Origin of the sequence: Cryobacterium sp. M25, assembly GCF_002929635.1 — a bacterium.
Classification (GTDB): domain Bacteria; phylum Actinomycetota; class Actinomycetes; order Actinomycetales; family Microbacteriaceae; genus Cryobacterium; species Cryobacterium sandaracinum.
Genome location: NZ_PJJU01000054.1, coordinates 57491 through 114967 on the forward strand (window position 1 = coordinate 57491; position 57477 = coordinate 114967).

Sequence of the window (57477 nt, forward strand, 5' to 3'; positions counted from 1 at the left end):
CTGGGTCTGTCACCTCCGACTTCTCACCGGTGATGTGCAGCACCTGCCAGCCGGCCTTGATCAGACCGGGAGCCGAGGAAGCGATGGTGTTGTTCAGGCGCCGAGCGCCCAGGGATCCGCCGGTGACCAGCAGGGTGGGGCGGTCGGCGTCGAGGACGAAGAGCGCCAAGGCCTCCGGGCGCGCCTGAGCCCGGTCAAGCTCGGCGATCTCGGGTCGCAGCGGCATCCCGACGACGTGCGGGTGGCGGATCCGGGTGCCGGGAAAGGCCACCGCGACGTGGCGGGTGAAGCAGGCGCCGAGCCGGTTGGCCAGCCCGGCCCGAAAATTGGCCTCGTGGATGACGATCGGCACCCCCGCCCGGCGTGCCGCGAAGTAGGCCGGGGTCGATACGTAGCCGCCGAACCCGACGACGACGTCGACCGTGCGGAACCGGATCAGATCGGCCACGTCGCCAATGGCCCGGTTCAGCCGTGGCAAAAAAGAGAGGGCCTGTCGGTTCGGCCGGCGTGGGAAAGGCAGTCGGGGAACGAAGACGAGCTCGTAGCCGCGGGCCGGCACCAGGCGGGCCTCGAGGCCCTCCCTGGTGCCGAGAACGATGACTGTCGCATCCGGTTCCCGGCTCATGATGGTGTCGGCGACGGCCAGCAACGGGTTCACGTGGCCGGCGGTTCCGCCCCCGGCCAGCAGATAGGTGGTCACTGTCGGGCTCCTGACGTGTCGGTTGACATGGCGGCGCGTCGTGGCGGCTCCGCGTGGTCGCCCCGGGTGAATGAGAGCACGATGCCGATCGCACCGAGGGTCGTGAGCAGGGCGGTGCCGCCGGCGGACACCAGCGGGAGCGGAACACCCAGCACCGGGAACACGCCCAGGACCACGCCGATGTTGACGAAGGCCTGGCCGATCAGCCAGACGAGCACGGCGGCCGTCGACACGCGGGCCTGCAGGCTCGTGCTGGTGCGCATGATGCGCAGGAACGCGAAGGCCAGCAGGATGAACATGAATAGGACGACGATGGCCCCGATCAGTCCGAGTTCCTCGCCGACGATGGCGAAGATGTAGTCGTTGTCGGCCGCGGGCAGCCAGGACCACTTGGCCTTGGAGTTGCCGAGCCCGACGCCGAAGATCCCGCCGTTAGCGAGTGCCCAGGTGCCGTGCAGCGGCTGCCAGCAGGGTGCCGAGATGGGGCCGTCGAGATCTTCGCAGCCGGCTCCCATGAAGCTCAAGATGCGCGTCATCCGGTTCGTGCTCGTCAACGCCATCAGAACCGCGAGCACGACCCCGGCGCCGAGAGGCACTGCCAGGAGGCGCAGTCGCACGCCGGCGAAGAACAGGGCTCCGAAGAGGATACCGGCCATGATCAGGACGGTTCCGAGGTCACCGCCGATGAGCACGAGCAGCACGGCGCCGCCGCCCACGCCGAAAACCGGAATGTACACGTGGCGCCAGTCATCGAGCCGTTTCTCCTTCTGCGACAGGATCATGCCCAGCCAGACGACGAGGGCGAGTTTGATCGCCTCGGAGGGTTGGAACTGGACTCCGCCGACCGACAGCCAGTTGGTGTTGCCGGCCACCTCGACGCCCAGCGGCGTGAACACGACCAGGCATTGCAGGAGACAGGCGACGATGAGCATCGGCCAGGCCACACGCCGCCAGAACTTCAGCGGCAGGTGGCTGATCATCAGCATCACCGGAACGCCGATCAGCGCGAATCCCCCCTGGCGCAGGACGGTGCCGAAGAAGCCGGTGTTCTCCAGGTAGGAGTCGACCGAGGAAGACGACAGCACCATGACCAGGCCGAACACGACGAGGAACAGGGCCGTGCCGAGCAGCAGGAAATAGCTCGCGGACTCGGCCTTGAACACCCGGCCGAAATGAATTCGGGTGGAGGCGACGGGCGCGGCCTGCCTAGGCGCCGGGGTTCGAGGCGGAGTCTTCATCCGCCTCACCTCCCAGGTGCTCCCGTACGGCTTCTGCGAACAACCGGCCCCGCTGGGCGTAGTCGGTGAACTGGTCCATAGACGCCGCGGCCGGGGCCAGCAGCACGACGTCGCCGGTTTCTGCGAGACCGGCCGCGAGGCGGACCGCCCCGGGCATCACCTGACCAGTGTCGTCGGCGTCGATCTCGAACACCGGCAGCTCCGGCGCGTGTCGCGCGAATGCGTCCCGTAACACGGAGCGGTCGGCTCCGATGATCACGGCCCCGCGCAGGTGGCCGACGTGCCGGGCTACCAGGTCATCGACGTCGACGTCCTTGAGCAGGCCGCCGACCAGCCAGACGACGGTCTCGAAAGCGGTGAGCGAAGCATCCGCCGCATGCGGGTTGGTGGCCTTCGAGTCGTCGATCCAGCGGATGCCGGCAAACTCGGCAACGATCTCGATCCGGTGCGCGTCGAGGCGGAAACCCTCCAGGACGTCGTGGATGACGCCGGGCGCGACGCCGAAGGACCGGGCCAGAGCGCTGGCAGCGAGGATGTCAGCGAGCAGGTGCGGCGCGCTGAGCCCGCGGGCCCGGAGTTCCGGCGCGGTGGTGATCTCGATGGCGGTCTCGAACCGGTCCTCGTGGAACGCGCGGTCGCAGAGGATGCCCTCGACGATGCCGAAGTCGCTGGGCCCGGGGGCGCCGAGGCCGAAGCCGATGGCCCGGGCACCCTCCTGCACGTTGGCGTCCTCGACCATGCGGATGGTCGCGGCATCCGCCTTGTTGTAGACGCAGGCCACCTGGGTATTGGCGTAGACAGTGGCTTTCGCATCGCGGTACGCTTCGGCCGAACCGTGCCAGTCGAGGTGGTCGTCGGCGATGTTGAGGCAGACGCTGGAGAACGGCACGAGGGCGCCGGGACCGGTGCGGGGCAGGTGGTGAAGCTGGTAGCTGGAGAGTTCGACCACGAGCACGTCCCAGCCCTGCGGGTCGCGCACGGCGTCGAGGACGGGCACACCGATGTTGCCGCAGGGTGCGACGCGCAGGCCGGCGGCGGCGAGCATGGTGGCCGTCAGCTGCACGGTGGTGGTCTTGCCGTTGGTGCCGGTGACGAGGATCCACTCGGCCGCGGGCCCGACCTTGTCCCGCAGGCGCCAGGCCAGCTCGATGTCTCCCCAGACCGGTACCCCGGCCCGAGCGGCCCAGAGCAGCAGAGCGTGGTCGGGGTGGTAGCCGGGCGAGGCGATCAGAACCTCCGGCCGGTGCCGGGTCAGTTCATGCGGAACGACGCCCGGCGCGGCCCGCACCAGTCCCGCCCCGATCACGTCGAGCAGGCGGATGGTGTCGGCAGGGGCGTCCCCCGCCACGACGAGCACATCCGCGCCCAGTTCAACGAGGGTGTCGGCGGCTGCGAAGCCGGTGACGCCCAGACCGAGCACGGCGACACGGAGGCCGGACCAGTCGGAGTGCCAGCTGGTCAACCCGTCGAGGCGCGCGGCGTCAGCCCCAGCGGACCCGGCCTCATCGGCGTGGCGACCAGCCACTAGCTGGCCAGCCATTCGAGGTAGAAGGTGCCGACGCCGGCGGCCACGAACAGCCCGCCGATGATCCAGAAACGCACCACCACGGTGACCTCGGCCCAGCCCTTGAGCTCGAAGTGGTGATGGATGGGGCTCATCAGGAAGATGCGCTGGCCGCGGGTCACCTTGAAGTAGGCGCGCTGCACGATCACCGATCCGGCCTCGATCACGAACAGGCCGCCGATCAGCACGAGCAGCAGTTCGGTGCGGCTCAGGATGGCCAGGGCGGCGAGGGCGCCGCCGATGCCGAGCGAACCGGTGTCGCCCAGGAAGATCTTGGCCGGCGAGGTGTTCCACCAGAGGAAGCCGATCAGGCCGCCGACGATGGCCGCGGAGACGATGGCCAGGTCGAGCGGGTCCCGAACGTCGTAGGCGCGGTAGAGGTCGGCGATGTCCGCTCCCCCGAAGCGGGCCTGGTTGGACTGCCAGAAGCCGATCACGATGAACGCGCCGATCGACAGGATCGACGACCCGGTGGCGAGCCCGTCGAGGCCGTCGGTGACGTTGACGCCGTTGGACGTGGCCGTCACGATCAGACAGATCCACAGCACGAACAGGGAGATGCCGATGATGCTGCCCAATTGCATGAAGTCCAGCGGCAGATCTCGCAGGAACGAGATCTTAGTCGACGCCGGCGTGACACCGTTGGCGTTCGGAAACTGGATGGCCAGGATGGCGAACGTGCCGGCCACGAGAACCTGGCCGGTGATCTTGGCCCAGCCGCCGAGCCCGAGGCTGCGCTGGTTGCGCGTTTTCAGGAAGTCGTCGACGAAGCCGACCATGCCGAGGCCCACCATCATGAACAGCACCAGCAGCGGCGACGCCGTGACCGGGGACCCGGTCAGCCACATCGCCGAGAAATAGCTGACCACGGCGCCGAGGATGATGATGATGCCACCCATGGTGGCCGTGCCGCGCTTGGCGTGGTGGCTCTGCGGGCCGTCGTCGCGGATGAATTGTCCCCAGCCCAGCTTCTTGAACAGCCGGATGAACAGCGGCGTCAGCGACAGGGTGAAGACGAGGGAGAAGGCTCCGGCCATCAAAAGTGCTCTCACGAGAACCACTCTCCCAGACGGTCGCCCAAAAATCTCAGGCCGGCGGAATTGGAGGATTTCACCAGCACGGTGTCCCCCGGTTGCACCGTGGCGCAGAGCAGGTCGAAGGCCTCGTCGGCATTCTCGACGAAGGCCGACTCCCCGTCCCAGGATCCCTCGTTGATGGTGCTGATGTGCATGCGCCGGGCGCCGCGCCCGACGACGATGAGCTGGGAGATGTTGAGGCGCACGGCGAGCAGCCCGACGCGGTCGTGCTCCTCACCAGCCAGTTCGCCCAGCTCGCTCATCTCGCCGAGAACCGCGATGGTGCGCCGGCCGGGAACACCGATCTGGGCGAGGGTCTTGAGCGCCGCCGTCATGGAGTCCGGGCTGGCGTTGTAGGCGTCGTTGATGACGGTCACCCCGTCCCGGCCGCCCATGACCTGCATGCGCCAACGTTCGGCGGTCTGCACGGATTCGAGGGCGGAGACGATGTCGTCGATCGCGACCCCCAGGATCTCGGCGGCGGCGGCGGCGGCCAGAGCGTTCATGACATGGTGTTCGCCGAGCACCTGGAACGCCACCGGGCGGGACTGGCCCGAGGCCAGGTGCAGCGTGAACGTCGTTCCGGACGCGGAGGCGTGCACCGCGGTCGCGCGCACTCCCTCGTCGCCGTACTGGCCGAACCAGACGATCCGGGCCCGGGTGGAGGCGGCCATACCGGCGACGCGCGGGTCGTCGGTATTCAGCACGGCGACATCCGTCGCCAGCAGCTCGGTGACCATTTCGGTCTTCGCGCGGACCGTGGCTTCGATGCCTCCGAATTCGCCGGCGTGGGCGAGGCCGACCTTGAGCACGATCCCGATGTCGGGACGGGCCATCCGGATGAGCCGGGCGATCTCTCCGACGCCGCTCGCGCCCATCTCCGCCACCAGGAAACGGGTGTCGCGGGTCAGTTCGAGCATGGTCAGCGGCGCGCCGACCTCGTTGTTGAAAGATGCGCGGGCCGCGACGGTCGGGCCGACGCGCTCGAGCACGGCGCGGAGCAGGTTCTTCGTCGTGGTCTTGCCGTTGGATCCGGTGACGGCGACGATCTTGAGGTTGCCGGCTTCCCGCACGCGGGCCACGACGTCGGTGGCGAGGGCGCCGAGGGCGAGCACGGCGTCCGGCACGACGATCTGCGCCACGGGGAGATCAAGGTGTCGTTCGACGATCAGCAGGGTGGCGCCGCGTTCGACGGCGGCCGGGGCGAAGAGGTGGCCGTCAGTCACCGCACCGGGCTTGGCCACGAAGATGGAGCCGGGAACGGTGTCGCGCGAGTCGGTGTGCACCATTCCGTCGGTCACGGAGTCGATGCTCCGAGAGGTTCCGTCCAGGTGGAGCGTGCCGTCGACGGCCAAGGCGATCTGGCTCAGGGTCAGGGCGATCATCTACAGCCACCCCGCATCGCGCAGCGCCTGGCGGGAATCGTCCCGGGCGGAGTACGGAATCTTCACGCCGGCAACCTCGTGGTAATTTTCATGGCCGGGTCCCGCATACAAGATCGCGTCGCCTTCTTTCGCTAGGGACAGCGCCGTCCGGAACGCCGTCCGGGGGTCGGGCACCTCATGGAACTCTCCGCCGGGCACGGCCTCCCGTGCGGCAGTGAGCAGAGTGGCACGAATGGCCGCGGGGTCCTCGAACCGAGGGTGGAAGTCGGTGATCACGACGACATCCGCCCCGCGGGCAGCGATCGCCCCCATGTCCGCCCGTTTCGTGGTGTCGCGGTCGCCGTCGGCGCCGAAGACCATGATCAGTCGGCCGGGAGTGAACTTACGGATGGCGGCGAGGGTGTTCAGGAACGCGTCCGGGCTGTGCCCGTAGTCGATGTAGACGAGCGGTCCCGTGTCCCCGGAGATGCGCTCGGCGCGCCCGGGGATGTAGACGTCGATTCCGCCGTCACGATCGAGGGAATGGGCGATCGCCTCGAGGTCGTAGCCGGATTCGACCAGCATCAGGATGGCCAGGGCGGCGTTGGCGGCCATGAACCAGCCGACCAGGGGAACCCGGGTCTGCAGGCGGCGCCCTTCGGGGCCCTCGAGCAGGAACTCGGTGTACAGCGCGCTCTCGGAGACGATGGACATGTGCCAGTCGGCGGCGACGTCCGGGTTGCTGCTCAGGGTGGTGGCGGGGATGCGGCACTCGTCGACGATGCGGCGGCCCCAGTCGGAGTCGACCGTGATGACGCCCCGCCGGGAGCGGTCGGGCTGGAACAGCTCGAGTTTGGCCTGGAAGTACTCGTCGAGGCCCGCGTAGTCGTCGAGGTGGTCGTGACTCAGATTCGTGAACCCGGCGACGTCGAAGACGAGCCCGTCCACGCGGTGGCGGGTCAGCGCCTGGGCGGACACCTCGATCGCAACGGCGCGCACCTCGGCCTCTCGCATGCGGGAGAGGAGGGCGTGCAGCTCGGTTGCCTCCGGGGTCGTCAGCGAGCTCACCACGGCGAGGTCGCCGATGCGGCGCTCGGCCGTCGAAGTGAGGCCGGCCACGACGCCCAGCTGGTTGAGCAGGGCGAAGAGGAGGTAGACCACGCTGGTCTTGCCGTTGGTGCCGGTGACGGAGAAGAGCGTGGCCGGATTGGCGTCGGTGCGGTAGATCCAGGCGGCGACGGCACCGAGCGCGGCGCGCGCGTCCGGGGTCACCAGGATCGGCAGGCCGCTGTCTGCGGCCAGCACCGCCCCGGCCTCATCGGTCAAAATCGCGACCGCACCGGACTCGCGGGCGCCGCCGGCGTAGGTCGCGCCATGACTCGCGCGCCCGGGAACGCCGACATAGAGGTCTCCGGGCTGAACGGTTCGGGAGCTCAGGCTCACGCCGGTGACCTCGAGGCCATCGACATCGCCGTGCACATACAGTTCGAATTCATCGACCAGTCCCGACAACGATCTGGGGACCGGATGCTGAGGACGGAGAGCCGAGGGTGCCAATTCGGTCACGGGGCTCGCTTTCTTACCAGGTACCGGGAAGGGCAGGTGCGGTGGCGCCCGAGGGGACTGCCCGGTACTTCTTCAGCACCTGACTCATGACCTCTTGAAAGATCGGAGCAGATGCCGCGGAAGAGTTCAGTTTAACAGGGTCGGCGAGGCTGACCGAAACGACATACTGCGGATCGTCGCCCGGAGCGAAGCCGGAGACCGACACCAGGTACCCCTTGGTGTACCCACCCCGACCATCGGGCATCTGCGCCGTCCCGGTCTTCGCGCCCACCCGGTAGCCCGGAATCTCCCACGTCTTGGCCAGCCAGGCCTTCTGGTAGACCATCTCGAGGATGTCTGCGGTCTCCCGGGCGGCGGCGGCCGACACGACCGGGGTGCCGACCGCTTCGGGCACGTCGGTCATGCTGCCGTCAGCGTGGCGGCAGCCTGCGACCAGCTGCACGGGCATCCGCACGCCGTTGTTGGCCAGGGTCTGGTAGATGCTGGAGACCTGGATGGCCGTGGTGGTGAGCCCCTGACCGAACATGGTCGCGTACTTGGTCTGGTTGTCCCAATCTTCGAAGGGGCGCAGGGTGCCGGATTCCTCGGCGAGGAAACCGGACTCCGAGGCCGAGCCCACACCGAACTTACTCATATATTCGTAGCGCTGCTGGTCACTGATCAACTCGCCGAACTTCGACATGCCCGTGTTCGAAGACTCGATCATCACGCCCGTGAGGGTGAGGTTCAGGTCGGCGTGGTTGGAGCTATCGTTCACGTTGGCACCGTTGGGAGGCAGGTACCGGTAGGGCGCGACGACCCGGCTCAGCGGGGTGGCGGCCCCCGCGTCGAGAACGGATGCCGTGGTCAGCGCCTTGTACGTAGAACCGGGCTCGAAGGGGGCGGTGAAGGCCCGGGAGCCGCGGTCCTCGGCGTCGGGGGTGCCGTTGACGTTGTTGGGGTCGACCGACGGGTAGTCGGCGACCGCGACGAGCTTCCCGGTCTTCACCTCCTGCACCACCACGTTGCCCCAGGCCGCGCCTGTGGCGACGGCCTGTTCGGCCAGCACCTGCTGCACGAACCACTGCAGGTCGGAGTCGATGGTCGTGACGACGTCGCCGCCGTCCTTGGCCCGGACCGTGGTGACGGTGCTCTGGGGCAGGCGCACGCCATCCGCTCCCTTCTCATAGGTCTCCGTGCCGTTGGTGCTCGCGAGGCAGGCGTCCTGCCCGAGCTCGATGCCGGCCTGAGCCTCTCCCCCGGAGGAGACGAATCCGACCAGGTTGCCGGCCACGGCGCCGTCCGGGTAGACCCGGCCCGGGTTCTTCTCGGCGTACATCCACGGGATGTCGAGCTGGTCGATGGCCCGGAACACCGAGACGTCCACGGCCCGCACGACGACGGCGTAGTCGGAGTCCTTGTCGGCGGCCAGGGAGCCGGAGATGACCTGGAGGATCTCGTCGCCGGTCTGCCCGGTGAGGGCGCCCACCTCCGCGGCCGCCTGCGCGACCGTCACGGTCACGTCCCCATCGTCGGTGGTGCGGTCGAATTCCGCGGCGTTCCGCGGAGACAGGGTGATGTCGTACCGCATGACCGTGCCGGCCAGGACGACCCCGTTCGTGTCGACGATGTCTCCGCGGGCTCCGTAGACGGGCTGCTCGACCGACCGGTTGCCCAGCGAGTCGGCGCTGAGCGTCTCGGCGCGCACGACCTGGATGTCGACGAGCCTGACCACGAATACGGCCACGAACACGAGCAGGATCAGGATCGTCGCGGCACTGCGCCGCCTGCTGGACCGGGAGCTGCTCGCCACCTGCGATTCCTTACTGCGGCCGGGGCCGCGGGTTGGGCGCGTTCTGGGAACGAAACTAACGGGAGGCGGGCGGGACGTCCCTCGCGAGACGGGCGAACCGGGGCGGGCTAGCGGGTCGTGGGCGTCGGCAGAGCGTTGGGTTCGGCTGCCGGGGCAACCGCCGCGGGGACCTCGGCCGGTGAACCGCCGAGGCTGGCTCCCTGACCGGTGTTCTGCGGAAGTTCCGTGACCAAAGGTACGCCGGCGAGGAGCGAGTTGGGCACCAGACTCGCCGTACCGGCCGAGCTTCCGCTGGCGGAGGCGGGCGCGCCGAGAACGGCGGCGTCGGACAGGCGGAGGTACACCGGGTTGGAGTTGCTGACCATGCCGAGTGCTTCCGCGTTCGCGGCCAGGCTCTGCGGGGACGAGACCCGCACGAGGTCCTCGGTGACGCTCTCCGCCGTGCGCCCGAGTTCGACCTGGCTGGCCTGCAGCCGGGACACCTCGTAGGCGGACTGGGAGATCCCGACGCTCAGCAGCAGCTGGGCGAGCACGATGGCAGCCACGCCGGTGACGGCCGAGAGGGCGTAGACGATCTTCGGACGCGCGTGACGCTGGCTGCGCGGCGAGACGATCTCGATGTGGCGAGGCTCCGGCACCGAAGCGGTGTCGGGGGTGCTCTCCCAGTTGGGTCGTTGTGCGCGTGCGAGGTTGTCACTCATGCGGCTCTCCTCAGTCGCTCGGCGGCGCGAAGGCGAACCGGCGTTGCGCGCGGGTTTCTCGCCTTTTCTTCGTCCGAGGCCAATTCGGCCCCTCGGATCACAAGCTTGAACAGTGGTTTGTGTTCGGGAAGTTCGATCGGCAATCCGGCAGGGGCGGTGGAGCCGGATGCCTTCGCCAGGGTCTTCTTCACAATCCGGTCCTCGAGGGACTGGTAGGCCATGACGACGATGCGCCCACCGACCGCGACCGAATCGAGCGCTGCGGGAATGGCGCGCTCGAGCACGGCGAGTTCCTGGTTGACCTCGATGCGCAGCGCCTGGAAGACCCGCTTCGCGGGGTGTCCGGCGCGCTGAACGACGACCGGTGTGACGGCGGTGATCACGGAGACCAGCTGGGCCGACCGCACGAACGGGGTGGTCTCCCTGGCCTCGACGATGGCCTTGGCGTAGCGTGCCGCCAGCTTCTCCTCGCCGTACTCGTGGAAGATCCGGCGCAGCTCCTGCTCGCTGTACGTGGCCACGATGCGCTCGGCCGTCAGGTCGCTGGTGTTGTCCATGCGCATGTCCAGCGGCGCGTCCTTGGAATAGGAGAAACCACGCTCGACCCGGTCGAGCTGGAGCGAGGACACGCCGAGGTCGAAGAGCACGCCGGACACCTCGCGGATGCCGAGGCCGGCCAGCGCGTCCTGGATACCGTCGTAGACGGTGTGCACGAGGTGAACCCGGTCGCGGAACGGCTTCAGCCGCTCCTCGGCGATCGCGAGGGCGTCGAGATCCCGGTCGAGTCCGACCAGGACGAGCCCGGGGAATCGCTGCAGGAACGCCTCGGCGTGCCCGCCCATGCCGAGAGTGGCGTCGACGAGCACGGCGCCGGGTCGTTCCAGTGCCGGTGCGAGCAGCTCGACGCAGCGGTCGAGCAGAACTGGGGTGTGGATGTCGTTGATGGCCATAGTCCCGGGTGGTTCCTGATTCCTGATCCCCATCCATTCGTCTCTGCCACCGGGGAAGTGTGTCAGGCAGAACGGCTGGGAGTCAGGCGTCAGGAGCTAGATGAGTCCCGGAATCACCTCCTCCGTGATGTTGGCGAATGGTTCTTCCTGTTCGGAGAGGTACGCGTCCCAGGCGGCGGTGTCCCAGATCTCGACCCGGTTGCCGGCGCCGATCACGGTGAGGTCCCGGTCGAGCCCGGCCCAGGCGCGCAGGTTCGCGGGGATGGTCACCCGGTTCTGTTTGTCGGGCTGCTCTGCGCTCGCGCCGGAGAACATCATGCGACTGAAGGAGCGCCCGCTCTGGTCCGTGAGCGGCGCCTGGGAGATCTTCGCGTAGTACGCCTCGAACTCCCGGGTCGTGAACACGTAGAGGCAGTTCTCCTGGCCTCGGGTCATGACGATCCCGGGAGACAGCTCGTCCCGGAATTTTGCGGGAAGGATGATGCGGCCTTTTTCGTCGAGCTTGGGGGCGTACGTGCCAAAGAACATTCATCTCCCCCTCTCATCCGGTCACGGTCCAGATCTTGCTCCACTTTACTCCACTTTGATCCACTAAACAGAATAAACGCGCAAATATTGGAGACATTCTCCCTACTGATCTGCATGAACACGGGGAAAAGCAGAGTGGAGGGAAATCCAACGCCGGGATTCATTTCGCGCCGTTTTCGGGCACAAAAAAAGGGCCGATCGGATGATCGGCCCTGTCTGCGAGGTGCGGTGGAGCGGAAGTGCAGTCGAGCGGTGGTGAGGAGGTTACTGCTGGCCGTCCTGGCGACGATCCCAGCGTTCGTTCATGCGATCCATGAAACCGCGCTGAGACGACCGCTGCTGCTGGTTCGGACGGGAGCGCGGAGCGGCTGCGGACATCCGCCGGGCGGACTTGCTGGGCGTGGTCGCGAACAACACCCCGGCAAACATGATGATGAAGCCGAGGACGCCGAGCCAGAGCTGCTGGATGGCCACGCCGGCGATGAGAGCACCGATGCCGGCAACCGCGGCCAGAACCCCGATGGAAATCGAGCGGTAGTCGGGCCGGAGGCTGCTGCCACCGACGGTCGCCACGAAGTCGGCGTCATTGTGGTAAAGGCCGCGCTCCATCTCTTCGAGGAGTCGCTGCTCTTGTTCCGAAAGCGGCATCTCATTCCTCCTATTTAGGATCGCGCTGTGCCTCACCGAGTCTAACCCCGCCGTGATGGCTAGGCTAGGCAAGTGGCGCAAAGCAATCATCTGATCGATCTGGTTCATTCTCGCATCGACGAATTCCTCGAAACTCGTTTACCAATTGTGACAACCATCAGCCCCGATCTCACGCCGCTGGTGGAGTTCTCACGGCAGTTTCTCAGCGGTGGCAAACGCTTCCGGGCGCTGTTCTGCTACTGGGGCTGGCAGAGCGTCGGCACAGGCGGATCCACTGGTGCGAACAGGGATTCCGACCACGCCCTGACCGCGCTGGTGCCGGTCATCTCCGCGGCGGCGGCCCTGGAAATCTTCCATGCGGCAGCACTCGTCCACGACGACATCATCGATAATTCGGATACCCGGCGCGGCGCGGCCTCCGCCCACAAACTCTTCGAGGGCATGCACGGCCAAAGCGGATGGGCAGGCAGCCAGGTCGCGTTCGGCCGGGCCGCCGGAATCCTTCTCGGCGACCTCCTGCTGGGCTGGAGCGATGAGCTGCTCGACGAGGGGCTCGCGGCAGCCACCGACGCGTCGGTCGCGGTCCGGGCACGGATAGAATTCAACCGGATGCGCACCGAGGTCACCGTGGGCCAGTACCTCGACATCTTCGAAGAACGCGCCTGGTTCACCCAGCCCGAATCGGAACTCTTCGACCGGGCGCTGCGGGTCATCGTCTTCAAGTCGGCCAAGTACAGCGTGCAAGCGCCGCTCGTGATCGGCGCAGCCCTGGCCGGCGCCGGCCCGGACCACCTCGACGCCCTGCGTGCCTTCGGACTGCCGCTCGGCATCGCATTCCAACTTCGGGACGACCTGCTCGGGGTGTTCGGCGACGCCTCCGTCACCGGCAAACCGAGCGGCGACGACCTCCGCGAGGGCAAACGCACTGTACTGGTCGCTCTGGCGCGCGAGAACCTGACGGGCACGGCCCGCGAGAACCTGGACGCGCTCCTCGGCGACCCGCTGCTGACGGAAGCACAGATCGGGATGTTGCAGCGCGCCATCGTCGACAGCGGCGCCGTCGAGCGGATCGAGGCGCTCATCGACTCGAACGTCGCCGAGGCCCTCGCAGCTCTCAAGGGATCACCGATCAGCGGCGCGGTCACGACGCGGCTGATGGAGCTGGCCGAGACGGTGACCCGCCGAGCGTTCTAGGAGCGCGGAAAAGTCAGGCGAGCGCCTGGGCGACCCGGCGCACTTCGGCCTTACGGCCGGCAAGCAGTGCCTGGACCGGGGGAACGCCGAGGCTGCCGTCGACCTCAAGGAGCCAGCGCATCGCCTGCTCGTCACTGAAGCCGTCGTCGGAGAGCACGATCAGCGTGCCGCGCAGCTCGGGCAGCGGGGCGCCGTCCCTGATGAACGCGGCGGGAACCTGCAAGGGGCCGTTGTCACGGCGCATGGCGAGCAGCTGCTTGTCGTCGATCAGCTGACGCACGCGGCTCTGGCTGACGCCGAGCACCCGGACGAGGTCGGCGATGGACAGCCACTCTTGATCTGAGAACGATTCAGTCACTCATCAAGCCTCCCATGATTCGACGGGGCGGACAAACTCTCATGGCGCAAACGCGCGTGTTGATGCCCAGAATGGGGGCCAACCTGATTGACTGGGCAATACTGTGCCAGCACCGCTGTCGCACGCAATCGACGGGAGCGGAATGTCGGCACCAGCCAGCAGGAACAGTCCAGCCAGCAGCAGCAGCGACGTGAATTCTTCGACGCCCGGCGAGGGCCGCCACCGGCACGCCACCGAACGACGGGGTCTGGGCGTCCTGGTCACCGTCCCGCTCGTGCTGATCAGCACGATCGCGATCAGCCTGAACCTGGTGTCGCCGGCGGATGCCGCCACCATCGCGAAGAAGCCGCTCAAGAGCAAGAGCATCCTGCCGACCGCGGTGCCCGCCGACGCAGGTCGGCAGAGTATCGCCGCCGTCGCGGCGCCGACCCAGTACCAGGTCGTCGAAGGCGACACCGTGAGCAACGTGGCCGGACGATTCGGTCTCTCCACCGCATCCGTGCTCGCCCTCAACGGCCTTGGCTGGTCCGCGGTGATCTTCCCGGGCCAGATGCTGACCCTGGCCGGCCTGGCGCAGCCGTCCGCTCCGGCTCCGGCGCCCGTCGCCGCCGAGATCTCGCGGTACCTGATCCAGAGCGGGGACACGCTTTCCGGCGTTGCCGCCGCGCACGGGCTCTCCCTCGAGGCCCTGCTCCGCGTGAACGGGCTCGACGCGGGCAGCATCATCTTCCCCGGGCAGGCCGTCGTGCTGCCGCCGGGCGACGGTGCCGCACCGGTCTCGGCCGCGCCGGTCTCGGCCGCGCCGGCCGCAGCCGTCGCCCCGCTGAATGCTTCCGGCACGCACACGATCGCCGCCGGCGAGACCATCGGAGCCCTCGCGGCCGCGGCGGGCGTCTCGGTGCAATCCGTGCTCGACGCCAACGGCCTCGGCTGGTCCAGCATCATCTACCCCGGCCAGGTCCTGTCGATCCCGTCCGGCTCCGTTCCCGCGGCGCCGGCGATGGAATCGGCGATCCTCATCGAGGAGGCCGCCCCTGCGCCGTCTGCAGCGCCCGGCGAGGTCACGCCGCTCAGCGAGGACATGCGCCGGCACGCCGAAATCATTATCGCGAGCGGTCGCCGCGCGGGTGCCGGCGACTCCGCAATCGTGATCGCCCTGGCCGCCGCGGCCCAGGAATCCGGGCTGCGCAACGTGCAGTACGGCGACCGCGACTCCCTCGGCCTCTTCCAGCAACGCCCCAGTTTCGGCTGGGGAACCCCCGAGCAGGTGCTCGACCCGGAGCGGGCCAGCCTCGCCTTCTTCGGCGGCCCCGTGAACCCCAACCCCGGCATCACGCGCGGACTGCTCGACATCCCCGGCTGGGAGTCGATGACCGTGACCGAGGCCGCGCAGACCGTGCAGATCTCGGCTCACCCGAACCACTACGCGAAGTGGGAAACATCGGCCCGGGCCTGGCTGGCCGATCTCGGCTGACCTGCAGCTCGCATCCGCTCAGGCTTGAAAACCCTGACTTGCGAGTGTTCCGGCACAAGGAACGGCTTCGCAATCCCTAGACTCGACTAGTGAGCGATACCCCTGCCGATCCCATGGTCGGCCGTCTGATAGACGGCCGCTATCAGGTGCGCTCCCGGATCGCCCGCGGTGGCATGGCCACCGTGTACCTCGCGACCGACCTGCGCCTCGAACGCCGGGTCGCCATCAAGATCATGCACGGGCACCTCGCCGACGACAACACGTTCAAGGCCCGGTTCGTGCAGGAGGCCCGCTCGGCCGCCCGGCTCGCGCACCCGAACGTGGTCAACGTCTACGACCAGGGCCAGGATGCCGATATGGCCTATCTGGTCATGGAATACCTGCCCGGCATCACTCTGCGCGACCTGCTCAAGGACTACGGCCGGCTCACCAGTGAGCAGACGATGGACATCCTCGAGGCGGTGCTCTCGGGCCTCGCCGCCGCGCACAAAGCGGGAATCGTGCATCGCGATCTCAAGCCGGAGAACGTTCTCCTGGCCGACGACGGCCGCATCAAGATCGGCGACTTCGGACTCGCCCGGGCCGTCAACAACAACACGGCCACCGGGCAGGCCCTGCTCGGCACGATCGCCTACCTCTCCCCCGAACTCGTCACGCGGGGCATCGCGGATGCCCGCAGCGACATCTACGCGCTCGGCATCATGACCTACGAGATGCTTACCGGCGAGCAGCCCTATGTCGGCGAAGCGCCCATGCAGATCGCCTACCAGCACGCGAACGACACCGTGCCCATGCCAAGCGCGCGGATACCCGCGATTCCGCACGAGCTCGACGAACTGGTGCTCTGGGCCACCGCCCGCGACCCGGAGCAGCGCCCCCGGGACGCACGTGTCATGCTCGATCAGCTGCTCGACCTCGACAAGCTCGTGCGCCCGGCTCCCCCGGCGACCGGACAATCCGCGACCATGGTGCTGCCCGGCGGCGTGACCGCAGCGGTGGCCGACGCGGACACCCAGATCCTCGGCGGTGCCCCGCTCGCCCCGGCGGTGGCCGGCGTGGCCACGGCGGCTTCTGCCTCGGCACCCGCCACCACCATTCTCCTGGCCGACAAGGCCCGCACACGCAAGTTCCGCGGCTTCTGGCTCTTCGCGCTGGTGCTCATGCTGGCAGCCCTTGCCGGCGGAACCGGCTGGTTCTTCGGCAACGGCCCCGGCTCGGAGGTCCCGATTCCCGCCCTCGTCTCGGTGTCCCCCGACGACGCGACCGCCCAGCTCACCGGGCTCGGGCTGGAGGCGGCGCTCGGCACCGAGTTCAGCGGCACCATCCCCGCCGGCCTCGTCTCCAGCACCAACCCGGATTCAGGCACCCGCGTGGCGAAGGGCAGCACGGTGACGCTGCGTGTATCCCAGGGCCCGCAGCCGATCGTTCTGCCCGTGCTGGCGGGATTGACGGCCGATGCTGCGACCTCCGCCGTCACGGAGCTGAAGGCAGGCATCGGGGCGACCGATTCCCTCTTCGACGACACGGTGGAATCGGGCCTGGTCATCTCCGCGAGCCGCGAAACCGACGCCGGGGACGTCTCCCAGGGTGGGGACTACTTCGTGGGCATGAACGTCAATCTGGTTCTCTCGCTCGGCCCCGTACCGGACGTGTCCGGCGAATCCGTCAAGGACGCCACCGCGATCCTGGCGGAGAAGGGGCTGCTCGTCACCCCCGGCGACGAGGTCTACAGTGAGTCGATCGCCGAGGGAGACGTCGTGAGCGCGGCCCCCGTGAACGAGGGTTCCGTGCGCACCGGCGACACCTATGCTCTCACCACCTCCCTCGGCCCGGCACCCGTCACGGTGCCCAACATCGTCGGCCTCCCGTGGAACGAGGGCAAGCAGGTGCTCACCGACCTGGGATTCAAGCTGAGCTACAATCTCGGCGCGGATGCCATCGCACCGCTCCTGAGCGTCGCATCGACGAATCCCGAAGCCGGCGCCGACGCGCCCAAGAACAGCACCATCACCCTCAAGCCGACGAACCCATTCGGCTAGACAGCCGTCACGGCCGGGCCGGCCGTACCCGGCGGTTCCCATGCCGGAGCGGGCACCCGGGGCCGCGGGGACGGGTTAGCGAGCGGCAAGCTCCTCGGCAACCAGGAAGGCGAGCTCGAGCGACTGCATGTGATTCAGGCGCGGGTCGCAGAGCGACTCGTAGCGGGTCGCCAGCGCGGCCTCGTCGATGTGCTCGGAACCACCCAGGCACTCCGTGACGTCGTCGCCGGTAAGTTCGACGTGAACGCCGCCCGGGTGTGTGCCGACGCTGCGGTGCGCCTCGAAGAAGCCGCGCACCTCGTCGACGACGTCGTCGAAACGACGGGTCTTGTACCCGGTGGGCGTGGTCACACCGTTGCCGTGCATCGGGTCGGTGACCCAGAGCGGCTTGGCCTCACTGGCCTTGATCGCCTCCAGCAGCGGCGGCAGGGCGCTGCGCACCTTGCCCGCACCCATCCGGGTGATGAACGTGAGACGACCGGGTTCGCGGTTCGGGTCGAGCTTGTCGACCAGGCGCAGCATGTCGTCGGTTGACGTGCTCGGGCCAAGCTTGACCCCGATCGGGTTGCGCACCCGGGAGAGGAAGTCGACGTGCGCACCATCAAGGTCACGGGTGCGCTCCCCGATCCAGATGAAGTGCGCGGACGTGTTGTACGGCGTGCCCGTGCGGGAATCGATCCGGGTCATCGGACGCTCGTAGTCCATCAGCAGACCCTCGTGGCTGGTGTAGAACTCCGTCCGACGCATGGCTTCAAAGTCGGCGCCGCACGCGATCATGAACTTGATCGCGCGGTCGATCTCCTTGGCCACCTTCTCGTAGCGCTGGTTGGCCGGGTTGGCGGCGAAGCCCTGGTTCCAGCTGTGCACCTGGCGCAGGTCGGCGAAACCGCCCTGCGTGAAGGCACGGATCAGGTTGAGGGTGGAGGCGGCGGTGTGGTAGCCCTTGACCAGGCGGGCCGGGTCGGCCTCGCGCGATTCGGGTGTGAAATCGTAGCCATTGACGATATCGCCGCGGTAAGCCGGCAGGGTGACGCCACCCCGGGTCTCGAAATCGCTGGAGCGTGGCTTGGCGAACTGGCCGGCCATCCGGCCCATCTTGATCACGGGCATCGACGCGCCGTACGTCAACACGACGGCCATCTGCAGCACGGTCTTGACCCGGTTGCGGATCTGCTCCGCGGTGGCGCCGCTGAAGGTCTCGGCGCAGTCCCCGCCCTGCAGCAGGAAGGCATGGCCGCTGGCGGCCTCGGCGAGCCGGTTCCGTAGAATGTCGACCTCGCCGGCGAAGACGAGCGGCGGCTGCGTGGACAGTTCGGCAGATGCCGCGGCAACCGCATCCGCGTCGGGCCAGGTCGGCTGCTGCTTGATCGGGAGGGTGCGCCAATAGTCCAGGCCGGCAACCACAGATCGATCTGCGAGCACGACTGGTTCGGTGGGGTCTACCACGGGACTATTCCTTTTTTGTCTGGTCCGGCAAGAATAATATTGCGGGCCGGGCTATCGGGTCGGGGTCTGTCGGCCCCTGGGCAACCGTCTGATTCTATCGGGTCAGGCTGGCCCGCTTTTCTTTCACGCTGGTCGCGTAGACGTCCACATACTCCTGCCGGCTGAGGGCCTGCAGCTCGTACATCAGCTCGTCGGTCACGGACCGGAGCACAAACCGGTCGCCCTCCATGCCGTCGAAGCGGCTGAAGTCGAGGGGTTCGCCGATCACGATGCCGATCCGGCGCACCTTCGGGATGCGGGTGCCCGTCGGCATGGCCTTCTCAGTGTCGATCATGGCCACGGGGATGACCGGGACCTCGGCCTCGAGCACCATCCGCGCCACGCCGGTGCGGCCCCGGTACATCTTCGCGTCGGGACTGCGGGTGCCCTCAGGGTAGATGCCGAGCACGCCGCCGGCACCCAGGACGCGCAGGCCGGTGTTGAGGGAATCCTCGGATGCCTTGCCACCCGACCGGTCGATCGGCAGCTGGCCGGTGGCCTTGAAGAACTGGCGTGTCGCCCAGCCCTTGAGCCCCTTGCCCGTGAAGTACTCGCTCTTGGCGAGGAAGACGACGCGACGCGGCACGACCAGCGGCAGGAACACCGAGTCGATGAAGGACAGGTGATTGCTCGCCAGGATCACACCGCCCTCCTTGGGGATGTTTTCGAGCCCGACCACCCAGGGCCGGAAGATAGCCAGCAGCAGAGGGCCGATGACAATGTTTTTCATGAGCCAGTAGAACATCGTTGCTCCCTCGGTAACGCGGAAATCCTACTGCGCGAAAACGTGTTTCCGCGCCAGGTCGGCCGCACCGACGACACCGGCGTCGTTGACGAGCTGCGCGATGGCGAATTCGGCCTCCGGGTGGAAGCCCCTGGCCGGCAGATTTTCGAGGTACGCGGCGCGGATGGGCTCGAGCAGCAGTTCACCGGCAGCGGCGACGCCCCCGCCGAAGACGAAGATCTGCGGGTCAAGTACGGCCGCCAGACTTGCGCAGGCCTGCCCGAGCGAGCCGCCCAACTGCCTCAGGGCGGCCAGGGCGCCGTTGTCACCGTCCTGGATCAGCCGGCCGACCTCTTTGCCGGTCAGCTTGCCCTTGCGCTCACGGGCGGTCGCGAGGCCGAGGCCGATTCCGCCGGCATCCGCCAGCTCGGTGGCAATTCGAAGCAGGGCGCGACCCGAACCGTACTGTTCGATGCAGCCGTGGGCGCCGCAGCCGCAGAGGCGACCGCCGGGCACCACGCGCAGATGCCCGAGCTCGGCGGCACAGCCGAAGCCACCGCGGAAGAGACGGTTGTCGGCGACGATAGCTCCGCCCACGCCGGTGCCGATGGTGAGGGTGACCATGTCGGTGTAGCCCCGGCCGGCGCCGAAGGTGAATTCCGCCCAGCCCGCGGCGTTCGCGTCGTTCTCGATCAGGATGGGCAGGTCGAGCCGCGCCTCGAGAGTGGCCCGAAGCGGCTCGTGGCGCCAGTTGACGTTGGGCCCGTAGTAAACGGTGGACTGGGCGGCGTCGATGAAGCCGGCCGCGGCGATCCCGGCGGCGACGACCTCCTCGCCCTCCGAGAGCTCCGTGATCATGTCGACGACGGCGTCTTCGATCCCGCGAGGATCGCTCGCGGTGGTCGGGCGTCGATCCGAGCGGATGATCGTTCCGGATTCGTCGACCAGGGCCGCGGCGATTTTGGTGCCGCCGATGTCGATACCAATGGCGTGCACAGCGGACTTCTTTCGTCGATGGATAAAGTGGGGCGCTCTGCGAGGCGAGACAACGAAGCCGGTGCGTCCCCCTAGAGTGTAGTGAACCAAGACACGGCCAGGCGAAACGGCTGCTTCCACGAAGTGACGTGGATAGAGTGGGGCAAATCGCCCGCCCGGTACCAGAGGAGTTACCGTGAAACAGTACGATCTGCCCGCCATCGTTCCCGCAGACCCACAAGCCAATGTCACCGATCTCCTGGTCGAACGCCTCAAGGGGACGCCCGACTCCGTGTTGTTCTCACTGCCGAGAAACGGAGCCTGGTCCCCCGTCACCACCACGGAGTTTCATGCCCAGGTCGTCGCGCTGGCCAAGGGGCTCGTCACGGCAGGAATCCAGCCCGGAGACAAAATCGGCTTGATGTGCAAGACCCGGTATGAGTGGACGCTGATCGACTTCGCCACCTGGTTCGCCGGTGCCGTGCTGGTCCCCGTTTACGAGACCAGCTCCCCCATCCAGATCCAGTGGATCCTGGGCGACTCCGACGCCGCGGCGGTGATCGTCGAGACCGCCGAGCACTTTTCCCGCTTCGACGAGGTGCACCCCGAGCTCGGCAGCGTGCAGAAGGTCTGGCAGATCGACCTCGGTGACCTCGACAAGCTCGCGGCCTCCGGGGTCGACGTGCCGGATGCCGAAATCGAGCGGCGTCGCTCGCTGGCCGTGGGTTCGGACATCGCCACCCTGATCTACACCTCGGGTTCCACCGGCCGTCCCAAGGGCTGCGTGCTCACCCACTCCAACTTCGTCGAGACGTCGCGCAACTCGGCGGTGGCGCTGAAAGAGGTGCTCACCGACGCGAACGGCGCTTCCACGCTGCTGTTCATCACCACCGCGCACGTTTTCGCCCGGTTCATCTCGGTTCTCTGCGTGCACGCCGGTGTGCGCGTCGGTCACCAGCCCGATACCCGGAAGCTGCTCGAATCGCTCGGCACCTTCAAGCCCACTTTCCTGCTCGCAGTGCCGCGGGTGTTCGAGAAGGTCTACAACTCCGCCGAGCAGAAGGCGCTGACCGCCGGCCGAGGCAAGATCTTCGAGACGGCCGCCCAGGTTGCCGTCGACCACTCGATGCTGGTCGATCAGGGCAAGAGCGTTCCGCTGATGCTCAAGCTCAAGTTCACGCTCTTCGACCGTCTGGTCTACAGCAAGCTGCGCGCGGCCATGGGTGGCAACGTGAAGTACGCCGTCTCCGGTTCGGCTCCACTCGGCATGCACCTGGGTCACTTCTACCACAGCCTCGGCATCAAGATCCTGGAGGGCTACGGCCTCACCGAGACAACCGCGCCGACCACTGTGGGTCTGGCCACCAAGTTCAAGATCGGCACCGTAGGCCCACCGCTTCCCGGCGTCTCGGTGCGCGTCCTGGACGACGGCGAAATCGAGGTCAAAGGCGTCAACGTCTTCACGGAGTACTGGAAGAATCCCGTGGCCACCGCGGCCACCTTCCACGACGGATGGCTCCGCACCGGTGACATCGGCGCCATGGACAGCGACGGCTTCCTCACCATCACCGGGCGCAAGAAGGAGATCATCGTCACGGCCGGCGGCAAGAACGTCGCCCCGGCGGCGCTGGAAGACCCGATCCGGTCCAACCCGCTGATCGGCCAGGTGGTCGTCGTCGGCGATCGCAAGCCGTTCATCGCCGCCCTGGTCACGCTCGACCCCGACATGCTCGCGGTCTGGTTGAACAACAACGGCGAGGACGCGGGAATGACGCTGGCCGAGGCATCCGTCAACGCGAAGGTTCTCGCCGAGGTGCAGCGCGCCATCGACCACGCCAACGACCACGTGTCACGGGCGGAGTCGATCCGCAAGTTCACGGTGCTGACGACCGAACTGACCGAAGCCGCCGGGTACCTGACCCCGAAGCTGAGCATCAAACGGGACATCATCCTGCGGGACTACGCCGATCAGATCGAGGCGATGTACCTGGGCGCCCCGGTGACCGGGACGAACCCGGTCAGCAGCTAGCACTCCCCGCGACGACCGAAACAGGTCCCGTCGTCACAGTGGCGACGGGACCTGTTTCGCGTCGTCCGGCCGCCTGGGTCGGAACCAGTAGATAAGGGAGCCCCAGCGCCGTGCCCGGCGTCGAACCAATTCGACGGAGAATCTGCCATAGAACTGCCGTTTCTGCACGTTTGGGGGCGTTTCCGGCAAAATCTCCGTCGAATTCCTGTGGGGCGGAGGCCCTTTAGGGCCTCGGACCCGAACGACTGGGGTCAGAACCAGCTCGACTCGCGGACCTCTTTCATGGCGGCCCGCCGGTTCTCCTTGTCGAGGCGGTCCAGGTAGAGCAAACCGTCGAGGTGGTCGGTCTCGTGCTGCAGGGCCTGGGCCATGATCCCGGATCCGGAGAGTTCGACCGCCGTGCCGTCGAGGTCGATGCCGGTCACCCGGGCGAACGGGTACCGCTTCGTGGGATACCAGAGGCCCGGCACCGACAGGCAGCCCTCGTCGACGAGCTCGGGCTCCCCCGAGACCTCCACGAGGACCGGGTTGAGGATGTACCCGATCTCGCCATCGACGTTAAAACTGAATGCGCGCAGATTCACGCCGATCTGGGAGGCCGCGACGCCGGCCCGGCCGGGCAGTCGCACGCTGTCGACCAGGTCCTCGATCAGGCTCCGCACCCGGGTGTCGATCGTGCCGATCGGGTCGGAGACGGTTTTGAGGACGGGATCTCCGAAGAGACGGATCTGGCGCTCGGGCAAAGGTGACTCCAAGTCATGGATGCGGGGGTACGGGGGTACCGGATCGGTTTAGACGCCGCGGTCGGCCGGCAGACCCTCCACGACGACGGCCGCGAGGGTGCGGGCCGCGAGCCGGGTGATGGGCTTCAGATCGTCGAAGGAGATGATGCTGCCCGCGGCGAGCTGCGGGTCCCAGGGGATGCGCACGATCTCCCGCACCCGAGAGCGGAAATGCGATTCGATCTCTTCCAGCTTCACCAGATTCGTGCCCTGTGTCGCCGTGTTGAGCGCGACGACCGCGTTGCGAACCAGGTCGCCGTAGCCGTTGGCTTCCAACCAGGTCAACGTTTCGGACGCCAGCCGGGCCTCGTCGATGCTGCCCCCGGAGACGATGACGATCGAGTCGGCCCGCTGCAGCGTGGCACGCATGACGGAGTGCACGATTCCGGTGCCGCAGTCCGTGAGCATGATCGAGTAGTACCGCGCCGCCAGGTCGGCGACGACGTTGTAGTCGTTCTCGTCGAAGGCCTCGGAGAGGAGCGGGTCGGTGTCGGATGCGAGGATGTCGAGCCGGGTCGCGTCGCGGGAGACCAGCGACGAGAAATCGGTATAGCCGCCGATCGACGCGGCCTTCGTGACCAGGTCGCGCACGGTGGACCGGGTCTGTTTCGTGACCCGCTCGGAGAGGGTGCCCCGGTCGGGGTTCGCGTCGACGGCGATGATGCGGTCTTCGCGGGCATCGGCCAGCGCCATGCCGATCAGTGCGGTGACGGTCGTCTTGCCGACCCCGCCCTTGCGGGTGAGGATCGGAACGAAGCGGGTGCCGCCCTCGAAATCCTTGCGGATGCGCTCGTCGAGTTGTTTGGAGGCGCGCACCGTGGCCGAGTCGCCGAGGTTCACCAGATGCAGGGTCGCCGAGTAGACGAAACTGTTCCAGGCTCCGCGGGGCGGCGGTTTGGTGCGACGGTTGACGGCCAGCAGCCGATCGGGCGTGAGCATGGCGGCGGTCTCGGGCGCCGATCCGCCGGCGGGGCGCAGACTCTCCCGGCGGGTGTGCGGAACGGCGTCGCTCACGGCCGGACCGGAGAGGGCGCGGACCGCCCCCGCGACGGCTGCGGACAACCGATCGGCGCGCGCCACGGCCGGGGTGCTGACCTCGATCGTGTGCGTAGCCGGGCGTTTCAGGTTCTCCGGCAGGGCCGCCGCCAGGTTCACGATCGTGTGCGGCGGTAGTTCGCTATGGTACTCGTCTCCCGGCTCGGCGAGAGGCTCGATGGAGGCGTCCGGACCGGACGCCTCGGCGCCTGTGCGCTTATCTGACAAAAAGATCAGTCCCTTCGTCGATAGATCGCACCAAGCCTAGCGTGGACGCACCACCACCAGCAGATCGCCCGCGTCGACCTGCTGGGTTCGCGGCACGGCCACCCGTTCGATGTTTCCCGCGATGGGCGAGGTGATCGCGGCCTCCATTTTCATGGCCTCGATCGAGGCGACGGCCTGCCCGGCCTCGACGGTGTCGCCCTCCTCGACCTGGAGGGTGACCACCCCGGAGAACGGCGCGGCGATCTGGCCCGGCCGGTTGGCATCCGCTTTTTCGGCGACCTTGATGCTGACCGTGATGTTGCGGTCCCGCACGAACACGGGTCGGAGCTGTCCGTTCAGCGTGGTCATGACGGTGCGCATACCCTTGTCATCGGCCTCGCCGATGGCCTCGAGCCCGACGTAGAGGCGCACGCCCTTGTCGATCTCGACCGCGTGCTCAATGCCCTGCTGAAGACCGTTGAGGTAGTCCACCGTGTCGAGCACGGACAGGTCACCGAAGAGTTCCCGGATCTGCTCGAATTGGCGCGTGGGCGCCGGGAAGAGCAGCTGGTTCAGCATCGCCCGGCAGGTGAGGCCGTCGCTGCCCAAGGCCGCGCGTTCCTCCTGGGTGAGCTCGGTGATTCCGACGCGGACGTTGCGCCCGGCGAGAACCTTGCTGCGGAAGGGCTCGGGCCAGCCGCCGGGCAGGTCGCCCAGCTCCCCCGCCATGAAGCCGATCACGGAGTCGGGCACGTCGTAATTGCCCGGGTTCTCAGCGAAGTCGGCCGGGTCGGCACGCACGGCGGCGAGGTAGAGGGCGAGGTCGCCGACCACCTTGGAGGACGGCGTCACCTTCGGCACCCGGCCGAGGATGTCGTTGGCCGCGGCGTACATGTCCTCGATCAGTTCGAAGTCGTCGGCGAGGCCGAGCGCGACCGCTTGCGTACGCAGGTTGGACAGCTGGCCGCCGGGGATCTCGTGCTTGTAGACGCGGCCGGTGGGCGCGCGCAGACCGGATTCGAAGGGATGGTAGACCCGGCGTACATCTTCCCAGTACGGCTCGAGGTCGCAGACGGCCTGTAAGGATATGCCGGTGTCGCGTTCGGTGTGGACGAGCGCGGCAACGAGGGACGACGCCGACGGCTGGCTGGTGGTGCCGGCCATCGGGGCGCTGGCCACGTCGACCGCGTCGGCGCCGGCGCGGCTGGCCGCGAGCAGCGTGGCGAGCTGGCCGCCCGGAGTGTCGTGCGTGTGCACGTGCACCGGGAGGTCGAAGCGTGACCGCAGGGCGGTGACGAGCTTCTCGGCCGCGGCGGGGCGCAGCAGGCCGGCCATGTCCTTGATCGCGAGGATGTGCGCGCCGGACTCCACGATCTGCTCCGCGAGCCGGAGGTAGTAGTCCAGGGTGTAAAGCGTCTCGGCCGGGTCGAGCAAATCGCCCGTGTAGCAGAGCGCGACCTCGGCAATGGAGGAGCCCGTCGCCAGCACGGCGTCGATGGCCGGGCGCATCTGCGAGACGTCGTTGAGGGCGTCGAAGATGCGGAAGATGTCGACGCCTGTCTTGGCGGCCTCGCGCACGAACGCATCGGTCACCTCGGTCGGGTACGGAGTGTAGCCGACCGTGTTGCGGCCGCGAAGCAGCATCTGCACGTTGATGTTCGGCAGGGCCTCTCGCAGCGACGCCAGTCGTTCCCAGGGGTCTTCGCCGAGGAAGCGCAGCGCCACGTCATAGGTGGCGCCGCCCCAGGCCTCGATCGACAGCAACTCCGGGGTCATCCGGGCCACATACGGGGCCACGGCGACGAGGTCGCGGGTGCGCACCCGGGTTGCCAACAGTGATTGGTGGGCGTCGCGGAAAGTGGTGTCCGTCACGGCCAGGGCGGTCTGGGCTCGCAGGTCCGCGGCGAAGCCGGCCGGGCCGAGCAGCTGGAGCCGTTGGCGGGAGCCGGCCGGAGCCGGTTCGGACAGATCGAGCTTCGGCAGCTTCTCGGCCGGGTTCAGCAGGGTCAGCGGCACCCCGTTGGGCTTGTTGACGGTCACGTCGGCGAGCCAATTCAAGATCTTCGTGCCGCGGTCCTTGGAGGCGCGGCCGCGCAGCAGCTCCGGGCGCTCGTCGATGAAGGAGGTGCTCAGGTTGCCGGACGCGAAGTCCGGGTCGTCGAGCACGGCCTGTAGGAACGAGATGTTCGTGGACACGCCACGGATACGGAACTCGGCCAGGGCGCGCTTGGATCGGGTCACGGCGGACGGGAAGTCCCGGCCCCGGCAGGTGAGCTTGGCGAGCATCGAGTCGAAGTGCGGGCTGATCTGGGCACCGGGGTTGATTGTGCCGCCGTCGAGCCGGATGCCGGCGCCGCCGGGCGAGCGGTAGGTGGTGATCTTGCCCGTGTCCGGGCGGAATCCCATGGTCGGGTCCTCGGTGGTGATGCGGCACTGCAGGGCCGCCCCGCGCAACACGATCTTGTCCTGCGTGAGTTCGAGCTCACGGAGCGTCTGGCCCGCGGCGATGCGGATCTGGGACTGCACGAGGTCGACATCCGTCACCTCTTCGGTCACGGTGTGCTCGACCTGGATGCGCGGATTCATCTCGATGAACACGTGCTGGCCGGCGCGTTCGCCGACCGTGTCGAGCAGGAACTCGACCGTGCCCGCGTTCACGTAGCCGATCGAGCGGGCGAAGGCGACCGCATCGGCGTACAGACGCTGGCGGATCTCGTCGGAGAGGTTCGGCGCCGGAGCGATCTCGATGACTTTCTGATGGCGGCGCTGCACGGAGCAGTCGCGTTCGAACAGGTGCACGGTCTCGCCGGACGCATCGGCCAGGATCTGGACCTCGATGTGACGAGGCCGCAGTACGGCCTGCTCGAGGAACATGGTCGGGTCGCCGAACGCGCTGTTGGCCTCGCGCATGGCTTCCTCAAGGGAGCCGCGGAGATCGCTCAGCTGAGCCACCCGGCGCATGCCGCGGCCGCCGCCGCCGGCGACGGCCTTGGCGAAGATCGGGAACCCGATATCGTCGGCCGCGGCGAGCAGCTCGTCGACGTCGCGTGAGGGCGCGCTGGACCCCAGCACCGGAACGCCCGCCGCGATGGCGTGCTCCTTCGCGGTAACCTTGTTGCCGGCCATCTCGAGCACGTGCTCGCCCGGGCCGATGAAGGTGATGCCGGCCTGGCGGGCCGCGAGGGCCAGCTCGGGGTTCTCCGAAAGGAAGCCGTAACCGGGGTAGATGGCGTCGGCGCCGCTCTCCCTGGCCACCCGGATGATCTCGCTCACCGTGAGATAGGCGCGCACCGGGTGTCCCGGTTCGCCGATCTGGTACGCCTCGTCGGCCTTCAGGCGGTGCAGCGAATTGCGGTCCTCGAAGGGGAACACCGCCACGGTTTTGGCACCCAGCTCATAAGCCGCCCGAAAAGCCCGGATCGCGATTTCCCCGCGGTTGGCAACAAGAATTTTCGTAAACATGCAGACCTTTCAAGCGTGACGTCGCGCACAGCTGACGGTTAGGTTCTCCAAGACTAGTGAAGGTAACGTATCTACTTGTGCACGTACTAAGCGTTAGCTCCCTCAAGGGAGGAGTAGGCAAGACCACGGTTACCCTGGGTCTGGCGTCTGCTGCCTTCGCCCGCGGCGTGCGAACCCTGGTGGTGGACATTGATCCGCAGTCGGATGTGTCAACCGGAATGGACATCGAGGTCACCGGCCACCTCAACATCGCCGATGTGCTCGCCTCTCCTAAGGAGAAGATCGTTCGCGCCGCCATCGTTCCCAGCGGCTGGACGCGCGGCCGCCCCGGCACCATCGACGTGATGATCGGCAGCCCGTCGGCCATTAATTTCGACGGGCCGCACCCGAGCATCCGCGACATCTGGAAGCTCGAAGAGGCACTCTCCACGGTCGAAAAGGACTACGACCTGGTTCTGATCGACTGTGCTCCGTCGCTGAACGCCCTTACCCGCACCGCGTGGGCGGCCAGCGACCGCGTTGCCGTGGTCACCGAACCCGGCCTATTCTCCGTGGCCGCGGCCGACCGGGCGCTGCGCGCGATCGAAGAGATCCGCCGCGGACTCAGCCCTCGTCTGCAGCCGCTCGGTATCATCGTCAACCGTGCCCGCGTGGCGTCTCTCGAGCACCAGTTCCGGATCAAGGAACTCCGCGACATGTTCGGCCCGCTCGTACTCAGCCCGCAACTGCCGGAACGCACCTCGCTTCAGCAGGCGCAGGGCGCCGCGAAGCCGCTGCACACCTGGCCCGGCGACAGCGCCCAGGAAATGGCGCGCTACTTCGATCAGTTGCTCGAACGCGTGCTGCGCACGGCCCGCATCGGCGAGTACGCGGAACAGCACTAGCCAGGGAACGTTAACTGGACAACGTTGACCGGATAGTGTCAGCCGCACAGCGTCAGCCGATCGTGTCGACTGCGTGTGAACGCTCCGCTAAGAGACCTTGCGGCTGCCCCGGCGAAGGGACAGCTCGTCCGACGGGTCGATCGGAAGGGTCTCCAGTTCGACCAGGCTCGTCTCGACCTCGCGCAGCACCTTGCCCACGGCGATGCCGAACACGCCCTGACCGCGGCTGACGAGGTCGATGACCTCGTCGTCGGAGGTGCACAGGTAGACGCTGGCGCCGTCGCTCATCAAGGTGGTCTGGGCGAGGTCGCTGACCCCCGACTCGCGCAGTTGGTTCACCGCGGTGCGGATCTGCTGCAGGGAGATGCCGGTGTCGAGGAGCCGCTTGACCAGTTTCAGAACCAGGATGTCCCGGAAGCCGTAGAGACGCTGGGAACCCGAGCCGGCAGCACCGCGCACGGTGGGCTGGACCAGGTCGGTGCGGGCCCAGTAGTCGAGCTGACGGTAGCTGATTCCGGCGGCCCGGGCCGCCACGGCGCCACGGTAGCCGAGGTTGTCGTCGAGCTCGGGCATTCCGTCGGTGAAGAGAAGGCCGAGTCCGTAGCGCGAGGCATCGTCACGCTGATTCAGCTCGCTCATACGATGGCCTCTCGGAGGTGGGTCTGCGATACGGATGATCGCTGCATCCACGCTACCGAGGGGGACCGTCCTGATCAACGACATCCGGTCGAGTAAATTGGCGTGTCGGACTCGACTACTTGGTCAGGCGCCCCAGGGCAGAACGGATCAGACTGCCGCGGATCACTTCGAGCTGGCCGGCGATCTCGACCGCCATTTCGGCGGCCTTAGCCCGGCTCGATGCGTCTTTACGGCGGGAGAGCGGCACGAGGGCACTCTCGATCAGCCCGAGCTCGCGTTCGGCCGCGCCGCGGAATCCGCGCAGGTGACGGGGCTCGATTCCGCTGCGCTGCAGTTCGACCAGGGCCCGCAGCACGCTGAGCGCGTCGTCGCCGTAGAAGTCGGCCGGCAGGATGATCGATGCGGAAACGGCGTCGTGCAGCAGCATCGCGGAGGCCCCTGCTTCGCGCAGCAGTTCATCGCGGTCCAGCCGGCGGGCGGTCGACAGCATCGACGGTCCCGGCGTCACCCCGCCGGGCAGGGTAGGCGAGAGGCCCGCGTCGAGGTCGGCCAGGTAGCCCCGGATGACCTTGAGGGGGAGGTAGTGATCGCGCTGCATGGAGAGGACCAGGCGCAGCCGGTCCAGGTCACCGGCGCAGAATTTGCGGTAGCCAGACTCCGTGCGCGCCGGCGCGACCAGTCTCTGTTCTTCCAGAAACCGAAGTTTGGACGGGGTCAGTTCCGGAAATTCCGGCGTGAGCCGGGCAAGCACCTGTCCGATGCTGAGCAGTGACGTCGCGCCCGGCGCTCTGGCCTGGGCTGCGGACGCGGGCACTACTCGCTCGCCTGAAGCTTGAGGTCGTGCCGCGAGGCGTAGAACGTCAGCCGGAACTTACCGACCTGGACTTCGGCGCCGTCGTGCAACAGCGCGGTGTCGATGCGGACCCCGTCGAAATACGTGCCGTTGAGGGACACCAGGTCTTTCACCTCGAACTTGGTTTCGTGGCGCAGGAACTCCGCGTGCCGACGAGATACCGTGACGTCGTCGAGGAAGATGTCCGCATTGGGGTGACGGCCCACAGTGGTCACGTCCGCATCCAACAGGAAACGAGCGCCGGCGTTCGGGCCGCGCCGGACGACGAGCAGCGCCGAGCCGGAGGGCAGAGCCGCGATGGCTTCCTGTTCTTCGGCCGTGACGTCACCGTCGAGCGATGCCAGCTGGGCCGCGAATTCCTGCCCGAACGTCATCGTCGTGTCGGTATTGGAATAGTTGTCGGGCGCGGCCTTGCGCTGGGGTTCATTCGTCTTTTTGGAATCGTTCACCGTACACCTCCTGGTCCTCCAGCGTATCGGATGGAACGGGCTGAATTGCCCGCGGAATGCGAATCACCCGGACGGTCTCGACGGCATAGATTATGCCTGCCCACCAGTAAAGAAACGCTCCCCAGATGCCAAAGGCCCAGCCCACCGGGAGCGACCACCAGGACACCATGGGGAAGGCCTCTCCCAGCATGATCATCGGCAGGGCGTAGAAGAGGCAGAAGGTGGCGACCTTGCCGAGCTGGTGAACCGGCAGAGGCCCGAATCCGTAATTCGCGAGGATGACGCCGAGTCCGAGCAGGAACACGTCCCGTCCCACGATGACCAGGACGATCCACCAGGGCACCAGGTCGCGCCAGGCCAGTCCGAGGAGGGCGGCGAAGATGTACAGCCGGTCGGCGGCCGGGTCGAGCAGCTGGCCGAGCCGCGTGATCTGGCCGAACCTCCGGGCCAGGTAGCCGTCGAGGAAATCGGTGAGGCTGGCGACCATCAGCACCAGGAGCGCCCAGGCATCCTCTCCCCGCACCAACACGACCAAAAAGACCGGCACCAGCGCAAGGCGCAGCATGCTGAGCAGATTGGGCAGGGTGATCACCTTTGAGCTGACGCCGGTTCCCTCTGCCCCTGTCACAATCACCGAGTCTACCGACGCGGCGGCCGAACCGGAATGCGGCCTCGTCAGTTTCCCGATACCCGTTTTCGCCCCTTGTCGGCGCGTTTCTCGGATTTATCCGACGCGTCCGGCTTCGCCTGGCCGCGGCTGCGCTCCACGCTGCGGCGAAGGGCCTCCATCAGGTCGAGCACCTCTCCCCCGCCTTCCTCGCCTTCCCGGGGTTCGCGGCCGAAGGTGAGCTCGGTGTCGACGGCTTCGCCCGCGGCGAGCTTCGCCTCGAGCAGTTCGCGGAGCTGGTCCTGGTAGTCGTCCCGAAAATCCTGCGGCGAGAACTCGGCGGCGAAGGAGTCGACCAGTGCGGCCGCGAGCTCGAGCTCCTGGGCGGAGATGCGCACCGACTCCTGGAGCATCGGGAATTCAACGGCCCGCACCTCGTCGCCCCACAGCAGCGACTGCAGCAGCAGCACGTCCCCGCGCACCCGGAGGGCACCGAGACGGGTCTTCTGCCGCAGCGCGAACCGCACGATCGCGGTGCGGTCGGTGGCGTCGAGCGCACGCCGCAGTAGAACGTAGGCCTTGGGTGAGCCGGAGGGTTCGAGAAAATAGTTGCGCTCGAACATGATCGGGTCGAGCTGGTCGCTCGGCACGAACTCGACGACCTCGATCTCGCGGCTTCTCTCGGCCGGCAGCGTGCGCAGATCCTCGTCGGTGATGACAACCGTCTTGTCGCCGCTGTCCCAGGCTTTGTCGATGTGCGCATAGTCGACGACCCGTCCGCAGCGCTCGCACCGGCGCTGGTAACGGATGCGCCCGCCATCGGCGTCGTGCACCTGGTGCAGGGCGACGTCGTGGTCTTCGGTGGCGCTGTAGACCTTGACGGGCACATTGACCAGCCCGAAGGTGATCGCGCCCTTCCAGATCGATCTCATCACTTTAGTACACACCCGGTGCGCCGAGAGGGCTAGGCACGCTGTGGCCGCGAGAGCATGCTGGAGCCATGAACGAGCGGCCGCCCTCCCCCGACTCCCGCCAGGTCGTCACCGTCGGCGGACACCGGATCACACTCACGCATCTCGACAAGGTGCTCTACTCGGAGTCGGGGACCACGAAGGCCGACGTTCTCGGCTACTACGCGTTCATCGCCGACGTGATGATCCCGCACACCGCGAATCGCCCGGCGACCCGGAAGAGGTGGGTACACGGTGTGGGCACCCGGGACGCACCCGGACACGTGTTCTTCCAGAAGAACCTGGACCAGGCGACGCCGAGCTGGGTGAAACGCCGGCCGATCCAGCATTCGAACCACGTGAGCGAGTACCCGCTGGTCAACGACCTCGCGACGCTGACCTGGCTCGCCCAGATCTCGGCGCTGGAGATCCACGTTCCGCAGTGGCAGTTCGGCCGGGGTGGACGCCCGCGCAACCCGGACCGACTAGTGATCGACCTGGATCCCGGCGACGGGGTCACCCTCGACGAGTGCGCGGAGGTCGCCCGTCTGGCCCGGGCCATCCTGCGGGACATGGGCCTGGACCCGCTGCCGGTCACCAGCGGGTCGAAGGGCATCCACCTCTACGCACCGCTGGACCTCACGCACACCTCGGACCAGGTCTCCCAGGTCGCACACGAGCTGGCCCGCGCGCTCGAAGCCGACCATCCGGACCTCATCGTCAGCGATATGAAGAAGGCTCTTCGACCGGGGCGGGTGTTCGTGGACTGGAGCCAGAACAGCGTCCAAAAGACGACCATCACTCCCTATTCGTTGCGCGGAACGCTGCATCCGATGGTGGCCATGCCGCGCACCTGGCGGGAACTGGCCTCCCCCGGGCTCGCACAGATCGACTACAAGCAGGCGATGCACCGGGTGCAGCGTAGCGGGGACCCGCTGGCCGCGCTGCTCGAGGCACATTCCGGCCGGGGCACCACGGATGCCGGTGGTGCCGGTGACGAGACCGGTAAAGGCGCCGGGACGGGAGCCGGTGCGCTGGCCGTCTACCTCGGAAAACGAGACGCTTCCCGCACCTCGGAGCCGATGCCGACCGGTGCGCCGGACGCATCCGCGGGTCGGTCATTCGTCATTCAGGAGCACCACGCCCGCAACCTGCACTACGACTTTCGGCTCGAGCACGACGGGGTGCTGACGTCGTGGGCGTTGCCGCGCGGGGTGCCGACCGATCCGGCGAAGAATCGGCTCGCCGTGCGCACCGAGGACCATCCGCTCGAATACGCCACGTTCGAGGGTGATATCCCGGCCGGCGAATACGGGGCCGGCACCATGAGCATCTGGGACCACGGCAGCTACGAGCTGGAGAAGTGGCGGGATGACGAGGTGATCGCCGTGCTGCACGGCGAACCGGGCGGCAGGCTCGGTGGCACGCGGCGCTTTGCCCTGATCCGCACGAAGGGCACGGACGTGGCCGACCGGAACTGGCTGATCCACCTGATGAAGACACGGCCGGCCCGGCGGGCCGGGGACGTGGGCACCGGGGCGGGCGCGACGGCCAAAACGGGCGGCCGGTCCGCACGCCGCACACGGTACGGGCCCATGCTGGCCACGCCCGGTTCCATCGCCGACCTGTCCGAGGACGACGAGTGGACCTACGAAATGAAGTGGGACGGCATCCGTGCGCTCGCCTATCTCGGAGCCGCCGGCCTAGGCCCGGACGTGCGCTTGTTCACCCGGAACGGCAACGACATCACGCACCTGTATCCCGAGCTGGTGCGCGCGTTGCCGGGAGCGGTTTCGGCCGACTTTGCGGTGCTCGACGGGGAGATCGTCGCGATGGACGCGGGCGGGCGGCCGAACTTCGGGCTGCTGCAGACGCGGCTGGGCCTGACCGGTCGCCGACAGATCGAAGCGGCCGAGGCATCCACCCCGGTGCGGTTTCTGGCTTTCGACGTGCTCGAACGTGACGGGGAGCCGCTGCTCGACCTGACGTACACGGCCCGGCGCCGCGTGCTCGAGGAGATTGTCACCGGGTCCGGTGCGGTGCAGGTGCCGCCGGTCTTCACGGGCGACTCCGCCCAGGCCGTGGCGACCAGCAGCGAGCTCGGCTTCGAGGGGATCGTCGCCAAGACCCGGGACGGGCGCTACGAGGCCGGTCGGCGGTCCCGATCGTGGATCAAGATCAAGCACCATCGCACCCAGGAGGCGGTGATCGGCGGGTGGCGACCGGGCAACGGGCGCCGAGCCGACACCGTGGGTTCCCTCTTGCTGGGGATTCCGGACGGAGACACGCTGACCTATATCGGCCGGGTCGGCACCGGGTTCCGGGACGCAGACCTCGAGGACCTGCGGGCGCGACTGGATGCCATCGCTGCGGTGGACAACCCCTTCACCGGCATCCCGCCCGCCGGCGCCCGCGATGCGCGGTGGGTGCGCCCGGTGCTGGTGGGCGAGGTGGAATTCTCCGAATGGACCGGCACGGGGCGACTGCGCCACCCGGTCTGGCGCGGCTGGCGGCCGGACAAGTCACCGGGCGAGGTGGTGCGGGTTTAATGGCGGTGCGGGTTCAGAGGCGGGCGAGCAGGGCCGGCCAGCTGGTGGCGAAGCCCGGATGCAGCGGCAGCGCGTCGACCTGGTGGCGCGGTACCCAGCGCAGCGCGATGCTCTCCTGGTCGCTGATCACGGGTTCGAAGCGCTCCGTGGCTCGCACCACGACCGTCGTGTACGACCAGAAACCGAGGTCGAGCACGGAGCTGAACTGCACGGAGACCAGCTCCGGGGGCACGCCGGCCTCTTCGCGGGCCTCCCGCAGAGCCGCCTCGAGCGCACTCTCGTGTTCGTGGCGCGCCCCGCCGGGCAGCCCCCAGGTGTCACCCTGGTGGCTCCAAAGCGCGCGGTGCTGCAGCAGCACCCCCAGCTCCTCGTGGTGCACGAGCAGGCCGGCCGCCCCGAAAAGACCCCAAAACTTGCGGCCGTCGGGCCCGTACACCCACCCGTCACCGTTTGTGCTCATGGGTCAAGCATGCGCCACGGTCCCGTGAATACGCACCGTGTTGAGTCGCGTTCGACTCGCGGCGCAGGCTATGGATGGTGGCGCACGGTAGAACGTGCGCCCGCTTCCAGAGGGTGCGCCACGACGAGCGAGCCGCGCCGGGTGGGTACCTGAGCGGGCTAGAGGGCGACGATGGCGTGCACAGGAGCGTCGCCGAGGCGCGTTCGGCCGACCAGTTCGGTCAGCTCCAGCACGACGCCGACGCCGGTCAGGCGGTAGCCGGCGCGCTCGATGAGCCGGGCGGTCGCGGCGATCGTGCCGCCGGTGGCCAGCACGTCGTCGACGACCAGCACGCGGGCACCCGGCGCGAGCTGGCCGATCTCGAGCTCGAGGCAGGCCGAGCCGTACTCGAGGTCGTACTCCTCGCTCAGCACCGATCCGGGGAGCTTGCCGCCTTTGCGCACGACGAGCACGGCGACATCCGCCGCGTAGCCGATCGCCGCGGCCAGCAGGAAGCCGCGGGCCTCAATGCCGGCCACCGCGTCGAATTCACCCTGGAACCGGCCGGCGAGCTCGTCGATCAGCGCTCGAAAAGCGGCGGCGTCGGCGAACACCGGGTTGAGGTCGCGGAAGAGGATGCCCACTTGCGGGAAATCCTGGTACGAGGCGAGAAGGGCGTTGACATGGTCTGCAGCGGGGGTGGGCACCCCACGAGTTTAAGCGTGCGGCCGACGGATGCCGTGCGGGCCTCCCGACGCCCCGCAATGGACGGTTCGGACAGGGCCCCGTGCTAGCCTCGAATTTAGCTAATCAGATTAGGTATTTTTTCCGGTATCTTGACTGAATCACCCGAAGGGATGGCTAATGCGGCCGGTCGAAGTGCTCGAAGAACTCGTGGTCCTGCTGGACGAGTCCGGCCGCGAAATCGGCACGGCCCCGAAGCTCAGTGTGCACGACACGGACACCGCGCTCCACCTCGCTTTCTCCTGCCATGTGCTCAATCCGGCCGGCGAGGTTCTCGTTACCCGACGCGCCCTGTCGAAGAGGACCTGGCCGGGCGTCTGGACCAACTCCTTTTGCGGCCATCCGCTCCCGGGCGAGGAATTTCCCGCTGCCATCGAGCGGCGCGCGCTGTTCGAGCTCGGACTCTCGATTGCGAACCTGACGGTCACCCTGCCTGACTTCCGCTACCGCGCCGTCGACAGCAGCGGCATCGTCGAGAACGAGATCTGCCCCGTCTACCTGGCCCGCGCCACCGGCGAACCCGAACCCAACCCGGACGAGGTCATGGAATTTGCCTGGGTGGAGCCGGCCGCCCTGCAGCGCTCGGTGCGGGACGCCCCGTGGGCGTTCAGCCCCTGGTTGGGGCTGCAGCTCCAGGAATTGACCAGTTTCGATGCATGAAATCCAGACGCTCGGGGTAGGGACGGAGTTGCAGCGTTTTTTCGCTGCCGCCCGCCTGCGCGCCAGCGACTACGGCGAACACTATGTCGCGCTCTGGGACTCTCTTGAGCAGGCCAGCAGCGGCGGCAAGCGTGTGCGCCCCGCACTGGTGCTGGCCGCGTTCACCGGCCTCGGCGGCACCGACCTCACCCTGGCCACTCCGGTCGCGGTCAGCTTCGAACTGTTGCACACGGCCTTCGTGATCCACGACGACGTGATCGACCACGACCTCGCCCGCCGCGGCGTGGCCAACATCGCCGGGCAGTTCACCGAGCGCGCCCTCGCCCACGGAGCCGGCGACCAGGCCGGGGCGTGGGCCGCGACGGCCGCGATCCTGGCCGGCGACCTGGCGCTGAGCGAGGCCCACCGCGCCCTCGCGATGCTGCCGGTCGAGCTCGAACTGCGCGGCCGCCTGCTCGACCTGCTCGATCGAGCGGTGTTCGTCTCCGCTGCCGGGGAACTGGCGGACGTCACCAACGCCGCGTCGAAGCATCCGCTCACGGTGGCCCAGGTCATCTCCACCCTGGAGCAGAAGACGGCGGTCTACTCGTTCGAGGCTCCCCTGCAGGCCGGCGCCATCCTGGCCGGCGGCTCGGCCGAGGCGATCGACGTGCTCGGCGCCTACGGCCGCCTGATCGGCGTGGCCTTCCAGCTGACCGACGACGTCCTCGGGGTCTTCGGCAACCCGGAGAAGACCGGCAAAAGCGTGCTCACCGACCTGCGGGAAGGCAAGCAGACGACCCTGATCGCCCACGCGGGCACCACCCGCGGCTGGCCAGAGATCGCCCCCTTCATCGGCAAGGCCGACCTCACCGAGGCGGAAGCGGACACCGTGCGCGGCCTGCTTCGTGACTGCGGCGCCCTGCAGGCAACGGATGAGCTGGCCACCGACCACTGCACTCGCGCCGTGGCCGCGCTCGACACGGCCGCCGTACCGGCGCCCCTGCGCGAGCTGCTCACCACCCTGGCAGGCACCGCCGTGAATCGCAGCCGATGAAACGTGACAGCCCCGACGACCACACCGGCATCGCGAAGTACAACGCCGCGGCCCGGGCCAGCTCCGCCACGGTCATCGGCCACTATTCCACCTCGTTCGGCCTCGCGGCCCGTCTCCTCGAGCCGCGCGTGCGCAGCCAGGTGCGCACCATCTACGCCCTGGTCCGGGTCGCCGATGAGATCGTGGACGGCGCCGCAAGCCAGGCCGGCGTGAACGTGGACGGCCAGCGCGACCTGCTGGACGCGCTCGAACGGGAGACCAGCCAGGCGATGGGGTCGGGCTTCAGCACCAATCTGGTCGTGCACGCCTTCGCGGCGACCGCCCGGGAAGCCGGAATCGACACCAGCCTGACCACACCCTTCTTCGCCTCGATGCGCCGGGACCTCGACCCGTCGCCGTTCGACGCGGCCGGAGTGGCCGAGTACATCTACGGTTCGGCCGAGGTGATCGGGCTGATGTGTCTGCGCTGCTTCGTGCAGGACACGCGGTACACGACCGATGAGCTCCAGGTTCTCGAGGCCGGTGCCCGGAGCCTCGGCGCGGCCTTCCAGAAGGTCAACTTCCTGCGCGACCTCGCCGCCGACCGGGACGCCCTCGGCCGCAACTACTTTCCCGGTGTGAACCTGCTGACCATGACCGAAACACAGAAGAACGAACTCCTCGACGACATGGACGCCGACCTCGACGCGGCGGCCCGCGTGTTGCCCATGCTCCCGGTGGGGAGCCGCCGCGCGGTCACCGCTGCACACCACCTTTTCGCCCGCTTGTCGGCGAAGCTGCGAGTCACCCCCGCGCGAGAACTGATGAGCGCCCGGGTACGGGTGCCGGATCCGGAGAAAATCATGATTGCACTCACCGCATCGTTCGGACCGGGAGCGTGGAAGCGATGAGCGCACCGACCAGGCACACCGTTGTCATCGGCGGCGGCATCGCCGGACTGGCCAGCGCCGCGCTGCTGGCCCGGGACGGCCACCAGGTCACCCTGCTCGAGGCGCAGGCCACCCTCGGCGGCCGGGCCGGCTTCTGGGACGTCGACGGCTTCCGGTTCGAGACCGGGCCGTCCTGGTACCTGATGCCGCAGGTGTTCGACCACTTCTACCGGCTGTTCGGCACATCCTCCGCGGAACAGCTCGACCTGACCCGCCTCGACCCGGGCTACCGGGTCTTCTTCGAGGGCACGACGGAGCCGGTGGACATCGCGGCCGAGCGGGCCGACAACATCCGTCTGTTCGAAAGCCTCGAACCCGGTGCGGGCGCGGCCCTCGACCGCTACCTCGTCTCGGCCAAAGAGACATATGACATGGCAGTCAAACGGTTCCTGTATACAAGCTTCGCCTCCTTCACACCCCTGCTGGTTCCGGATGTCCTGAAGCGGCTCGGTCGGTTGGCCCGACTGCTGCTGCAGCCGCTGGACAAATTCGTGGCCGGCTATGTGAAGGACCACCGTTTGCGCCAGATCCTCGGCTACCCGGCCGTGTTTCTCGGCTCCTCGCCCGACCAGACCCCGTCGATGTACCACCTGATGAGCCACCTCGACATGGCCGACGGCGTGCTCTATCCGCAGGGTGGGTTCACTCGGCTGATCGACAGCATCGCCGACATCGCGAGAGCGCAGGGCGTGACCGTGATCACCGAGGCGACCGTGACGGCGATCCACACCACCCCGGGCGCCGCGACCGCCGTCGCCGGGGTCAGCTATCGCACGGGCGACGGCACCAGTGTCACCCTCGACGCCGACACGGTCGTCTCGGCCGCCGACCTGCACCACACGGAGACCGAGCTGCTGCCGGCATCCGCGCAGACCTACCCCGAGCGCTGGTGGCAGAAGCGCGTCTCCGGTCCGGGCGCCGTGCTCGTGATGCTCGGCATCAAGGGAGACCTGCCCGAGCTGAAACATCACAGTCTGTTCTTCACCAGGGACTGGGCCGAGAACTTCGGCCGTATCTTCGGCAAGAAGACCAGCGTGCCCTCGCCGGCCTCCTTCTACGCCTGTATGCCCAGTGCCACCGACCCGGGAGTCGCCCCTGAGGGCTACACGAACATGTTCCTGCTGGTGCCGATCCCCGCCGACCCGGGCCTCGGCCACGGCGGGATCAACGGCCAAGGCTCGGCCGCGATCGAGAAGATCGCGGATGACACCGTCAGACAGCTCAGCGACTGGGCCGGCATTCCCGACCTGGCGGAGCGGATCGTGGTGCGCCGCACGGTGGGACCCGGCGACTTCGCCGACGACCTCAACTCCTGGCGCGGCGGGGCCCTCGGCCCGGCGCACACCCTGCGGCAGAGCGCATTCCTGCGCGGCTCCAACGCCTCCGCGAAGGTCGACGGTCTGTTCTACGCCGGCGGCACCACCATCCCGGGCATCGGACTTCCGATGTGCTTGATCAGCGCTGAAATTCTCCTCAAGCGGATCAACTCGGACACGAGCACGGGACCGCTCCCGGAACCGCTGCCGAACTCCGTGCGGGCGCCGCTGCCGGAAGCCCAGTGACTTCGGCAGCACAGTGAATCCGGTAGTGCTGTGACGTTCGCGTATCTGCTGACCCTGCTTCTCAGCCTGGGGGCAATGGTGCTGCTCGACCGTCGCTTCCGGCTGTTCTTCTGGCGGAACCCGGTGCGAGCGGCCATCGTGCTCGGCGCCGGGCTGGTGTACTTCCTCGTCTGGGACCTCTTCGGAATCGGTCTGGGCATCTTCTACCGGGGCGAGACGACCCTGATGACCGGTCTGCAGCTGGCCCCGGAGCTGCCCGTGGAGGAGTTCTTCTTCCTCACCTTCCTCTGCTACCTCACCATGAACGCCGTGCAGGGGGCGCGCCTGCTGCTCGCCTCCCGGGCCGAACGGGCCGGCGTCGACGAGGGGAGCGACGGGTGACCTACCTGCTCCTGAACACCGTCTTCCTTCTGCTCGCCACGGCTGTGTTCCTCTCGGCCGTGCGCCGCGGCCGGCTCTCCCGGCACAGGATCCGTGCCGCCGGGATCGCCGTGGCCGCCGTGCTCGTGCTCACGGCCGTTTTCGACAGCATTATGATCGGGGTCGGACTGGTCGACTACGATCCCAGCCGCATCTTCGGATTGCGGATCGGCCTGGCCCCGATCGAAGACTTCGCCTATCCCGTTGCGGCAGCGCTCCTGCTGCCCGCGCTCTGGGCCCTGCTGGAAAGAAAACCGAATGACTGAGACTCGCACCCCGCCGCTCTGGAAGACACGGCAGGTGCTGCTCTCGTCGCGTCCGCTGAGCTGGATCAACACGGCGTTCCCGTTTGCCGCCGCGTATGTGGTGACGACCGGCCGGGTGGACGCCCTGCTGCTGGTCGGCACCCTCTTCTTCCTCATTCCCTACAACCTGCTGATGTACGGAATCAACGACGTCTTCGACTACGAGTCCGACCTGCGCAACCCGCGCAAGGGCGGCGTCGAGGGAGCCATGCTGGACCCGGTCCTTCACCGCACGGTGCTCGTCTCCGGGATCGTGACGGCTGTGCCCATGCTGGTGGCGATGCTCGTCTTGGCCGGCGCGGAGCATCCGTGGTCATGGTTCATTCTGGTCGTGAGCCTCTTCGCGGTGGCCGCGTACTCCGTTCCGGGACTACGGTTCAAGGAGCGCCCGATCGTGGACTCGATCACCTCGAGCACCCACTTCGTCAGCCCCGCCGTCTACGGTCTCGTGGTGGCCGGCGCCGTCGCGATGCCCGGCCTGGTTGCCCTGCTCGCCGCGTTCTTCCTCTGGGGCATGGCCAGCCACGCTTTCGGCGCCGTGCAGGACGTCGTGCCCGACCGGGAAGGCGGCATCGCCTCGATCGCGACCGCGCTCGGCGCCGCGCGGACCGTGCGCCTCGCGATCGCATTCTGGGCCCTGGCCGGGCTGCTCATGCTTGTGACCGGCTGGCCCGGGCTGCTGGCCTCGGTGCTCGCGGTGCCCTACATTCTGGCGGCCTGGCCGTTCCGGTCGGTGTCGGACGAGCGGTCCGAGACCGCGAACGCCGGCTGGACGCGTTTTCTCTGGCTCAACTTCCTGACCGGATTCCTGGTGACCATGCTGCTGATCGCCTGGGTGAAGCTCGGGCCTTTCTAGGGTGCGGGCCGTTCGGGATGCGAGCCGTAGAGTCGAGGGATGGAGCCTCTGACCACCGCCCGTGTCGACAGCTGGACCTGGGCCGTGCGGATGTTCAAGACCCGTTCCCAGGCCACGGCCGCCTGCCGAGCCGGTCACGTCAAGGTGAACGGCGAGCGGGCCAAGTCCGCGCAGACCGTGCGGATCGGCGACGAGGTGCGGGTGCGCATCAGCGGTTTCGACCGCATCCTGGTCGTGTCGAAGATCATGGTCAAACGGGTCAGCGCGCCAGTCGCGGCGGAGTGCTTCGTCGACCAGACTCCCCCGCCGCCCCCGCGCGAGGAGGTGGCGCTCCTCCCGATGCGGGACCGCGGCGCCGGCCGTCCCACCAAGCGCGAACGCCGCGAGATCGACAAGCTTCGGGCGCCCGAGGTGCTGCCGCCGGGCCCCGACGACGAGTAGCAGCGTCCCGGCTCAGTCGTGGGTCAGGCCCGGCCGAGCTCGCGTGTCGCAGGATGTGCCACATCACCGCCCGTGCAGCCGGGCGGTGCGGTTCGGACATTCACCCCTCGTTCTGGCTCTCCGCCGAAACGACGGTGGAATCGCAGCCAGACGGGCGCGGCCAGGGTGGCGGCCTACCTGCCGTTCATGCCGCGCACGGCCGGGCCCGGCGGGGTGGAGGCCAAGCAGAGGTAGAGCCAAGGAACCGGCGTCTTCCCGGATGCCGTCGACGATGCTCAGCTTCTCCGTGCGCTGGGCGCCGCCGGGCCGGCTCTCCCGCTCGGTGACGTGCACGCTCAGCCCGGTCCGGGCCAGGACGAGCGCCGCCTCCGGCCCGTTGGGCCCGGCTCCAACCACGTCGACGTCAGGCACGGGACCTCCAGGCCAGGGTGATGGGGGCCACGAGCAGGCCGACCTCCGAGCGCACCCACCACTCTCGGGTCTCTCGGCGTTCGTCCGGAGTGGAGTAGCGGTAGCGGTAGACCCGGGCGCGCACGTAGCGGGGCGGGGCCTGCGGGAACGGGTTGACCCGCACCATCCGCAGCGTGGGTCGGTCGCCCTCGAGGAGGCGGGCCAGGAACATCTCGAACCAGCGGGTGCCCGGGTCGCCGAGCGCCAGGAACCACATCAGCCAGTCCAGGCGCAGGTGGTACGGCGCGAACTGGCGGGGCCGGTGCTCGGGGTCGCCGGGCTTGCCGCGGAACTCGTAGGCGCGCCAGCCCGTCTCGTCGGTCGGGTCGGCGGCGTCGCTGCCCTCGACGACCACCTCGTGGCGCTGCCGGGTGACCGTGCCGAACGCACCGTAGGCGTTCACCAGGTGGTACCGGTTGAAGCTCGCATTCATCAGTTGCCGGCGGGCGACCAGGTTGCGAAGCGGCCAGTAGCTGAGCACCAGGAGCAGGGCGGTGGCCAGGCTGACCACGATCACGAACCAGAGGGGGCCATCCGGTGCGGCCTCCCCGGCCGGCAGCCACGGCAGCACCGCACGCAGCGTGGCGTCGTCGACGGCAGAGAAGGCCAGCACGATGGTGATCCAGTTCAGCCAGGCGAAGTTGCCGGTGAGCACCAGCCAGAACTGGCTCAGGATCACGATCAGGGCCGCGACGGATGCGACGGGCTGGGGCGCAAAGAGGAAGAACGGCACGACCAACTGCGCGAAGTGGTTGCCGATCACCTCCCCGCGGTGGAACCACGGGGGCAGGTGGTGTGCGAACCAACTGAGCGGGTTCGGCATCGGCTGCGTTTCATGGTGGTAATAGAGGGCGGTCAGGTCTCGCCACTCCCGGCCGCCGCGGATCTTAATCAGGCCGGCGCCGAATTCCAGCCGGAAGAGCAGCCAGCGGCAGAACAGGATCACGAAGAGCGGAGGGGCCACCTGCTCGGAGCCGAGGAAGGCCACCACGAAACCGGCCTCCAGCAGCAGACTCTCCCAGCCGAACGAGTAGAAGGATTGGCCGACGTTGACGATCGACAGGTAGCCCACGAAGAGCAGGAGGAAAGCGACCATCGGCAGCCAGGGCGGCCCGAGCTGCGGCAGGCCGGCCACGAGCGTGGCCGCCACGGCGGCGCCGGACCAGGCGAGGGAACGCAGCATCCGGTCGGAGTAATGCCAGTGGAAAATACTCGGCGACTCGCTGAACCTCACGCGGGCCACAAAACGGGCCACCGGGAGCAGGCCATGGTCGCCGAGCAGCGCGGGGAATTGGTTGACGGCCGAAACGAAGGCGATCAGGTAGCAGGCAGCCACCCCGCGCTGCAGCACCTGCCGCGCGATCTCGTATTCTCCGGCCCCGAACCAGTCCATTTGAGCACAATCTAGGCCTTCCCCGGCCTGGGTTCAATCGGACCGGCTGTAATCGGAGCCGCCCCCTTGACGGGGGGAACTAAACCGGTATAGCCTTTCTAAACCGGTTCAGGTTGGGTCGGCTGTCAATGAGGAGGCCCAGAAACGTGCCTGCGAATATTCGTGCCACCACCACCGTGAAGCCCACCGCTCAGTCCGCCGCGAAGTCGGTCGCGAACCCCCCAAAGGTCACCATCGAGGTGGTCGCCAAGCGGGCCGGCGTCAGCAAGGGCCTCGTCTCCTTCGCCCTCAACAACCGGCCCGGCGTCGCCCCCGAGACCCGGGTGCGCATCCTTCAGGTCGCCAAGGAGCTGGGCTGGAAGCCGTCCCTCCGCGCCCGGTCGCTCTCCACGCAGCGGTCCTACGCGCTCGGCCTCGTGATCGCCCGCAACCCGGACGTGCTTGCCTCCGACCCGTTCTTCCCCTCCTTCATCGCGGGCGTCGAGAGCATCCTTGCCCCGGAGGGTCGCGCCCTCGTGCTCAGCGTCGTTCCCGACGAGGAGACCGAGTTGAAGACCTACCGCTCACTCGTGGCCGACGGGCGCGTCGACGGGGTCTTTCTCAGCGACCTCCGCCACGGCGACCCGCGCATCCCGCTCCTCGCCGAGCTTGGTCTGCCGGCGGTCACGCTCGGACGCCCCGACGGGCCCAGCCCCTTCCCTGCGGTGACCGTGGACGACACACCTGGTGTGATGGCATCCGTCGCTCACCTCGCCACCCTCGGCCACCGCCGCATCGCGCACGTCGCGGGCAGCTCGACGCTGCTGCACGGCAGCCGCCGGCGCGCGGCCTTCGCCGCCGCCCTGCGCGAGGCGGGCCTGCCGGGGGGGCAGACCGTCGAGACCGATTTCTCCGTGGGCGCCGGGTCAGATGCCACTCGGCGCCTCCTGACCCAGGACACGCCCCCGACTGCGATCGTCTATGCCAACGACCCGATGGCCATCGCCGGTCTCGGCATGGCGCACGAGCTGGGCGTGCGGGTCCCCGACGACCTCTCGATCACGGGCTACGACGACATCGACTTCTGCCGTTACGTGTACCCGCCCCTGACCACCGTCAGCGCAGCGCCGATGGCGTGGGGGCGCGCGGCGGCGAGCACGCTTTTGGCCCTGATGGAGAACGGCTCGGCGGACGACGTGGACCTCCCGGCGGCCCGGCTCGTGGTGCGCGGGTCGACCGCCCCGCCCCACGGCTGACCCACAGCGCTGACACATGTTTACCGCAGCAAGGCTGCTGCGGGTTTTGAGAAATGGAGCACCACATGCACAGCAATGGAATGGCCAGGCGGATTCTCACCGTTACGGCGGCATCCGCCACAGTGGCCTTGGCACTAAGCGCTTGCGCGTCCGGGGGGACGACGGGTGACGCGGCCACCAACCGCGGGCCGATCACGATCTGGTACTCGAACAACGAAACCGAGATCGCCTGGGGCAAGCAGATGGTGGAGGCCTGGAACGCCGAGAACCCGGACGAAAAGGTGAAGGCGCAGGAAATCCCGGCCGGTAAGAGCAGCGAGGAGGTCATCGGTGCCGCCATCACGGCCGGCAACGCCCCCTGCCTCGTATTCAACACGGCCCCGGTCGCGGTGCCGCAGTTCGAGAAGCAGGGTGGTCTCGTCGACCTCTCCAGCTTCGAGGACGGCGCCGCCTACATCGAGGCACGCAGCGGCGACACGGCCGAGCAGTACCAGGGCGCCGACGCGAAGTACTTCCAGATGCCGTGGAAGTCCAACCCCGTCATGATCTTCTACAACAAGGACATGTTCACCGCCGCCGGACTCGACGCCGAGAACCCCCAGTTGGCCACTTACGACGAATTCCTCGCCACCTCGCGCACCCTCGTCGAGAGCGGCGCCGCGCCGAACGCCATCTACCCGGCCCCGACCAGCCAGTTCTTCCAGAGCTGGTTCGACTTCTACCCGCTCTACGCCGCCGAAACCGGTGGCACGCAGTTGATCGAAGACGGTGAGGCCACCTTCAACGACGAGGACGGCGCGAAGGTCGCGGAGTTCTGGAAGACCCTGTACGCCGAGGGTCTCGCCGGCAAAGAGCAGTACCAGGGCGACTCGTTCGCCGATGGCCAGGCCGCGATGTCCATCGTCGGACCGTGGGCCGTGTCGGTGTACAAGGACGCCGTGAACTGGGGTGCGGTTCCCGTTCCCACCAGCGAGGGCACTCCGGCCGAGGAAACCTACACGTTCAGTGACGCGAAGAACGTCGGAATGTTCACGGCCTGCGAGAACCAGGCCACCGCCTGGGATGTGCTGAAATTCGCCACCAGCGAGGACCAGGACGGACAGCTTCTCGAGCTGACCGGCCAGATGCCGCTCCGCGAGGACCTCCCAACGGTGTATCCGGAGTACTTCGCGGCCAACCCGGCCTACGAGCAGTTCGGCGACCAGGCATCCCGCATGGTCGAGGTTCCCAACGTCTCCAGCTCGGTCGCCGCCTGGCAGGCCTTCCGCGACGCGTACACGAAGTCGGTCATCACCGGCGAGGGTGAGATCCCCGCCGCCCTCGACTCCGCCGCCGAGAAGATCAAAACCCTGATCTCCAAGCCGTAACGGATGTCCCAGTCAACCGCGAGTCGGACCGTCGCCGGGAGGAGCACAACTCCTCCCGGCGGGGGCCCCCGCCGGCGCAAACACCCCCTTCTGGGCAAGAACCCATTCGGGCTCCTGCTCAGCGCCCCCTACCTCATCTTCGTTCTGGCCGTCTTCGCCTACCCGCTGGTCTTCGCCTTCTGGATGTCGTTTCACGACTACTTCTTCGCAGCACCCGGCGCCGATGTGGACCGGCCATTCGTCGGCCTGGACAATTTTCGGGAAGTGCTGGCCGACCCGGCCATCATCCGTTCCTTCGGCAACGTGGGAGTCTTCCTGCTGATCAACGTGCCGTTGACGGTCGTCCTCTCGCTCATGCTCGCCACCGCCCTGAACAAGGCCGTGCGGTTCCGCACCTTCCTGCGCGTTGCCTACTACGTGCCCTATGTGACCGCGAGCGTCGCCGTCGTCGGCGTCTGGATCTTCCTGTTCAGCGGCAACGGCCTCGTGAACCAGATTCTCGGGCCGCTCGCGCCCGATCCGGCGTGGCTGATCAACGAGGACTGGGCCATGCCCACCATCGCGATCTTCGTGACCTGGAAGGGCCTCGGATTCTTCATTCTGCTCTACCTGGCCGCCCTGCAGAACGTGTCGGAGGAACTGTACGAGGCTGCTTCAACGGATGGCGCGGGCAGGATCCGAAGTTTCTTCTCGGTCACCGTGCCGGGCGTACGCCCGGCGACTGTGCTCGTGCTGCTGCTCTCGACGGTCACCGGCGCCAACCTCTTCACGGAGCCGTACCTGCTCACCGGCGGCGGCGGCCCGAACGGGGCATCCTCGTCACCCGTGCTGATGATGTACCAGCGCGGGATCGAACAGGGGTCGCCCGACACGGCGGCCGCGATCGGCGTCATCCTCGTGATCGGAGTTCTCATCCTCGCGTTCATCCAGCGCAAGCTTGCAGGCGGTGACGAATCATGAGCCGCGGGCAGAACATCCTGCGGGGTGTGGTGCTCACGGTCGGGGCGCTTGTGTTCCTGTTCCCCTTCTACTACATGGTCATCGGCTCGCTTCAGAAGGAACCGGACCCGACTGTCACCGGCGCGTTCCCGAACCCCGCCAACCTGACGCTCGACAACTACGGTGACATCAACAGCCGGATTAACCTGCTGCAGGGGCTGCTCAACTCGGGGATCTTCACGGGTGGCGTCATTCTCTGCACCGTGGTTTTTGGTGTTCTGGTGGGCTACGCCCTCGCCCAGCTGCAGTGGCGCGGACGCGGTGTCACCTTCGCTCTCGCACTGCTCGTGCAGGTCGTGCCGTTCCAGCTGCTGATGATCCCGCTCTACGTGATGATCGCCCGGGACTACGGACTGGCCGACAACTATCTGGGCATGATCCTGCCGTTCGCCATCAACTCGACGGCCGTGATCATCTTCCGGCAGTACTTCCTGCAGATTCCGAAGGATCTGTTCGATGCCGCCCGCATCGACGGCGCCGGCGAACTGCGGATCCTGCGGCGGATCGCCCTGCCTCTGGTGCGGCCGGCCCTGCTGACCGTCGTGCTGCTGACCTTCATCGGACCGTGGAACGAATTCCTCTGGCCGTTCCTGATCACCAAGGAAGCGTCCCTCCAGCCTCTCGCCGTGTCACTCGCCAACTACCTCAGCAATATCGCCGCCACAGCGGCGAACCCGTTCGGGGCGGTTCTCGCCGGGGCCTGCGTCCTGGCCGCCCCTGCTGTGATCCTGTTCATCCTCTTCCAACGGCACTTCGTGTCGAACAATATCGGCTCCGGCGTGAAAGGTTAGAAATGCCCAACCCCACTGAATTCCCCTACACCCTGACCCGAATGGGCGTCATCATGACGCCCGAAGCGGGCAACGACCTCGAGGCTGAGGGGGTGCTGAACCCCGGCACGGGGCACTCTGCCGACGGAACTCTGTATCTGCTCCCCCGACTGGTCGCCACCGGAAACGTCTCCCGCGTCGGACTCGCAAAGGTCATCATCACCGACGGCGTGCCCACGGGCGTCGAACGCGAGGGTGTCGTTCTTGCACCGGACCGCGGCTGGGAGCGCGGCGCGAACAACGCCGGAGTGGAAGATCCCAGGATCACCTTCGTTCCCCGGCTCGGCCTACACGTGATGACCTACGTCGCCTACGGCCCCCTCGGCCCGCGCACGGCCGTTGCCGTGTCCTCGGACCTGCGCGAGTGGCGCCGGCTCGGTCCGGCGCTGTTCGCCTTCGACGACACGCTGGACATGGACCTGAACCTGTTCCACAACAAGGACACCGTGTTCTTCCCGGAGCCGGTCGCCGGCCCGCATGGAGTCGAGTGCTTCGCCGTGCTGCACCGCCCGATGTGGGATCTGGGCGAGGTCAAGCCGGGTGAGGGCATCCGTGTTCCCGCCGGCGTCACCGACACCCGGCAGAGCATCTGGATCAGCTATCTGCCGGTCGCGGATGTGCTCGCCGACATCACGAAGCTCACCTTCTGGAGCGACCACCGTTTCCTGGCCGGGCCGGAGTTCGCGTTCGAAGAGCTGAAGATCGGCGGCGGCCCTGCCCCGTTGCGGGTGCCGGAGGGCTGGCTGCTGATGCACCACGGCGTCACCGGAACCATCGACGGCGCGTTCTCGCAGCAGCAGAAGGTGAACTACTCGGCCGGAGCGATGATTCTCGACGCGGACGACCCGACCATCGTGCTGAAGCGCACGTCGGAGCCGCTGCTCAAGGCGGAGACGCCCGATGAGATCAGCGGCATCGTGCCGAACGTGGTGTTTCCGACCGCGATCGAGGAGATCGCGGGGCAGCTGTTCGTGTTCTACGGCATGGCCGACTCGAAGATCGGCGTGGCGCGCCTGGATCGCGTGGGCTCGTAGGCGCGTAGGGACTCAGGTGCTGGCGCGCTTGAGCGCTTGAGCGCTTGTCGGTTGGTGGCGGTCTCGCCGGGGCTCATCCCCGGGAGGCCGCCTTCGGCTTTCGTGGCGCAGGGTCTGGAAGCAGGCTCACCGCTGACGCTGCAAACGATCATCGGTGGCGCCGCGCGGCCAAACAGCCGCGCGCCTGAACAAAGATACGAAACTCGCATTTACAAAAGGTGAGTGACACTCGACTACGTGTGCTCCTTAAGGTATCCTCATAACATGACGAACCTCGCGGATGACCTTAGGCGGGCGGCCGACGCTGTCGCCCTGCTGGGCTCCTCGAGCGCCGACCTCGCGGCTCTTCCCGACGCCGAGGCTTTGGCCGGCCAGAAGCGGATCGCCTGCGCGCGCCGTCTGCTCGACACCTATGCCGCGTTGATGGCCGCAACCATCGCCGAACGGTCCCGCCCGGAACTCGGCCACTCGGGGCTGGCCGCGCAGCAGGGGTTCCTCTCGCCCGAGGCCCTAATCCAGAACTGGACCGGCTCATCCACAGGTGACGCCTACAAGCTGGTCGCGGTCGGCACGATGATGGCCGACACCGAGGCGGCCGACAAGCTGGTCGAAGAGGCACTCTCGACGCTCTCGACGCCCGACGCCGGTGCCGACGCCGATGCTGTCGACGTCGCGGCGTTTGTTGCGAGGGTGCCCTGGCAGGCGCCGATCGCCCGGGCCGTCACCGCCGGCACGCTTTCGGTTGACGCGGCCGAGGCGATCCGGGCCGGGCTCGGCCAGATCGACGCGGCAGTCACCGCGGAGAAGCTCCGGGTGGCCCTCGAGACGCTCCTCACCGAGGCGTCAACGTTGAATGCCGACGAGGTCTTCAAACGGGCCCGCCGGATGCGCAACCGGCTCGATGAGGCCGGCATCGCCGCCCGCGAGAAGCAGGCCCACGACGACCGCTACCTGAAGGTCTACCGGCTGAGCAACGGCAACGTGCGCCTGAACGGGCTCTTCGCCCCCGAAGACGGCAAGTTCGTGCTCTCCACCTTCGACTCCATCACCGGACCCCGCCGCGGCGGAGTGCGCTTCGTCGACCCGGAACGCGCCGCCTGGGCAAAGAAAATGCAGACGACCCGCGCAGCACCGAGCAGATCAACGCGGACTCCCTCGTGCAGCTGCTCAAGATCGCCGGCGAAGCCGACCCCGGCCGGGTCTTCGGCGGACGCCGCCCGGCGGTGCGCGTGATCGTGACCGAGAAGGCTCTCACAGCCGAACCCGGCGAGCCGGGTGCCGCCGAACCCGCCGCTCACGGGCAGATCGAAGGCAACCCGGTCCCCATCTCGCAGGAAACCATCGACCGGTTGCTCTGCGACACCGGCACCCGCGGCATCAAATTCGACGACATCGGCCAGATCATCGACGTCGGCCGTGACGAACGACTCTTCACGGAGGCACAGCGCGCCGCGATGGGAGTGCGCGACGGCGGATGCCTCTGGGTCGGCTGCGACCGATCACCGGCCTGGAGCGAAGCCCACCACATCAACGAATGGCTCACAGACAGCGGAGACACCAACCTNGGTGGGTCGACTGCGACCGATCACCGGCCTGGAGCGAAGCCCACCACATCAACGAATGGCTCACAGACAGCGGAGACACCAACCTCGCCGACGGAGTGCTGCTCTGCCACCCGCACCACCTGCTGCTGCACAACCAGCACTGGAAGATCACCCGCACAGGAACGCAATGCTGGCTGCGGCCACCGGTGGAGAACGATCCGGAGCAGACACTGATCGCACTATCGAGCAAGGCGGTGGGGCTGTAGGGCGTGGCTCTGGCACCGGGTCTTGACAGGCTCGACCACCGGGACGGGGGCGGCGGCGGGGGCGGCGGGGCGCGGCGCGCTACTCGGCGGGCGGGGCGGTGGGAAGGAGGGCGAGGGTGGCCTTGAGGCGGGCCTCGGCGTCGTCGTCGCCCTGACCCGCGAGACTCGCCGCGATGTTCGCCTCGGTCACGGCGCGGAGCACCTCGTCCCGCTGGATGCGCACGCCCCGGGGAGCGTCGACGCCGATCCGGATGCTGTCACCGCGCACGTCGAGAACGGTGATGACGATGTCGTCACCGATGAGGATCTTCTCCCCCTGTTTGCGTGTTAGAACCAGCACTCGTCCAGCCTAGCTTGACCGGTCGGGCCGGCCCGCGAGCCGTCGCCGCATTCCGGCCACGGTGCTGGCCTCGGCCGGGGCGCCGTCGACCCAGCCGATCGGGATCTGCAGCTCATCGACGGTCTCAGGCGAGACGGTGTCGCCATAGCCCGTCACCGCGATCGCGTCGACGTGCACGCTCTGGGCAACCTCGGCCGCCCACCGGGCGGTGTCTGCGGGCTTGCGGCCGGCATCGACGACCAGCCAGACCTGCTCGGCACCGAGCGCGGCCACCAATGCGGCGTAGATGTCCGCCGTGGCCGGGTCGGCACCCAGACCGAAGGCCAGAATTCCGGTCTGTCCGAGCTTGACTCCCCTGGCCCGTGCCTCCAGCGCCGTGCGCCGGTCGAGGATGCGCGCGAGCCCGGCCGCGGCAGGCGCTCCGACGTCGATCGCGCCGGCCACGAGGACCTCAGCCGAACCATGCGCCACGGCCAGCTCCCGCGCAATCCGCACCGCGGCATCCTGCCACCCGACGACGAGAACGAGGTTTCCGACACCTGGGAGCGGCCGCGGCACCGCCGCTTCGGCGGCCGCCTGCTCGCTCTCTCTCAGCCGGGCGTCCCTGCGCCTGCCGCCCCCCTGGGCGGCCGCCGGGTCGGGGGCGGGCGGCGCGGGAGTGGGCAGCACCGGCGGGTGGGGTTCCTGGGTGGCGAAGGTGAGTTCGTCCATCAGGCGGGCGAAGCCGTCCGTCGCGGTCGACAGGGGCGGGGAGGAGACGGGTGCCGCGGCGCGGTGAAGGCCCGCTTCCGCCGCGTCGGCATCGTCGAGAAGCGCGGCGATGCCGAGCCGGGCCTGCACGTCGAGCCGGGAGTGCGCCGCGCGCCGTCGCCGCTCCGGCACCTCGACCGTGACCTCGATGTGCCGGCGGGCGAAGAAGCCCTTGATGCCGCCGACGGTGACCCGTTCGGCGGCCACGATGCGCGCATCCGCCCCGTGCTCGGCGAGGATGCGTGCCTTGAGCTCCTGGAGGGATGAACCCTCAAGCTGAAATCGACTCGGTTCCACGTACCACTCCCACCGTTTCGATGGCCACGTTCGCCGAGGTGACTTCCTGATAGGACAGCACGGAGATACCGCCGGACTGCGCCGACACCAGTCGACGGATGGCCGGGCGCAGCGCCGGCGCGCAGACCAGCACCGCGGAGAGTCCGGCCGCTTCCACTTTGCCCAGCGCCTCCTTCAGCGACCCGAGAATGGCGTCGACCCGGTTCGGCTCCAACATGATCTGGGTGCCCTGGTCGGAGGGACGCATCCCCTCGAGCATGGACTGCTCCAAGGTGGGCTCGATCATGATCACCCGGAGCAGCCCGTCGTCGAGATACTGTGCTGTGAGAGCCGGGCCCAGCGCCTGACGGGCCGTCTCGATCAGGCCCTCCGGGTCATTCGACACCTTGGCGCGCAGGGAGAGGGACTCGTAGATGCGGGGCAGGTCGTTGATCGGGATCTGCTCCGCGAGCAGACCCTGCAGCACGCGCTGCACCTCGGCGAGGGAGAGCAGCCCGGGGATCAGATCCTCCACGGCGGACGGATTGACCAGCCGCACCCCCTCGGTGAGCATCCGCACGTCCTCGCGGGTGAGGAGCCTCGCCGCGTTGCCGGTGATGATCGAGGACAGGTGGGTGATGAGCACCGACACCCGGTCGATGACCGTGGCCCCGGTCATCTCCGCGCTGTGCCGCATCTCGCTGGGCACCCACTTGCCGGTGAGGCCGAACACGGGCTCCACCGTGGCCTGGCCCGGCAACGAGTCGAGGGCGTCGCCGAGGGCGAGCACCTTGCCGGCCGGGGCGACCCCGCGGCCGGCCTCCACGCCGGCGATCCGGATCGAATAGGTGGAGGAGGGCAGGTCCATGCTGTCGCGGGTGCGCACGGGCGGCACCACCACGCCGAGGTCGATGGCAACCTTGCGGCGCAGGGCACGCACGCGAGCCAGGAGGTCGTCCTGGGCTCCGGAGACAAGGTCGACGAGGTCAGGGGCCAGCAGGATCTCCAGGGCGTGCACCCGCATGGTTTCGATCAGGTCTTCTGGCGTGTCGGAGCGGGGCGCCATCGCCTCGGCGGCGACACCGGCATCCCGGCCCGCCTGGTCGCGGCTCTCCCCTGCCTTGATCCGGCGGGCGAAGAGGATCAGACCCAGCCCGATCACCACGAACGGGATGATCGGCATGCCCGGGATCAGGGCCATCAGGAGGGCCGCGCAGCCCGCGATCATCAGTGCGTTGCGGGACTGGGTGAGCTGGCCGGAGGCTGCCTCGCCGATGTCGGACTCCGCGTTGGAGCGGGTCACGATCATGCCGGTCGAGACCGCCATCAGCAGGGCCGGGATCTGCGTCACGAGGCCGTCGCCGATGGTGAGCAGGGAGTAGGTGCTCATGGCCTCGGTGACGGACAGTCCGAGCGAAATCATGCCGATCGCGATGCCGCCGACCAGGTTGATGATGATGATGACGATGCCGGCGATCGCGTCACCCTTGACGAATTTCGACGCGCCGTCCATGGCACCGTAAAAGTCCGCCTCGGCGGAGACCTCGGCCCGGCGTTCCCTGGCCTGCACGTCGGTGATCAGGCCGGCATTCAGGTCGGCGTCGATGGCCATCTGTTTGCCGGGCATGGCGTCGAGGGTGAACCGCGCACCGACTTCGGCGACGCGTTCGGCACCCTTGGTGACCACCACGAATTGGATCACGACGAGGATCAGGAAGATCACAGCGCCGATGATGAGCGACCCGCCCACGGCGACGTCGCCGAACGCGGCAATCACCTGCCCGGCGTAGCCGTCGCTGAGCACGAGCCGGGTCGAGGCCACGTTCAGGCCCAGCCGGAACAGGGTGGCGACGAGCAACAGCGACGGGAAAACGGAGAAATCGAGGGGCTTTTTGACAAACATCGTGGTCAGCAGTGTGACCAGCGCCAGGAGGATGTTTACGATGATCAGCACGTCGAGCAGCACGGCGGGCACCGGCACGACGAGCAGCAGGATGATACCGACAACCCCGACCGGCACCGCGAGTTTGGCGAGATTGCTGTTCATCGGTGGCCTCCGGCCGTCAGGACACGATCGTTCGGGGTGTGCGCGCGGGAACCGCGGCCGGTGCGTTCGCCGGCTCCAGAGCCGCGAGACTTCAGCGCGAGCACGAAGGCGAGCACCTGCGCGACGGCGTTGTAGAGCTCCACCGGGATCTCGTCACCCAGCTGGCAGGCGCTGTGCAGGGCACGGGTGAGCGGGATGTCCCGCACGATGGGGACCCGGTCGGTCTCCGCCTGTTCCCGGATGCGCGCCGCGATCACTCCCGCTCCCGTGGCCACGACCCGGGGGGCGGACTTGCCCGGCTCGTAGCGGAGGGCGACGGCGAAGTGGGTGGGGTTGACCAGCACGACGTCGGACGTGGCGACGGCGGCGATCATGCGGTTGCGACTCATGGCGAGCTGCCGGGCCCGGCGCTGCGACTTCACCATCGGGTCACCCTCGGAACTCTTGTTCTCATCAGTGACTTCCTTCTTCGTCATGCGGGTGCGCTTGCGGTTTCGCTTCATCACGACGAACACATCCGCGGCGGCGAGTACCAGGCCGGCGATGACAGCCGACTGCACGAGAGCGGTCGCGCCGTCACTGGCCGCTCCGATCAGCACGGAGACGGGCAGTCCCCCGGCCGTCATCAGGATGGGCGCGAGCCCCTGCACCACGAGCACCAGCACGAGACCCACGGCGATAGTCTTGAGCAGCGCCGTGACGCCCTGCCAGACGGCCTGGCCGCCGAAGGTGCGGCCGAGGCCGGTCACCAAGTTGAACTGCTCGTATTTTCCGGCGACCTTCTTGAAGTGCACGCCGCCCTGCGCCACAGCGCCCACGAGGACGACGACGAAGACCGTCGCGAGCATCGGGGTGAGGATGGTTCCCATCGAGGCCAGCGAGTCCACCAGCATCTGCACGGCGAGGTCCGGCTGCGGGTTGGCGACCAGGCTGCGAATACGGATCATCTGGTCGGTTCCGGCGTCCGCGGCCAGACCGATGGTGACGGGGGTCATGGCGGCGGCCGCGCCGATACCGATCCACGCGGTCAGGTCCTGGGACTTGGAGAGCTGGCCCTTGGACCGCACCTCGCGCATCCGTTTGTCGGTGGCTTGTTCGGTCTTCTCACCGGAGTCGGACAGCTATCTCACCCCCAGCATGGTGGCGACGGCGTCGTCGGTCAGCGACGCGACGATGCGCGGCAGGGCCACGAACCCGGCGGCGCCCAGCGTGAACGTGATCAAAATCTTGAGCGGGAACCCGAGCGCGAACGCGTTGAGGGCCGGGGCCACCCGGGTGAGCAGGCCGAGGCCGACGTCGGCGAGGAACAGGACGACGATTAGCGGTCCGGCGATCTGCACGGCGGAGAGCAGCATTTGGCCGACCGCGACTGTGATGGTCTGCATCGGCACCGCGAGGTCGATGCCGCCCCCGATCGGCAGGGCCGCGAACGTACGCGTGATGCCGCCAAGGATCAGCTGGTAGCCGCCCGAGGCGAATAGGAGCGCCAGCGCGGTCATCTGGTACAGCCGCGTGAACTGGGCACCGTTGACCATGGCCTGCGGGTCGAAGCCCTGAGCGAGCTGGAAGCCGCCGAACATGTCGATCAGGTTGCCGGCGGACTGGATGGCGGAGAAGACCACGAGCACGAAGAAGCCGAGCACGCCGCCGACCACGATCTCGAGGAGCAGGGCGGCGAAGAAACCGCCGGTGTCGGGCGAGACCCAGCCCGGCGTGACCCGTGGCGAAACCGCCAGGGCCAGGCCGAGGGCGAGCATGCCCTTGATCCGCAGGGGGAACGCATTGTAGGAGAACGGCGGCGCCACGACGAGGAACGCCACCATCCGCACGCCCGCGAGCATGGTGGCTTCGATCCAGGCGAAGTCAAGGGTGATGTTCATCAGCCGCCACCGATGAGGCCGGGGATCTTGGCGAAGAGCATCTCCGTGAAGGACACCATCTCGGAGATCATCCAGTGCCCGGAGATGATCAGCGCCACAGCCACGGCGATGGCCTTGGGCACGAACGACAGCGTCACCTCCTGGATCTGGGTGATCGACTGCAGCAGGGAAATGGCGAAACCGACGACCAGGGCGGTGATCAGGATCGGCGCGGACAGTTTGCCGGCGATCAGGATGCCCTGCAGTCCGATGTCGAGGACGGCGTTGGTATCCATCAGCCACCCCGGTAACTGGAGACGAGGGTCGTGATGATCAGACCCCAGCCGTCGACGAGCACGAACAGGAGGATCTTGAACGGCAGCGAGATCATCACCGGCGGCAGCATCATCATGCCCATCGACATCAGCGCCGCGGACACGACGAGGTCGATCACCAGGAACGGCACGAAGATGACGAACCCGATGATGAACGCGGCACGCAGCTCGGAGATCATGAACGCCGGGATCAGCGTGAGCAGCGACACGACCTCGCGGGTCTCCGGGTTCGGCTGATCGGCGGCCCGGGTCATCAGGGCGAGGTCCTCCTCCCGGGTGTGCGCGAGCATGAACGTGCGCAGCGGCTTCGAGCCGAGTGTGACGGCGTCGTCGAAGGACATGGTGCCGTTCAGGTACGGCTGCAGGGCGCCGTCGTTGATGTCGGTGAGGATGGGCGACATGATGAACAGCGACAGGAACAGGGCCAGGCCGGCCAGCACCTGGTTCGGCGGGATCGACGGCAGTGCGAGCGCGTTGCGGGTCATCGCGAGCACAACGAAGATCTTCGTGAAGCTGGTCATCATCAGCAGCAGGGCCG

Annotated in this window: 55 protein-coding genes (2 of these 55 only partly in view); 21 read left to right on the top strand and 34 right to left on the bottom strand. The window is 67.8% G+C overall.

Annotated features, from left to right (window positions below; all coding sequences use genetic code 11):
• The 11 genes from CXY81_RS10405 to CXY81_RS10455 form a co-directional block, all read right to left on the bottom strand.
• Positions 1-700, bottom strand: the 5' portion of a protein-coding gene (locus CXY81_RS10405; RefSeq protein ID WP_104194792.1) for a glycosyltransferase. It extends 371 nt beyond the left edge of the window; 700 of the gene's 1071 nt are visible here — the first part of the coding sequence; it begins with the start codon at positions 698-700; the stop codon falls past the left edge of the window.
• A complete protein-coding gene (ftsW, locus tag CXY81_RS10410) occupies positions 697-1938 on the bottom strand; it encodes a putative lipid II flippase FtsW (protein ID WP_104194793.1) in 1242 nt (413 codons plus the stop codon). The genes CXY81_RS10405 and ftsW overlap by 4 nt, the downstream gene beginning before the upstream one ends.
• Positions 1907-3463, bottom strand: a complete 1557-nt coding sequence (gene murD, locus CXY81_RS10415; protein ID WP_233194125.1) for a UDP-N-acetylmuramoyl-L-alanine--D-glutamate ligase — start codon at positions 3461-3463, stop codon at positions 1907-1909. The genes ftsW and murD overlap by 32 nt, the downstream gene beginning before the upstream one ends.
• On the bottom strand, positions 3463-4554 hold the full coding sequence (gene mraY / locus CXY81_RS10420; protein WP_104194853.1) for a phospho-N-acetylmuramoyl-pentapeptide-transferase: 1092 nt from the start codon (positions 4552-4554) through the stop codon (positions 3463-3465). Before mraY ends, murD begins: the two co-directional genes overlap by 1 nt.
• Positions 4551-5963, bottom strand: a complete 1413-nt coding sequence (gene murF, locus CXY81_RS10425) for a UDP-N-acetylmuramoyl-tripeptide--D-alanyl-D-alanine ligase (protein ID WP_104194795.1) — start codon at positions 5961-5963, stop codon at positions 4551-4553. The genes mraY and murF overlap by 4 nt, the downstream gene beginning before the upstream one ends.
• Positions 5964-7508, bottom strand: coding sequence for a Mur ligase family protein (locus CXY81_RS10430; RefSeq protein WP_104194796.1), 1545 nt, complete (start codon positions 7506-7508; stop codon positions 5964-5966). It lies immediately after the preceding gene.
• Between the two features lie 13 nt (positions 7509-7521).
• The gene (locus CXY81_RS10435) at positions 7522-9300 is read right to left on the bottom strand and encodes a penicillin-binding protein 2 (RefSeq protein ID WP_233194126.1); all 1779 of its coding nucleotides are present in this window, start codon (positions 9298-9300) and stop codon (positions 7522-7524) included.
• Positions 9301-9407: 107 nt separating this feature from the next.
• Positions 9408-10001 carry a hypothetical protein gene (locus CXY81_RS10440; protein WP_104194797.1) on the bottom strand — a complete coding sequence of 198 codons (594 nt, stop codon included), beginning with the start codon at positions 9999-10001 and terminating at the stop codon, positions 9408-9410.
• Positions 9998-10951 (bottom strand): 16S rRNA (cytosine(1402)-N(4))-methyltransferase RsmH, encoded by a 954-nt coding sequence (rsmH, locus tag CXY81_RS10445; protein ID WP_104194798.1) that lies wholly within the window; start codon positions 10949-10951, stop codon positions 9998-10000. The genes CXY81_RS10440 and rsmH overlap by 4 nt, the downstream gene beginning before the upstream one ends.
• Before the next feature lie 96 nt (positions 10952-11047).
• The gene (mraZ, locus tag CXY81_RS10450) at positions 11048-11479 is read right to left on the bottom strand and encodes a division/cell wall cluster transcriptional repressor MraZ (protein ID WP_104099528.1); all 432 of its coding nucleotides are present in this window, start codon (positions 11477-11479) and stop codon (positions 11048-11050) included.
• A 264-nt stretch (positions 11480-11743) separates the two neighbouring features.
• Entirely contained in the window at positions 11744-12127 is a 384-nt protein-coding gene (locus CXY81_RS10455) for a DUF3040 domain-containing protein (RefSeq protein ID WP_104194799.1), read from the bottom strand.
• 72 nt (positions 12128-12199) lie between these two features.
• Here CXY81_RS10455 and CXY81_RS10460 point away from each other — a divergent pair, with 72 nt between their 5' ends.
• Entirely contained in the window at positions 12200-13321 is a 1122-nt protein-coding gene (locus tag CXY81_RS10460) for a polyprenyl synthetase family protein (RefSeq protein ID WP_104194800.1), read from the top strand.
• Between the two features lie 13 nt (positions 13322-13334).
• Here CXY81_RS10460 and CXY81_RS10465 read toward each other — a convergent pair whose 3' ends face one another.
• On the bottom strand, positions 13335-13679 hold the full coding sequence (locus CXY81_RS10465) for an Rv2175c family DNA-binding protein (protein WP_104194801.1): 345 nt from the start codon (positions 13677-13679) through the stop codon (positions 13335-13337).
• A gap of 190 nt (positions 13680-13869) precedes the next feature.
• Between CXY81_RS10465 and CXY81_RS10470 the strand changes: the two genes are divergently transcribed.
• Together CXY81_RS10470 and pknB are read left to right on the top strand one after the other, a co-directional pair.
• A complete protein-coding gene (locus CXY81_RS10470; RefSeq protein WP_233194128.1) occupies positions 13870-15153 on the top strand; it encodes a LysM peptidoglycan-binding domain-containing protein in 1284 nt (427 codons plus the stop codon).
• 89 nt (positions 15154-15242) lie between these two features.
• Entirely contained in the window at positions 15243-17192 is a 1950-nt protein-coding gene (gene pknB / locus CXY81_RS10475; protein WP_104194803.1) for a Stk1 family PASTA domain-containing Ser/Thr kinase, read from the top strand.
• A 75-nt stretch (positions 17193-17267) separates the two neighbouring features.
• Here the strand turns inward: pknB and CXY81_RS10480 are convergent, their stop codons facing one another.
• From CXY81_RS10480 to CXY81_RS10490, 3 genes are all read right to left on the bottom strand, one after another.
• Positions 17268-18638: a class II 3-deoxy-7-phosphoheptulonate synthase gene (locus tag CXY81_RS10480; RefSeq protein WP_369828376.1), complete on the bottom strand. Its 1371-nt coding sequence runs from the start codon at positions 18636-18638 to the stop codon at positions 17268-17270.
• Between the two features lie 94 nt (positions 18639-18732).
• The gene (locus CXY81_RS10485) at positions 18733-19422 is read right to left on the bottom strand and encodes a 1-acyl-sn-glycerol-3-phosphate acyltransferase (protein ID WP_104099533.1); all 690 of its coding nucleotides are present in this window, start codon (positions 19420-19422) and stop codon (positions 18733-18735) included.
• 27 nt (positions 19423-19449) lie between these two features.
• Positions 19450-20397, bottom strand: a complete 948-nt coding sequence (locus tag CXY81_RS10490) for an ROK family glucokinase (protein ID WP_104194804.1) — start codon at positions 20395-20397, stop codon at positions 19450-19452.
• A 175-nt stretch (positions 20398-20572) separates the two neighbouring features.
• On the opposite strand from CXY81_RS10490, the gene CXY81_RS10495 reads away from it, so the two are divergent.
• Positions 20573-22405, top strand: coding sequence for a long-chain fatty acid--CoA ligase (locus CXY81_RS10495; RefSeq protein ID WP_104171277.1), 1833 nt, complete (start codon positions 20573-20575; stop codon positions 22403-22405).
• Between the two features lie 251 nt (positions 22406-22656).
• On the opposite strand, the gene def is transcribed toward CXY81_RS10495, so the two are convergent.
• The 3 genes from def to CXY81_RS10510 are packed head-to-tail and all read right to left on the bottom strand — an operon-like array spanning position 22657 to position 27891.
• The gene (def, locus tag CXY81_RS10500; RefSeq protein ID WP_104171278.1) at positions 22657-23148 is read right to left on the bottom strand and encodes a peptide deformylase; all 492 of its coding nucleotides are present in this window, start codon (positions 23146-23148) and stop codon (positions 22657-22659) included.
• A gap of 48 nt (positions 23149-23196) precedes the next feature.
• Complete coding sequence (locus CXY81_RS10505; protein ID WP_233194129.1) at positions 23197-24450, bottom strand: MinD/ParA family protein; 1254 nt, start codon at positions 24448-24450, stop codon at positions 23197-23199.
• A 36-nt stretch (positions 24451-24486) separates the two neighbouring features.
• Positions 24487-27891, bottom strand: a complete 3405-nt coding sequence (locus CXY81_RS10510) for a pyruvate carboxylase (protein WP_104194805.1) — start codon at positions 27889-27891, stop codon at positions 24487-24489.
• A 77-nt stretch (positions 27892-27968) separates the two neighbouring features.
• On the opposite strand from CXY81_RS10510, the gene CXY81_RS10515 reads away from it, so the two are divergent.
• Complete coding sequence (locus CXY81_RS10515) at positions 27969-28775, top strand: ParA family protein (RefSeq protein ID WP_104099538.1); 807 nt, start codon at positions 27969-27971, stop codon at positions 28773-28775.
• An 87-nt stretch (positions 28776-28862) separates the two neighbouring features.
• Here the strand turns inward: CXY81_RS10515 and CXY81_RS10520 are convergent, their stop codons facing one another.
• From CXY81_RS10520 to CXY81_RS10540, 5 genes are all read right to left on the bottom strand, one after another.
• Positions 28863-29414, bottom strand: coding sequence for a MerR family transcriptional regulator (locus CXY81_RS10520; protein ID WP_104099539.1), 552 nt, complete (start codon positions 29412-29414; stop codon positions 28863-28865).
• Positions 29415-29529: 115 nt separating this feature from the next.
• A complete protein-coding gene (locus CXY81_RS10525; RefSeq protein ID WP_104171280.1) occupies positions 29530-30228 on the bottom strand; it encodes a MerR family transcriptional regulator in 699 nt (232 codons plus the stop codon).
• On the bottom strand, positions 30228-30641 hold the full coding sequence (locus CXY81_RS10530; RefSeq protein WP_104194855.1) for an FHA domain-containing protein: 414 nt from the start codon (positions 30639-30641) through the stop codon (positions 30228-30230). Before CXY81_RS10530 ends, CXY81_RS10525 begins: the two co-directional genes overlap by 1 nt.
• 49 nt (positions 30642-30690) lie before the next feature.
• Positions 30691-31344 (bottom strand): CDP-alcohol phosphatidyltransferase family protein, encoded by a 654-nt coding sequence (locus tag CXY81_RS10535; protein WP_255408694.1) that lies wholly within the window; start codon positions 31342-31344, stop codon positions 30691-30693.
• 47 nt (positions 31345-31391) lie between these two features.
• Entirely contained in the window at positions 31392-32255 is an 864-nt protein-coding gene (locus tag CXY81_RS10540; RefSeq protein ID WP_104194806.1) for a Ku protein, read from the bottom strand.
• A gap of 68 nt (positions 32256-32323) precedes the next feature.
• On the opposite strand from CXY81_RS10540, the gene CXY81_RS10545 reads away from it, so the two are divergent.
• Positions 32324-34822, top strand: coding sequence for an ATP-dependent DNA ligase (locus CXY81_RS10545; RefSeq protein WP_104194807.1), 2499 nt, complete (start codon positions 32324-32326; stop codon positions 34820-34822).
• A gap of 13 nt (positions 34823-34835) precedes the next feature.
• Here CXY81_RS10545 and CXY81_RS10550 read toward each other — a convergent pair whose 3' ends face one another.
• Positions 34836-35282, bottom strand: coding sequence for an NUDIX hydrolase (locus CXY81_RS10550; protein ID WP_104194808.1), 447 nt, complete (start codon positions 35280-35282; stop codon positions 34836-34838).
• A 158-nt stretch (positions 35283-35440) separates the two neighbouring features.
• Positions 35441-35968 carry an adenine phosphoribosyltransferase gene (locus tag CXY81_RS10555; RefSeq protein ID WP_104171284.1) on the bottom strand — a complete coding sequence of 176 codons (528 nt, stop codon included), beginning with the start codon at positions 35966-35968 and terminating at the stop codon, positions 35441-35443.
• Between the two features lie 157 nt (positions 35969-36125).
• On the opposite strand from CXY81_RS10555, the gene idi reads away from it, so the two are divergent.
• Genes idi through CXY81_RS10590 form a run of 8 tightly spaced genes read left to right on the top strand, consistent with a single transcriptional unit; the run spans position 36126 to position 42214 of the window.
• Positions 36126-36665 carry an isopentenyl-diphosphate Delta-isomerase gene (gene idi / locus CXY81_RS10560; protein WP_104194809.1) on the top strand — a complete coding sequence of 180 codons (540 nt, stop codon included), beginning with the start codon at positions 36126-36128 and terminating at the stop codon, positions 36663-36665.
• Complete coding sequence (locus tag CXY81_RS10565; protein ID WP_104171285.1) at positions 36658-37701, top strand: polyprenyl synthetase family protein; 1044 nt, start codon at positions 36658-36660, stop codon at positions 37699-37701. Before idi ends, CXY81_RS10565 begins: the two co-directional genes overlap by 8 nt.
• Positions 37698-38591, top strand: coding sequence for a squalene/phytoene synthase family protein (locus tag CXY81_RS10570; RefSeq protein WP_104194810.1), 894 nt, complete (start codon positions 37698-37700; stop codon positions 38589-38591). Before CXY81_RS10565 ends, CXY81_RS10570 begins: the two co-directional genes overlap by 4 nt.
• Complete coding sequence (gene crtI / locus CXY81_RS10575; protein WP_104171287.1) at positions 38588-40192, top strand: phytoene desaturase family protein; 1605 nt, start codon at positions 38588-38590, stop codon at positions 40190-40192. Before CXY81_RS10570 ends, crtI begins: the two co-directional genes overlap by 4 nt.
• A 30-nt stretch (positions 40193-40222) precedes the next feature.
• A complete protein-coding gene (locus CXY81_RS10580; protein ID WP_104171288.1) occupies positions 40223-40573 on the top strand; it encodes a lycopene cyclase domain-containing protein in 351 nt (116 codons plus the stop codon).
• On the top strand, positions 40570-40878 hold the full coding sequence (locus tag CXY81_RS16425) for a lycopene cyclase domain-containing protein (protein WP_158252047.1): 309 nt from the start codon (positions 40570-40572) through the stop codon (positions 40876-40878). Before CXY81_RS10580 ends, CXY81_RS16425 begins: the two co-directional genes overlap by 4 nt.
• Positions 40871-41773 (top strand): prenyltransferase, encoded by a 903-nt coding sequence (locus tag CXY81_RS10585; RefSeq protein WP_158252048.1) that lies wholly within the window; start codon positions 40871-40873, stop codon positions 41771-41773. The genes CXY81_RS16425 and CXY81_RS10585 overlap by 8 nt, the downstream gene beginning before the upstream one ends.
• Before the next feature lie 39 nt (positions 41774-41812).
• Positions 41813-42214, top strand: a complete 402-nt coding sequence (locus CXY81_RS10590; protein ID WP_104099321.1) for an RNA-binding S4 domain-containing protein — start codon at positions 41813-41815, stop codon at positions 42212-42214.
• Positions 42215-42277: 63 nt separating this feature from the next.
• Here the strand turns inward: CXY81_RS10590 and CXY81_RS17250 are convergent, their stop codons facing one another.
• A complete protein-coding gene (locus tag CXY81_RS17250) occupies positions 42278-42625 on the bottom strand; it encodes an NAD(P)-binding protein (RefSeq protein ID WP_104171290.1) in 348 nt (115 codons plus the stop codon).
• Positions 42618-44057, bottom strand: coding sequence for a lipase maturation factor family protein (locus CXY81_RS10600; RefSeq protein ID WP_104194811.1), 1440 nt, complete (start codon positions 44055-44057; stop codon positions 42618-42620). The genes CXY81_RS17250 and CXY81_RS10600 overlap by 8 nt, the downstream gene beginning before the upstream one ends.
• A gap of 146 nt (positions 44058-44203) precedes the next feature.
• Between CXY81_RS10600 and CXY81_RS10605 the strand changes: the two genes are divergently transcribed.
• The 7 genes from CXY81_RS10605 (at position 44204) to CXY81_RS17260 (ending at position 51300) form a co-directional block, all read left to right on the top strand.
• On the top strand, positions 44204-45292 hold the full coding sequence (locus tag CXY81_RS10605; protein ID WP_233194130.1) for a LacI family DNA-binding transcriptional regulator: 1089 nt from the start codon (positions 44204-44206) through the stop codon (positions 45290-45292).
• A gap of 80 nt (positions 45293-45372) precedes the next feature.
• The gene (locus tag CXY81_RS10610; RefSeq protein WP_104171345.1) at positions 45373-46659 is read left to right on the top strand and encodes an extracellular solute-binding protein; all 1287 of its coding nucleotides are present in this window, start codon (positions 45373-45375) and stop codon (positions 46657-46659) included.
• A gap of 3 nt (positions 46660-46662) precedes the next feature.
• A complete protein-coding gene (locus tag CXY81_RS10615; RefSeq protein ID WP_104194812.1) occupies positions 46663-47619 on the top strand; it encodes a carbohydrate ABC transporter permease in 957 nt (318 codons plus the stop codon).
• Positions 47616-48449 carry a carbohydrate ABC transporter permease gene (locus CXY81_RS10620; RefSeq protein ID WP_104171294.1) on the top strand — a complete coding sequence of 278 codons (834 nt, stop codon included), beginning with the start codon at positions 47616-47618 and terminating at the stop codon, positions 48447-48449. Before CXY81_RS10615 ends, CXY81_RS10620 begins: the two co-directional genes overlap by 4 nt.
• A gap of 2 nt (positions 48450-48451) precedes the next feature.
• Positions 48452-49522, top strand: coding sequence for a glycosidase (locus tag CXY81_RS10625; protein ID WP_104194813.1), 1071 nt, complete (start codon positions 48452-48454; stop codon positions 49520-49522).
• A gap of 264 nt (positions 49523-49786) precedes the next feature.
• Positions 49787-50755, top strand: a complete 969-nt coding sequence (locus CXY81_RS17255) for a DUF222 domain-containing protein (RefSeq protein WP_104194814.1) — start codon at positions 49787-49789, stop codon at positions 50753-50755.
• Positions 50680-51300 carry a hypothetical protein gene (locus CXY81_RS17260; RefSeq protein WP_199183049.1) on the top strand — a complete coding sequence of 207 codons (621 nt, stop codon included), beginning with the start codon at positions 50680-50682 and terminating at the stop codon, positions 51298-51300. Before CXY81_RS17255 ends, CXY81_RS17260 begins: the two co-directional genes overlap by 76 nt.
• Positions 51301-51411: 111 nt before the next feature.
• Here the strand turns inward: CXY81_RS17260 and csrA are convergent, their stop codons facing one another.
• The 7 genes in view from csrA to fliP are tightly spaced (at most 9 nt apart) and all read right to left on the bottom strand, a layout consistent with a single transcriptional unit that may run on beyond the window.
• Positions 51412-51672: a carbon storage regulator CsrA gene (gene csrA / locus CXY81_RS10640; RefSeq protein ID WP_104099312.1), complete on the bottom strand. Its 261-nt coding sequence runs from the start codon at positions 51670-51672 to the stop codon at positions 51412-51414.
• Between the two features lie 9 nt (positions 51673-51681).
• Positions 51682-52719: a hypothetical protein gene (locus tag CXY81_RS10645; RefSeq protein ID WP_104194816.1), complete on the bottom strand. Its 1038-nt coding sequence runs from the start codon at positions 52717-52719 to the stop codon at positions 51682-51684.
• Entirely contained in the window at positions 52694-54745 is a 2052-nt protein-coding gene (locus CXY81_RS10650) for a flagellar biosynthesis protein FlhA (RefSeq protein ID WP_104194817.1), read from the bottom strand. Before CXY81_RS10650 ends, CXY81_RS10645 begins: the two co-directional genes overlap by 26 nt.
• Positions 54742-55866, bottom strand: coding sequence for a flagellar biosynthesis protein FlhB (locus CXY81_RS10655; RefSeq protein ID WP_104194818.1), 1125 nt, complete (start codon positions 55864-55866; stop codon positions 54742-54744). Before CXY81_RS10655 ends, CXY81_RS10650 begins: the two co-directional genes overlap by 4 nt.
• A complete protein-coding gene (locus CXY81_RS10660) occupies positions 55867-56625 on the bottom strand; it encodes a flagellar biosynthetic protein FliR (protein WP_104194819.1) in 759 nt (252 codons plus the stop codon). It lies immediately after the preceding gene.
• The gene (gene fliQ / locus CXY81_RS10665; protein ID WP_104099307.1) at positions 56625-56900 is read right to left on the bottom strand and encodes a flagellar biosynthesis protein FliQ; all 276 of its coding nucleotides are present in this window, start codon (positions 56898-56900) and stop codon (positions 56625-56627) included. Before fliQ ends, CXY81_RS10660 begins: the two co-directional genes overlap by 1 nt.
• A protein-coding gene (fliP, locus tag CXY81_RS10670) for a flagellar type III secretion system pore protein FliP (protein ID WP_199183052.1) crosses the window boundary here: on the bottom strand, positions 56900-57477 show its 3' portion. Its footprint extends 217 nt past the window's final position; 578 of the gene's 795 nt are visible here — the last part of the coding sequence; its start codon lies off the right edge, out of view — the gene reads right to left on this strand; its stop codon occupies positions 56900-56902. The genes fliQ and fliP overlap by 1 nt, the downstream gene beginning before the upstream one ends.

Coding starts and splice junctions, on each gene's coding strand:
- idi (WP_104194809.1), top strand. CDS start 36,126: ATGCGGCCGGTCGAAGTGCTCGAAGAACTCGTGGTCCTGCTGGACGAG.
- CXY81_RS10530 (WP_104194855.1), bottom strand. CDS start 30,641: ATGACGTTCGGGCAGGAATTCGCGGCCCAGCTGGCATCGCTCGACGGT.
- CXY81_RS10520 (WP_104099539.1), bottom strand. CDS start 29,414: ATGAGCGAGCTGAATCAGCGTGACGATGCCTCGCGCTACGGACTCGGC.
- CXY81_RS10585 (WP_158252048.1), top strand. CDS start 40,871: ATGACTGAGACTCGCACCCCGCCGCTCTGGAAGACACGGCAGGTGCTG.
- CXY81_RS10485 (WP_104099533.1), bottom strand. CDS start 19,422: ATGTTCTACTGGCTCATGAAAAACATTGTCATCGGCCCTCTGCTGCTG.
- CXY81_RS10625 (WP_104194813.1), top strand. CDS start 48,452: ATGCCCAACCCCACTGAATTCCCCTACACCCTGACCCGAATGGGCGTC.
- rsmH (WP_104194798.1), bottom strand. CDS start 10,951: ATGGCCATCAACGACATCCACACCCCAGTTCTGCTCGACCGCTGCGTC.
- mraZ (WP_104099528.1), bottom strand. CDS start 11,479: ATGTTCTTTGGCACGTACGCCCCCAAGCTCGACGAAAAAGGCCGCATC.
- CXY81_RS10570 (WP_104194810.1), top strand. CDS start 37,698: ATGAAACGTGACAGCCCCGACGACCACACCGGCATCGCGAAGTACAAC.
- CXY81_RS10440 (WP_104194797.1), bottom strand. CDS start 10,001: ATGAGTGACAACCTCGCACGCGCACAACGACCCAACTGGGAGAGCACC.
- CXY81_RS10650 (WP_104194817.1), bottom strand. CDS start 54,745: ATGAACAGCAATCTCGCCAAACTCGCGGTGCCGGTCGGGGTTGTCGGT.
- CXY81_RS10610 (WP_104171345.1), top strand. CDS start 45,373: ATGGCCAGGCGGATTCTCACCGTTACGGCGGCATCCGCCACAGTGGCC.
- CXY81_RS10565 (WP_104171285.1), top strand. CDS start 36,658: ATGCATGAAATCCAGACGCTCGGGGTAGGGACGGAGTTGCAGCGTTTT.
- murF (WP_104194795.1), bottom strand. CDS start 5,963: ATGATCGCCCTGACCCTGAGCCAGATCGCCTTGGCCGTCGACGGCACG.
- CXY81_RS10620 (WP_104171294.1), top strand. CDS start 47,616: ATGAGCCGCGGGCAGAACATCCTGCGGGGTGTGGTGCTCACGGTCGGG.
- CXY81_RS17255 (WP_104194814.1), top strand. CDS start 49,787: ATGACGAACCTCGCGGATGACCTTAGGCGGGCGGCCGACGCTGTCGCC.
- CXY81_RS10510 (WP_104194805.1), bottom strand. CDS start 27,891: ATGTTTACGAAAATTCTTGTTGCCAACCGCGGGGAAATCGCGATCCGG.
- CXY81_RS10660 (WP_104194819.1), bottom strand. CDS start 56,625: ATGAACATCACCCTTGACTTCGCCTGGATCGAAGCCACCATGCTCGCG.
- CXY81_RS10590 (WP_104099321.1), top strand. CDS start 41,813: ATGGAGCCTCTGACCACCGCCCGTGTCGACAGCTGGACCTGGGCCGTG.
- CXY81_RS10600 (WP_104194811.1), bottom strand. CDS start 44,057: ATGGACTGGTTCGGGGCCGGAGAATACGAGATCGCGCGGCAGGTGCTG.
- crtI (WP_104171287.1), top strand. CDS start 38,588: ATGAGCGCACCGACCAGGCACACCGTTGTCATCGGCGGCGGCATCGCC.
- CXY81_RS10455 (WP_104194799.1), bottom strand. CDS start 12,127: ATGCCGCTTTCGGAACAAGAGCAGCGACTCCTCGAAGAGATGGAGCGC.
- CXY81_RS10545 (WP_104194807.1), top strand. CDS start 32,324: ATGAACGAGCGGCCGCCCTCCCCCGACTCCCGCCAGGTCGTCACCGTC.
- ftsW (WP_104194793.1), bottom strand. CDS start 1,938: ATGAAGACTCCGCCTCGAACCCCGGCGCCTAGGCAGGCCGCGCCCGTC.
- CXY81_RS10615 (WP_104194812.1), top strand. CDS start 46,663: ATGTCCCAGTCAACCGCGAGTCGGACCGTCGCCGGGAGGAGCACAACT.
- CXY81_RS10550 (WP_104194808.1), bottom strand. CDS start 35,282: ATGAGCACAAACGGTGACGGGTGGGTGTACGGGCCCGACGGCCGCAAG.
- CXY81_RS10540 (WP_104194806.1), bottom strand. CDS start 32,255: ATGAGATCGATCTGGAAGGGCGCGATCACCTTCGGGCTGGTCAATGTG.
- fliQ (WP_104099307.1), bottom strand. CDS start 56,900: ATGGATACCAACGCCGTCCTCGACATCGGACTGCAGGGCATCCTGATC.